Genomic DNA, 57,221 nt, shown 5'->3' with positions numbered 1-57,221 from the left:
GAAGACGATGAGCGCGAGCAGACCGGCGACGACGGCGTCGATCAGGCTCTTCTTGATATCCAGGGGTTTCCTGGCAATGGCAGAAGTCATGATTACACCTTGGCGACGTGCGGACGGCCGAGCAGGCCCTGGGGACGGAAGATCAGGATCAGCACCAGCAGGGAGAAGCTGAACACGTCCTTGTAGTCGGTGTTCACCATGCCGGAGAACTGCGCCTCGGCGATGCCGAGGATGATGCCGCCGAGCATGGCGCCGGGCAGCGAGCCGATACCGCCGAGCACCGCCGCGGTGAACGCCTTGATGCCGATGATGAAGCCGGCGTAGAAGTCGAAGGTGCCGTAGTTCATGGTGATCAGCACGCCGGCCAGGGCGGCCATGGAGGCGCCGATGACGAACACATAGGAGATCACACGGTCGGTATTGATGCCGAGGATCGACGCCATCTTGCGGTCTTGCTGGGTGGCGCGGCACATGCGGCCGAGCTTGGTGCGCTGGATGATGTAGGTCAGCACCGCCATGCCGAGGAAGGCGGCGATCAGGATGAACACCTTGGTGTAGGTGAGCTGCACGAAGCCGTCACCGACGTGGAACTTCAGCGCGCCGTCGAGCAGGGTCGGCACGCCTTGCTGGCGGGCGCCCTGGCTGAGCTGCACATAGTTCTGCAGGATCAGCGACATGCCGATGGCGGAGATCAGGGGCGCCAGGCGGGTCGAGTTGCGCAGCGGCTTGTAGGCGATGCGCTCGATCACGAAACCGTACACGCCCGTTACGACGATCGTGAAGACCAGCGTGCCGAGGATCAGCAGGGGGAAGGATTCGAGTCCGAAGTAGGCCAGGATGGCCAGGGTGATCGCGGCGAGGTAGGCGGAGATCATGTACACCTCGCCGTGGGCGAAGTTGATCATGCCGATGATGCCGTAAACCATGGTGTAGCCGATGGCGATCAGACCGTAGACCGACCCGAGGGTCAGGCCATTGATCAGCTGTTGCAGGATAATACCGTCCATCATTCTGTCTCGTCTTTTGGGGGTCCGGCCTTGGGTTCGGCCGGCTCCCGCGAGTGGAATCAGACGGGCACCACTGAAAAACCATGTCAAATCGGGCGGTTGACCGCCCGGCTCAAGCAGAAAAGGACTTCAGCAGTTTCCCGGAATACACCGACCGGCCAGATGCGGGTGGCATCTGGCCGGTCAGCCGAGCTAAACCCAGTGTTGGATCAGGATCGAACGCGCTGGAGCCGGACAAACCGGAAAGGGTTGCGGGACGCGGAGTTCACGACTGTGAATGAGCAATCCCGAGACCCTTCCCAACGCTGGCCGACCGACGCGCGGGCAATCCTGGCCGGCACTCACTGCTGGGCGTACTTGCCCTTGTCATCCCACTCGTAGATCACATAGTCGGAGACCTTCAGGTCACCCTTGGCATCGAACTCCTTCTTGCCCATCACGGTTTGCACCGGATTGGCCTTCAGCCATTCGGAAGCCTTGGCCGGATCGTTGGCGCCAGCACCGTTGAAGGCGGCCGCCAGGACCTGCAGGGAGGCATAGGCGTACAGGGTGTAGCCTTCCGGCTCGAAACCGCCGGCACGGAACTTCTCGATCACCGCCTTGCCGTCCGGAATCCTGCGCGGGTCGGCGCCGAAGGTCATCAGCACGCCCTTGGTGTACTGCGGGCCGCCAGCGGTGGTGACCAGTTCGTCGGTGACGATGCCGTCGCCGGAAAGGAAGACGGCGTTCAGGCCCTGCTCGCGCATCTGGCGGACCAGCGGGCCGGCTTCGGGGTGCAGGCCGCCGAAGTAGACGACCTCGGCGCCGGTGGCGCGGATCTTGGTGACCAGGGCGTTGAAGTCCTTCTCGCCGCGGGTCAGGCCTTCGTACAGGACTTCCTTCACGCCGCGCTTGGCCAGTTGCGCCTTGGTGGCGTCGGCCAGGCCCTGACCGTAGGTGTCCTTGTCGTGAATGATGGCGACCTTGGTGGCCTTCAGCACGTCGACGATGTAGTCGCCGGCGATGATGCCCTGCTGGTCGTCACGGCCGCACATGCGGAACATGCCGGAGAGGCCGCGCTCGGTAACCTGCGGGTTGGTGGAACCGGGGGTGACGGCGATGATGCCCGCTTCGTCGTAGACCTCGGAAGCCGGGATGGTGGAGGAGGAGCAGAAGTGCCCCACCACGCCGATGGCCTTGTCCTGGTCCACCAGGCGGTTGGCGACGGCCACGGCCTGCTTCGGCTCGCAAGCGTCATCGGCTTTCACCAGGGTGATCTTCTCGCCATTGACGCCGCCGGCGGCGTTGATGTCTTCGGCGGCCTGGGAAGCGCCGCGCCAGTATTGTTCGCCGAAAGAGGCGTTCGCGCCGGTGTGCGGCCCGGCTACGCCGATAACTACATCAGCCTGTACTACGGAAGAAACACTCAGGGCGGTGGTAACCGCCAGAGCCAGAAAGCCTTTTCTGAAAATCTTCTGCGACATGGAGTTTTGCTCCTGAGGTTTTTAGGGTTAGCGCTTATGTTCAGCAAGTGGCGTGCCATTAATTCTTGTAGTTGCTCCGCGCCCTGAAAGGCTTTTCCCACCTCCTAGATTTCTTATTTTTATTCTTCAAAATCAGCAACTTACAAAATACGCCAATCAATTTTCAGGCGTATCTGGAAGCTGCGCGACATCAGTGTGCCAGCAGACTCGCTAACAATAGCCTCGCGATACTTATTTGCACATCGCTGGTGCGCGAATCTTCCCAATTCGCACTGTTACCGATCCTCCAATCCTGCAAGAAAACTCCTACTGCCCGAAAGCGGTGCAGCAACTTTTTTTGCTATCTGCGTCACGCGCCCGAGCTGCCAGGGCAACCCGGGGCGTTCCGCTGGTTGTGGCCTCAGATGCTCCCGGGGGCCTGCCTGGCGTAGGGTCATCGCCGGCAGCCCCGGGGGACGGAACCTGCTCAGTCGAAAGTAATGCCCTGGGCCAGCGGCAGTTCGTGGGAGTAGTTCACGGTGTTGGTCTGGCGGCGCATGTAGGCCTTCCAGGCGTCCGAGCCGGATTCGCGGCCGCCGCCGGTTTCCTTCTCGCCACCGAAGGCGCCGCCGATTTCCGCGCCGCTCGGGCCGATGTTGACGTTGGCGATGCCGCAGTCGCTGCCCACCGCCGACTGGAACAGCTCGGCTTCGCGCACATCGGTGGTGAACACGCAGGACGACAGGCCCTGGGGCACGGCGTTGTTGAGGGCGATGGCGTCCTCGAAGTCGCTGTAGCCGATCACGTAGAGAATCGGGGCGAAGGTCTCGTGGCACACCACCGCGCTCTGGCCCGGCATTTCGACGATGGCCGGAGACGCGTAGTAGGCGTTCGGGAACTGCTCTTCGAGCTGGCGTTCACCGCCGAAGACCTTACCCCCTTCGGCGCGCGCCTGCTCCAGCGCGCGCTGCATGCCGTCGAAGCTCTGCTTGTCGATCAGCGGGCCGATCAGGTTGCCTTCCAGCGGATGGCCGATGCGTACCCGGGAATAGGCGGCCTTCAGGCGCTCGACGATCTCGGCCTTTACCGATTCGTGGGCGATTAGCCGGCGCAGGGTGGTGCAGCGCTGGCCAGCGGTGCCGACGGCGCTGAAGAGAATCGCGCGCACCGCCAGGTCGAGGTCGGCGCTGGGGGCGAGGATCATGGCGTTGTTGCCGCCCAGTTCCAGCACGCTGCGGGCGAAACGGGCCGCCACGCGGGGCGCCACTTCGCGGCCCATGCGGGTGCTGCCGGTGGCGCTGACCAGGGCCACCCGCGGATCGTCCACCAGGGCTTCGCCGGCATCGCGGGCGCCGATCACCACCTGGCAGAGGTGCGCCGGTGCGTCGCTGAAATTCTTCGCCACACGCTCGAATAGCGCCTGGCAGGCCAGCGCGGTGAGCGGGGTCTTTTCCGACGGCTTCCACACCACCGGGTTGCCGCAGACCAGCGCCAGCGCGGCGTTCCAGGACCAGACGGCGACCGGGAAGTTGAAGGCGCTGATAACGCCGACCACGCCCAGCGGGTGCCAGGTCTCGCGCATGTGGTGGCCGGGACGCTCGGAGGCGATGGTCAGGCCGTAGAGCTGGCGCGACAGGCCGACGGCGAAGTCGCAGATGTCGATCATTTCCTGCACTTCGCCCAGGCCTTCCTGGGTGATCTTGCCGGCCTCCCGGGACACCAGTTCGCCCAGCTCGACCTTGTACTGGCGCAGCATTTCGCCGTACTGGCGGATCAGCTCGCCACGGCGCGGCGCCGGCACCTTGCGCCAGGCCTGGAAGGCCTCTGCGGCGCGGGCGATCTTCGCGTCGACTTCGGCGCGGCCTTCCAGGCGCACGGTGCCGATGCGGCTGCCGTCGATGGGCGAATGAACGGCGTGATCGCCTTGCTGGTAGAGGGACGAATCGACACCAAGACGGTCAAGCAGTGCAGCAACCATGGGAACTCCTGTTTCAACGAACTGATGGCCCTCTGCAGGAGCGAGCTCGCTCGCGAATCGTTCGCCAGCAAGCTGGCTCCTACAGGTGGGGAGCCAGATGGGAATGACACCAGTAATAGCTGCGAAAAGGGCTTGCCAACAAACGACCTTTCCGACACATATCATTCCGTTAATTCATGATCCATCCCGTCACGAGAAATCCCTATGCTCAAACGCCACATGCCCTCGATCACCGCCCTGCAATGCTTCGAGGCAGTGGCGCGGCACCTCAGTTTCACCCGTGCATCCGAGGAGCTGAGCCTGACCCAGAGCGCGGTGAGCAAACAGGTGGCGCAGCTGGAAGAGCTGCTCCAGCACCTGCTGTTCCGCCGTGTGCGCCGACGCCTGCAACTGACACCGGCCGGTTCGCTGTACCTGACCGAGGTGCGCAAGATCCTCACCCAGGTGGAGATGTCCACCCACTACATGCTGTCCTACGGCGGCGATACCGATGTGCTGCGGGTAGCCACGCCGCCAACCTTCGGCGCGCGCTGGCTGATCCCGCGGCTGAAGGGCTGGCGCCTGCGCCATCCGAACGTCCACCTGGATCTGCGCAATGAGCTGGAGCCGAACGCCCTGGTCCAGGGCCGCAGCGATGTGGCCTTCTATTTCGGCCATGGCGCCCTGCCCGGCGCCGAGTGCATCCGCCTGTTCAGCGAGGAAATGGTGCCGGTCTGCGCGCCCGGCGTGATGCCCGAGAAGCCCTTCACCGAACCGACCCAGCTCGCCGACCTGGTGCTACTGCAGAGCGCCACCCGCCCCGAGGCCTGGCACGAGTGGTTCCAGAGCCAGGACCGGCACACCGAGCACAGCTACCACGGACCGCGCTTTGACACCTCCTACATGTGCATCCGCGCCGCCCAGGCCGGCTGCGGTGTCGCCCTGCTGCCGCGTTTCCTGGTGGAAGAGGAACTGCAAGAAGGCAAGCTGGTGATCCCCTGGGACCACCCTCTGCCCAGCCGCAACGCCTATTACCTGGCCTACCCCGAGCACGCCGCGGAAGTGCCGAAGGTGAAGGATTTCGTGCGCTGGATGCTTGAGCAGTTGGACCGTGAGACGCTGTAACAGGAGCACAGAGGACTGTTTTTTCTGTGTGCGAATTCATTCGCGAAAGGCCGCGGAGCGGCTCGTTGGTCCGCATCGCGAATGAATTCGCACAAGGAATCCTGGCCCCTCGTATTTCAGGAAAAAACGGAATGAAACCGCCGGATTTTTTCGTTTGCCCCGCCGTCGCCAGGCTGCTTGGATACGTTCACCTTTTACTTCAGCCCGGAATCGTTCCATGTCCACCAACGAACGCCTGTTTGCCCTGATCGCCGCCGTGATTGGCGAATCCTCCGCCCGCTGGGTCGAAGCCCACGTGGAAGTCCCTGCAGGCCTGTCCGCATTCCCCTTCAGTGAAACCACCGTACATCGTGCCTGGCTGGCCGAGGCGCTGAACCTCTGCCTGTTCCACAAACTGGTGGAGGCGGTGCCCATCGGCCGTACCTACGTGGAAGAACAACTCGCCAAGGGCCGCCAGGTGGTGTTCGACCACGGCGCGATCCGCACCGTCGACTGGCCGGACAACGGCGCCCTGCCCCGTGGCCGCCAGGCCTTCGCCCGCCTGCTGGAACCCCTGGGCTTCGCCGACGTGCGTACCTATCCGCTGACCCGGTTGAAGATGACCGGCTACGCCTACCGGCACATGGACCTTCCCGAGGACATCGCCCAGTTCTTCGTTTCGGAACTGCATCCGGGCCGGTTCAGCGAAAGCTTCCAGCTGGCCGTGAGCCGCGTGGTGGGCGACAGCCGCGACCCGCTGGACGCCAGCCACAAGGCCATCCTCGCCACCCTCTGGCACCAGCGCCAGTGCAGCTTCGCCGAAGCCCGGCACCTGCTGCCGGCGCTCTACCGCGCCTTCGACCGCCAGCACGGCGTAGTGAACGAGCAGGACTACGAACTGCTGCGCGAGGAAAGCGTGGAAATGGCCTGGATTTCCACCGAGGGCAACATGTTCAACCACCTCACCGACCGGGTCGCCGACCTGCAGGCGGTGGTGGACGAGCAGAACGCCAAGGGCCGGCCGATGAAGGCCAGCATCGAGGTTTCCGCCTCCGGCCGGGTGCTGCAAACCGCGTACCGCGCGGTGCAGGTGCAGCGCGCCTTCGTCGATGCCGAAGGCCGCGCCGTGCAACGCGAGACGCCCGGCTCTTTCGTCGAGTTCATCCAGCGCGAGATCGACCCCGACAACGCGCGCCTTGACCTGAACTTCGACAGCAGCAATGCCCAGGGCATCTTCAAGATGACCGCCGGTGAACGCCTGTAGGAGCGAATTCATTCGCGAAGGGCCGCTAGCGGCCTGTGGTCCCAGGCTGTTTCACGGCTTATCGCGAATGAATTCGCTCCCACAACCTTGCAAACAAAAAGGCCGCTCAATCGAGCGGCCTCTTCGTGATCCCCGGAGGTCAGTCGACCAGGGCCAGGGTGCCCTTCATCATCGATATATGGCCGGGGAAGGAGCAGAAGAACTCGTAGCTCTCACCGGCGGCCAGCTTGGCCACATCGAAGGTCACGCTGTCGCTCTCGCCGCCGCCGATCATCTTGGTGTGGGCGATGATGCGGGCGTCGTCGGCCTTCAGGTAATCCTTGTCGAGGCCGGCGGTCATGCCTTCGGTGGCGATGGCCTGGGCATCGGCGGTCTTGCTCAGTACCCAGTTGTGGCCCATCACGTTCTTGGCCAGCGCGCCGACGTGCTTGAGGTTCACGGTGAAGGTCTTGCAGCTCTTGCTGACCTTGATCTCTTTGGTATCGAAAGTCATCTGATCGGTGGCCTGCACATCCACGGTACATTCAGCAGCCAGCAGAGGTGCACTGGCCAGGGCCAGCACGGATGCAACGACGAGCTTGCGAATCATGGGAGTCTCCTTGGCAGTAAGGGCAGAAATGCCCCAGAAGGGAGACTGCCCTATTGGCCAGGGAGTTCCCATGACCTGCGACAACAGGCCGCAACCCTGAAAACAGGCCGGTTCCTGTTCAATGCCGCACCCGACGCGGCGTCCAGGCCACCCTGGCGGGTATGGCAGCGGAGCTGATGAAGCTCACCTGACCTATCGGCCCCATCGAAACAAACTACGGGCGGGCGGCTGGCGCGGCACCTAGCATGGCGTCATCCATCCACGAGGAAATGCACCATGACCTTCCTGCAAAGCCTGCTCGCCGCCTATGCCGCCGGGGCTTGCGGCACCTTTACCGAATAATCGCGCCCTACCGTTCGGAAGCTGACTACTCGAACAGCTTGGAGCCCGAAGACGAAGCCGGTACTCTTTCGCGCTTTTTTCGCACCAGGAGTCCCCCATGTCCTTGCGTTCCGTCTGCGTGTTCTGCGGTGCCAGCCCCGGCGCCAAGCCGATCTACCGTGAGGCAGCCGCCCTCCTGGGCCACACCCTGGCCGAGCGCGGTATCACCCTGGTCTACGGCGGTGGCGCGGTGGGCCTGATGGGCACCGTCGCCGACGCGGCGCTGGCCGCCGGTGGCGAGGTCATCGGGGTGATTCCGCAAAGCCTGATGGACGCCGAAATCGGCCACAAGGGCCTGACCCGCCTGGAAGTGGTTGACGGCATGCACGCGCGCAAGGCCCGCATGGCCGAGCTGTCCGACGCCTTCATCGCCCTGCCCGGCGGCCTGGGCACTTTGGAAGAACTGTTCGAAGTCTGGACCTGGGGCCAGCTCGGCTACCACAGCAAGCCGCTGGGCCTGCTGGAAGTGAATAGCTTCTACGACAAGCTCACCGACTTCCTCGACCACCTGGTGGAAGAGCGCTTCGTCCGCGACCAGCACCGCGGCATGCTGCAGGTCGGCGGCCACCCGGAAATCCTGCTGGACCGCCTGGAAGCCTGGCGTCCGTCCAGCGCGCCCAAGTGGGTCGACCGCAAGCCGCACTGACCCTTGCCCGTCCCGGTCGTACACTGTCCGGGACGAACCCGCGGGGCCAGGAGCGATCGATGGCGGACGACGAGCGGATCAAGGTCTACTACAACAGCGCCTGCCCGGTGTGCAAAGCCGGTATCGAAGGCCAGAAAGGCAGGACCACCGCCTGCCAGGTGGAGTGGACCGATATCCACCAGGACAACCGCGCGGTGGAGGAAATCGGCGAAAACCTGGAATACGTCCGCGAGCGCCTGCACCTGGTGGACGAACAGGGCATCAAGCGCATGGGGGTGGATGCCTTCATCGTGCTCTGGCGCCATTCGCCACGGGAGCGCTGGAAAGCCCGGCTGTTCTCCCTGCCGCTGATCCACGGCCTCGCCCAACTCGCCTACAAGGCCTTCGCCCGCGTGCTCTATCGCTGGAACAGGGCTACACACCACTGGTGACATGGATGCTCCCTGCAATCGAAACCCTGACCACCCTCTCCCCCGCCGATCGCCAGCGCCTGGCCGACGTCTGGGAAGACGCCGTGCGCGCCACGCACCATTTCCTCAGCGAGGATGACATCCAGTTCTTCAGGCCCCTGGTGCGCGATGCCTACCTGGACTCGGTGCGCCTGGCCTGCCTGCGGGGTGCCGACGGCCGGATCGCCGGCTTCATCGGTACGGTCGAGGACAGGGTGGAAATGCTCTTCGTCGACCCGGCACAGCATGGCCGGGGCATCGGCCGCGCCCTGATGGAGCACGCCCTGGCCCAGGGCGCGCGATTCGTGGATGTGAACGAGCAGAACCCGCAGGCGCTGGGGTTCTACCTGCGCCTGGGGTTCGTCCGGCATGGGCGCTCGCCCGTGGATGGCTCGGGCAAGCCATTCCCCATCCTGCATCTGCGCTTGGCCTGATCCGAAGGCCTTCTCCGTACAGCCTGCTGATTACCCCCTCCCTGACGGGAGACGGGGCGGTGTGACCTGTGGGGGCGATTTCATTCGCGAAAGCAGGCCAAAGGACTGCCCATGATCACCCCTGCGGCTGCTGCACGATGATGGTCTGCGCCGGCATGGGCGCGGGGAAGTCGGTACCCAGCGCTTCCTTGATCACCCGATTGGTATCGAAATACACCTGCCAGTACTGGTCGTTGTGGCAATAGGGCCGCACCGCCAGCACCGGTCCCACCAGGTTGAACTCGAGGATTTCCACGTCCACCGGCGGCTCGCTCAGCACATTGGGGATGGCGGCGATGCGCTCCTTGAGCAGTGCCGCGGCAGCCTGCCAATCAGCCGCGCCGGAGAGCTGGGCCTTCAGTTCTACGCGGCGGAAGTCGTTGTGGCTGAAGTTCTGGATGTTGTCGCTGAAGATCTTGTTGTTGCCCACCAGGGTCATCACGTTGTCCGGGGTGTTGATGGCGGTGGCGAACAGGCCGATTTCCTTCACGGTGCCGGTCACGCCGCCGGCGCTGATGAAGTCCCCCACCTTGAACGGCCGCAGGACGATGATGAAGCCGCCCGCCGCCAGGTTGGCCAGCAGGCCCGACCAGGCCATGCCGATGGCCAGGCCGACTGCCGCGATCAGCGCCGCGAGGCTGGTAGTCTGGATGCCGAAATAGCCGAGGATGCCCACCACCAGGAGGATGTTCAGGGTGACGGTGATGAAGGACCCGACATAGCGCAGTACCGTCGGGTCGACCTTCTGCCGTTCCAGCGAACGCTGGACCAGTCCGACCGCAAAGCCGATGAGCCAGCGGCCGACCACCCAGAAGGCGATGGCCGCGAGAATCTTGACGCCGAAGGTGGTGGCGTACTGCATGACCGTAGTCATAAACGCGCTGACCTTCTCCGTACCCACATTGACGATGGTTGTTTCATCCATGGCGAAGCACCTTGCAGGAGAGAAGTTGCTCCGAAAAAGCTAGCACGGCGCCGGCAAAGTGCTCGCGGCAACGGCATGACGATGGGGCGTGGCTGCTGGCCCGGCCGTACAACAATGGTTCACGGACGGTCGATGGATGATCTTCAAGCAGGGTGATGAGCTCTACAAATGCACTAGCACCCACCCGGCAGACCGGCAATCCAGCGGGTCAGCAGTTCCAGCCCCTCGCGGTGGACGGTGGAGCGTCCCAGCTCGGGCATCATCACACTGGGGTCGGTGCTTTCCATGCGGTAGATGAGCACAGAGGCGTCGGGCTGACCGGGGTGGATATCCACCCGGCGGTCGCCGGAGCCCTTGCCCGCCGCCACCGGTTGCTTGCACAGGCCGAACGGGATGCCGAGGGGCGTGGCCGGGTCGAGGTAGAGGCCGGACGTCCGCGCCGGCCCCCTGGGGTTGTGGCAATGGGCACAGTTGATGTCGAGGTAGCTGCGCGCCTGCTGCTCCAGGCTTTCGCCCTTGCGCGGCGCACTGGCCAGGGCGTTGCGCGGGATGCCTGCGGGCACCGGCAGCCCTTGCAGGAAGCCCTGGCGCTGCCAGCGTTGCAGCTGGTTATCCACAGCGTCCGGATAGGCCAGGTCACGGTTCAGGTGGCGGGCCTTGGGTCCCAGCGGTTGCACACCCTCGCCATGGCGTTCCTCGTGGCAGCCGGCGCACTGGTTGGCGTCGGGCACCTGGTAATCCACCGCCAGGCTGCCGCCCTGCCCGTCCTGCAGTTCCAGCACGGTGCTGGCGCCGGTCCATTCCAGGGTCGCGTCCTGCTGCGCCTCGTCCCACACATAGGGCAGCGCCACCCAGCCCTGCCGCTGGCGCAACAGCACGCGGGTCTCGATCAGCGTCACCTGCGCAAGATCCAGCCCCAGGACCGGGTCGCGATCATCCCTGGTGTTCTTCAGCAGGCGGCCCTGTCCGTCCTTCGGGTAGTAGAAGGTCTTGGTCAGCACGGTGCCGACGGGAAACTCGAAGCGCTCCTCGCCATAGCCTGCTGTCTGCCCCGCCGGCATCCAGACGGTGCGCAGCTTGTGGGCGTAATCGCTGAACAGCGGCGTATTGAGGTCGTAGGCCAGGGCTTGCGCGACCGGCCGCAGGTGGCCATCGGCGCGCTGCAGCATGCCCCAGCCGCTGAGCGTTTCCGGGTAGGCCTCACCCTCCGGCAGATAGAGGGGCCCGGCCTGCTGCTCGCAACCGGCCAGCAGCAGGAATGCCAGGCAGATGGCGAATTTCATGAACCCTCGATCTCCCCCGCGCTGGACAGCACCACTTCCGGCAGCGGTGGCAACTTGCAGCGGTGGGCGCCCATGTCGGTGCTGATGTTCTTGAAATTGTTCGGCCCGTCGACATTGACCAGGGTAGCCGCACCGTTGTCGACGCAGATGCCCAGTTCCGCCGGCAGCTTGCCGTCCACCAACCGCGCCGGATTCACGTAGCCATCCCAGAGGATGTCCGGCAGGCGGCCGTTGATTCCGAACCGGGCGATCTTCAGGGCTTTCAGCTCCAGATGGTCCGGGCTGTCGCCAGCGGGGCCGAAGCGGTTGCCGTGGATGGCGATGCGTTCCGGGTAGGGGTCGAAGTCCTGGGTGGTGGAGAGATCGCTGTAGCCGGTGCTGAAATAGCTGCTGACGATGACGTTGGCAGTGCGGTGGTTGCCGATGTCGTTGTCGAAGATTTCCACATCGTCGTTGGAGTTGATCACCACGCCGGAGCCGGCCGGCACACTGGCCACCGGAGTGCCCTTGTGGCCGAAGTTGTCGTGGTTGTTGCCCTCCACCCGGTTGCGGTAGACGCGCGTGCCGTGCCCCGGCTGCTGCAGGTTGGGCATGTTGAACACCAGGATGCCGCCGGTATTGCCGGTGGCGATGTTGTCGTGGACGTCGGCGCCGATGGTGTTCTCGATCTCGATGCCGGCGACGTTGCGTTCAGCGCGGCTGTTGCGCACCACCACGTTGCGCGACTGGCCGACGTAGATACCGGCGTCGGACGCGCCGATGGCCACCGCACCTTCGATCAGGGTGTTTTCCGTCTGCACCGGGTAGATGCCATAGGCCCCGTTTTCGGTGGCCGGGCCGTTGGTCCACTCAGTGCGCACATTGCGGATGACGATGTTCCGCCCGCCCACCACCTTGAGGGCGTCGCCCTTGCTGTCTTCCAGGGCGAGGTCTTCGATGGTGAAGTCCGAGGCATCCACCAGCAGCCCTTCGGCGCCGGCCTTCTGTCCCTTGAAGTTGAGGATGGTCTTGTCCATGCCGGCGCCCTTGAGGGTTACGCCGCTGACCTTGAGGCTGAGGCCCCGGTCCAGTTGCCAGGTGCCGGCGGGAATTTCGATGACGGTGCCGGGCCTGGCCTTGATCAGGCGCGTCTGCAGGTCTTTCTGGAAGTCGGCATGGGTAACGGGGGATTCGGCCTGTTCGCCGCAGCCTGCAAGCAGGACGGCAAGGGCCAGGAGGGAGAGCAGACGCATGGCGGGCACCGGATTATCATTTTTGTTATTGGTACTTTAGTGCCAATAACAAGCCTATTAGGAAGAATCCGACAGACGCCTACCTTGCGATAGCGCAGAAACAAAAACGCCAGCCCGAAGGCTGGCGTTCTCATCAGCGCGGCGCCACTGGCCGTTTGGCCGGTTTTTTCTTGCCGCCGCCCTTGCCGCCGGCGGCCTGGTTTTCCGCCTGCTTGCGGGCGAAAGCCGCGGCCTTGGCCTGTTCGCGCTTGTCCCAGGGCTTGCTGCCGTCGCTGGCGCGGGGCGGCAGGCCGGTGTGCTGGGTGAGCAGCTTGCCGGCGGCGCCGACCTTCTTGCTGCCGGCCGGGGTGGAGTTCTTGCGGCGCGCGCTGCGGTACTCGTCGCTGGCCGGCTGGTAGGCCGGGATCAGCTGATGCTTGCCGTTGCCTATCAGGTCGCCACGGCCCATGCGCTCCAGCGCCTCGCGCAGCATCGGCCAGTTCTTCGGATCGTGATAGCGCAGGAAAGCCTTGTGCAGGCGGCGCTGCTCCTCGCTCTTGACGATCTTCACCCCTTCGCTCTTGTAAGTGACCTTGCGCAGCGGGTTCTTGCCCGAGTGGTACATGGCGGTGGCGCTGGCCATAGGCGACGGGTAGAAGGCCTGCACCTGGTCGGCGCGGAAGCCGTTGCGCTTGAGCCACAGGGCGAGGTTCATCATGTCCTCGTCCGTGGTGCCGGGGTGCGCGGCGATGAAGTACGGGATGAGGTACTGCTCCTTGCCCGCTTCCTTCGAGTACTTCTCGAACATCTGCTTGAAGCGGTCATAGGTGCCGATGCCGGGCTTCATCATCTTGTTCAGCGGCCCGTCCTCGGTGTGCTCCGGGGCGATCTTCAGGTAGCCGCCGACGTGGTGGGTCACCAGTTCCCGGACGTACTCGGGCGATTCCACGGCCAGGTCGTAGCGAAGGCCGGAGGCGATGAGGATCTTCTTCACGCCCGGCAGGTCACGGGCACGACGGTAGAGCTGGATCAGCGCCGAGTGGTCGGTGTTGAGGTTCTCGCAGATGCCCGGCCACACGCAGGACGGCTTGCGGCAGTGCTTCTCGATCTCCGGGCTCTTGCAGGCGATCCGGTACATGTTGGCGGTCGGGCCGCCGAGGTCGGAAATGACGCCGGTGAAGCCGGGAACCTTGTCACGGATTTCCTCGATCTCGCGGATGATCGACTCTTCCGAACGGTTCTGGATGATGCGGCCTTCGTGCTCGGTGATGGAGCAGAACGTACAGCCGCCGAAGCAGCCGCGCATGATGTTCACCGAGAAGCGGATCATCTCGTAGGCTGGGATCTTCTCCTTGCCATAGACCGGATGCGGAACTCGGGCGAAGGGCATGCCGAAGACGTAGTCCATTTCCTCGGTAGTCATCGGGATGGGCGGCGGGTTGAACCACACGTCCACATCGCCATGGCGCTGCACCATCGCACGGGCGTTGCCGGGGTTGGTTTCCAGGTGCAGCACGCGGTTGGCGTGGGCGTAGAGCACCGGGTCGTTGCGTACCTTCTCGAAGGACGGCAGGCGGATCACGGTCTTGTCACGGGTCAGGCGCGGGTTGGGCAGAAGCTGCACCACCCGGGCCTCGTTCGGGTCCTCGATCGGGCCCTTCTCCTGCTCTATGGCGCAGGCCTGGAGATCCTGGGTGTTGACGTAGGGGTTGATGATCTTGTCGATCTTGCCCGGGCGGTCGATGCGGGTGGAGTCGATCTCGAACCAGCCCTCGGGGGTGTCGCGGCGAATGAAGGCGGTGCCGCGCACGTCGGTGATGCTGTCGATGCTTTCACCCCAGGACAGGCGCTGGGCGATCTCGACCACGGCACGCTCGGCGTTGCCGTAGAGGAGGATGTCGGCGGTGGCGTCCATCAGGATGGAGCGGCGCACCTTGTCCTGCCAGTAGTCGTAGTGGGCGATGCGGCGCAGGGAAGCCTCGATGCCGCCCAGCACCACCGGGACGTGGGTGTAGGCTTCCTTGCAACGCTGGCTGTAGACCAGGCTGGCGCGGTCTGGCCGCTTGCCGGCAACGCCGCCGGGGGTATAGGCGTCGTCGGAACGGATCTTCTTGTCCGCGGTGTAGCGGTTGATCATCGAGTCCATGTTGCCCGCGGCCACGCCGAAGAACAGGTTCGGCTCGCCGAGCTTCATGAAGTCGTCTTTCGAGCGCCAGTCCGGCTGGGCGATGATGCCCACGCGAAAGCCCTGGGCTTCCAGCAGGCGACCGATGATGGCCATGCCGAAGGACGGATGGTCGACGTAGGCATCGCCGGTCACGATGATGATGTCGCAGGAGTCCCAGCCGAGCTGATCCATCTCTTCCCGGCTCATCGGCAGGAAGGGTGCGGGACCGAAACACTCGGCCCAGTACTTCGGATAGTCGAACAGCGGCTTCGCAGCTTGCATATTTTTTGACCAGCGGGCTTTCACGAGGGGCGCGGAATATAGCACAAATTTTGAGCAAATCCGACGCTGATACTGGGTTTCTTCAGGGGCTGAATGCAAGGCTGTAGGAAATCGCGTACAAGGTGATCATCAATACTCCGGCTCGCTATACTTCTGCCGACCTACAAACCGCCTGGCGCAGCAGTCAATAACTTACAAGGAGCGTGAGCGGTGCGATGTCCGATCCTTAACCTCTTCCTGCTCTTGTGCTGGTTGGGCCTGAGCGTTCCGGCCCAGGCAGCTTTCGAACTGACGCAGCAGAGCAGCGGCGCGACGCTCAATGGAGCGATCGATCTGCTGGAAGACCCGGACGGCACGCTGGACATCCAGGACATGGCCAGGCCGGATGTGCAACAGCGCTTCACCCCCGCCAACGGCCGCGCCAGCGTCGGCCAGAGCCGCAGCGTGTGGTGGGTACGAGTGCAGCTCAGCCGCAATGGTGACGCCCCGCAGCAGTGGTGGCTGGAGAACTCCGGCATCACCGTCTATCGCGTCAGCCTGTTTCTGCCCGATGGCCAGGGCGGCTGGAGCCGGCGGGAAAGCAGCGAAGCCCTGCCGTTTGCCGAAACCCGCGACTATGCCTACCGGCGCATGCTGTTCAAGCTGCCGGAAATCGGCTCCGAGCCCCTTACCCTGTATTTCCGCAGCTACGACCCGGCGGGCAACTCCTTCCCCCTGAAGGTGTGGCAGCTGGATGACCTGAAGGAGCTGCAGTCCACCGAGAACCTCGGCTTCGGCCTGGTCTACGGGGTGATCCTGGCGCTGTTCCTGTACAACCTGTTCATCCTCATGGCGCTGCGCGACAAGGCCTACCTCTGGTACGTGCTGGCCACTTCCTCGTCGCTGGTGTTCATCCTCAGCATGACCGGGCACGGCTTCCAGTACTTCTGGCCCGATGCACCGGTACCAGTATGGCTGGACCGCATCACCCTGCCCTCGCTCTGGGGCATCTTCGTCATGCGCTTCACCCAGGAGCTGCTCTACACCAGGCGCGGCCTGCGCTGGTCCAATCGCCTGTTCAACGTGGCCTGCGTGCTCTACGCCATCGCCATCCTGATCAATTTCTTCGGCTATCGCGCCGAGGCCGCCATCCTGATCGCTGTCACGCCGATAGCGACCGTGCCCACCGCGCTGATCAGTGCGGTGATTCGCTGGCGCCAGGGCTTCATTCCGGCGCGCTTCTACCTGATCGGCTACGGCACCGTGCTGGTCAGCACGGCGGTGCTGGTGATGCGTGCCGCCGGCCTGATCCAGCCGATCAACTTCACCGCCTACATGTTCCCCATTGCCGTCGCGGCAGAGTCGATCCTGTTCTCCTTCGCCCTCGCCTACCGCATCCAGATGCTCAAGCAGGAACGCGCCGCCGCCCTGGTGCAGGCCGACCGCGAGAAGGCCGCCCGCCTGGCGCAGATGCAGGCCAGCGCCGATGAACTGCAGGCCGCTGTCGTCGCCCGGACCGCCGAACTGGCCGCGGCCAACCAGCGCCTCTGCCAGCGCGAACGGGAGCTGGAGCACGCGGCCTTCCACGATGCACTGACCGAACTGCCGAACCGCCGCTATCTGATCGAACGCACCGAATCGGCGCTGGCCAATGCCAAGCGACACGAGGAACCCCTGGCGCTGCTGCTGATCGACCTCGATCACTTCAAGCCGATCAACGACCGCTTCGGCCATGATGCTGGCGACGAGCTGCTGCGCGCCATTGGCCGGCGCCTGCGCCAGCACGTACGTGGCGGCGATGCGGTAGCGCGCCTGGGCGGTGACGAATTCGCCGTGCTGATCAGTGGCACGGACGCCAAGGCCGAGGCATGCGACCTGGCCCGGCGCCTGCTGGAGGAACTGTCGGCGCCGGTGTGCTACGGCGCGGAGCAGCTGAAAGTCAGCATCAGCATCGGCATCGCCCTGTTCCCGCAACACGCGCGGCACTTCTCCGGGCTCTACCAGACCGCCGACCAGGCCCTGTACAAGGTCAAGGCCCGTGGCCGCTCGGGCATGGCCCTGTTCGGCGAGGACGGCGAGCTGTCGGAAGAGGCCAGCCTGCAGCTGGATGTGCTGAAGATCCGCAGCGGATTGCTATAAGAGGCCGCATTGCGGCCTTTCTTCCTTCGCGGACACCTGGCTGGCCACAGGCAGGATCATTCGCGCGCACGGCGCCCCGCCCTCCGGGCCCGGGACTCAGGCCAGATAGCGCCGCGGCACCCGCGCAGTGACCTTGGTCAGCAGCTCGTAGCCGATGGTGCCGCAGGCCTGGGCCAGCTCATCCACCGGCAGCCGGGCACCCCAAAGTTCCACCGGGTCGCCGACCCGGGCGTCCGGCAAGTCACTCAGGTCCACCGCGAGCATGTCCATGGATACCCGTCCTGCCAGCGGCACGCGCTGGCCGTTGACCAGCACCGGAGTGCCGCTGGGCGCGTGTCGCGGATAACCGTCGGCGTAGCCGCAGCTCACAGTCCCGATACGCGATGGCCGGCTGGCTTCCCAGGTCGCGCCATAGCCAACGCTTTCACCTGCCGCGATCTCGCGTACGGCAATCAGCTGGGCGCTGAGGGTCATGGCCGGCTTCAGGCCCAGTTCGGCGGCGCCGAGATCGGCAAACGGCGTGGCGCCGTAAAGCATGATGCCGGGACGCAGCCAGTCCATATGGGAGGCGGGCATGGTCAGGATGGCGGCGGAGTTCGCCAGGCTGCGCTGGTCGAAGTCGAGGTCCAGCAGGTCGAGGAAGGCTTCCAGTTGCACCTCGTTCAGCGTGTGGCCACGTACGTCGGCGCAGGCGAAATGGCTGATCAGGTTGAGTTCGGCAACCTGGGCCGCGCCACGCAGGCGGCCGTGCCAGTGACGCAGCGCCTCGGGGGAGAACCCCAGACGATGCATGCCGGAGTCCAGCTTGAGCCAGAGATTCAGCGGGCGCGCCAGGGGCGTGGCGAGCAGTGCCTCGGCCTGCTCCACGCCCTGCACCACCAGATCCAGGCCGAGCTGGGCGGCCAGTTGGTATTCGGCCGGTTCGAAGCAGCCCTCCAGCAGCAGCACCCGCGCTTCATCATCGAGGGCGCGCACTTCGGCGGCCTCTTCCAGGCAGGCCACGGCAAAGCCGTCGGCCTCGCCACGCAGGCTGGCGACCACCTCGCGCACGCCGTGGCCATAGGCGTTCGCCTTGACCACCGCAAAGGCCTTCCGGCCCGGCGCGCAGCGCTTGGCGATGGCGTAGTTGTGACGGATGGCGGAAAGGTCGATGGCAGCGATCAGCGGGCGCATTGAGACGGGCTCATGAACGAAAACGGGCGCCCATCATACCGCCTGGTCGCCCGTGTTCATTGATCCAGCGCTGCTCGGTGCGCCGGATACCCGTTACTCGTCTTCGAAGTTGTAAGCGCCCGGTGCCAGGTTTTCGAAGCGCGAATACTTGCCGAGGAAGGCCAGGCGCACGGTGCCGATGGGGCCGTTACGCTGCTTGCCAATGATGATTTCGGCAACGCCCTTGTACTCGGTCTCGGGGTGATACACCTCGTCGCGGTACACGAACATGATGATGTCGGCGTCCTGCTCGATCGCTCCGGATTCGCGAAGGTCCGAGTTCACCGGACGCTTGTTGGGACGCTGTTCCAGCGAGCGGTTGAGCTGGGACAGGGCGATCACCGGGCAGTTGAATTCCTTGGCCAGGGCCTTGAGCGAGCGGGAGATCTCGGAGATCTCGTTCACCCGGCTGTCGCCGCTGGAGCCCGGAATCTGCATGAGCTGCAGGTAGTCGACCATGATCAGGCCGATCTCGCCGTGCTCGCGCGCCAGGCGGCGGGTACGGGCGCGCATCTCGGACGGGGAGATGCCGGCGGTGTCGTCGATGAACAGCTTGCGGTCATTGAGCAGGTTGACCGCGGAGGTCAGTCGCGGCCAGTCGTCGTCGTCCAGGCGACCGGCACGGACCTTGGTCTGGTCGATGCGGCCGAGGGACGCGAGCATACGAATCACGATGGATTCGGAGGGCATCTCCAGGGAATACACCAGGATCGCCTTGTCGCTGCGCATCAGGGCATTTTCGACCAGGTTCATCGCGAAGGTGGTCTTACCCATGGACGGGCGGCCGGCGACGATGATCAGGTCGGCCGGTTGCAGGCCGCTGGTCTGGGTGTCCAGGTCGTTGAAGCCGGTGGACAGGCCGGTGATGGCATCGCCGTTGTTGAACAGCTCGTCGATGCGGTCGATGGCCTTGACCAGGATGTCGTTGATGCCCACCGGGCCACCGGTCTTCGGTCGTGCTTCGGCGATCTGGAAGATCAGGCGCTCGGCTTCGTCGAGGATCTCTTCGCCGGTCCGGCCCTGGGGCGAGTAGGCGCTGTCGGCGATCTCGTTGCTGATGCCGATCAGCTGGCGCAGGGTGGCGCGCTCGCGAATGATCTGCGCGTAGGCCTTGATGTTGGCCACCGACGGCGTGTTCTTCGCCAGTTCGCCGAGGTAGGCCAGGCCGCCCACCTGGGACAGCTGCCCTTCCTTGTCCAGTTGCTCGGACAGGGTCACCACGTCGAACGGCGAGTTGCGCTCGGCCAGTTTGTAGATGGCGCGGAAGATCAGCCGATGGTCGTGTCGATAGAAGTCGCCGTCGGATACCTGGTCAAGCACGCGCTCCCAGGCATTGTTGTCCAGCATCAGGCCCCCGAGGACGGCTTGCTCGGCCTCGATGGAGTGAGGCGGTACCTTGAGGGCGGCGGTCTGCAGGTCGAACTGTTCCGGGACGGTGATCTCGTTCATAGGCTCGGAAAATTCTTGGGCTGGAAAGACATCGGGCACGTCATCGCATGTGCAATGACGTGCCCGATGTTAGCGAGCCGGCACCTGAGTGCAAGCTCACTTCGACGGCTTGCTTAGCCGGCTACCACGATCAGCTTGACCGCAGCTTCGACGTCGGTGTGCAGGTGCAGCGCAACGTCGTACTCGCCAACTTGACGGATGGTGCCGTTGGGCAGGCGGACTTCAGCCTTGGCAACCGGAACGCCAGCGGCGGTCAGGGCGTCAGCGATGTCGTGAGTGCCGATGGAACCGAACAGCTTGCCTTCGTCGCCGGCGCTGGCAGTGATGGTCACTTCCAGTTCGGACAGCTGGGCAGCGCGGGCTTCGGCGGCGGCTTTCTTGTCGGCAGCCTGCTTTTCCAGCTCAGCGCGGCGGGCTTCGAACGCAGCAACGTTCTCGGCGGTAGCAGCGGTGGCCTTGCCTTGCGGCAGCAGGTAGTTACGACCGTAGCCGGACTTTACATTCACCTTGTCGCCCAGGTTGCCCAGGTTGGCGATTTTTTCGAGCAGGATGACTTCCATTTGAGTCTTACCTCTTAACTTTTAACCTTCACCGTTCGCAGGGCCGGCGCCGTTCTTGCGCGCCTTGCGTCCGCGAAAATCAATCAGACTGTCGACGATGGCCAGAACCACCAGCAACGGATAGATCAGTTGCATGAACAGCAGCAGCGACACGTACAAACCCACCAGCCAGAAACCGGCCAGCCCACCCTGCTTCGCCAGACCGTGCACCAGGGCCAGGCCGGCGAATGCCAGCGGCACGCTGCAGATCGGCGTCAGCATCGCCAGCTCCAGGCCCAGGTTAGGACCCAGCAGCATGGCGGCCAGCAGGCCGAAGGCCAGTGCCGGCGGCAGCCTCAGCGCACGAAACTCGTTGCCGAAACCACCTGGGTTGTACAGGGCTGCCTGCCAGTAGCGGCCGAGCATCAGGCTCAGCACGCTGACCAGTTGCAGCAGCGACGCGATCAGGCCGGTCAGGACCGGCGCGACCATGGCTCCCAGACGCGCTCGCTCGTCATCCGCCAATTGCGAATAGACGTTACCCATCACCTGCGGCATGAGCTTCTGCAGCTCGACCGCCATGGCGGCTATGGGCTCGCGGAACACCGCGCCCAGCACCAGGCCGTACAACAGACCAAGCGCCACGCTGATCATCAGCACCCGCGTCCAGGACACGCTGGAACGCAGTACCAGGGCCAACCCCAGCGCGCCGAGCAGCACCATCAAGGTGCGCGGCTCGCCGAAGTACCACCAGCCAAGAGCCGGCAGCAGTGCCCAGGCAATGATGCCGAGAGCATCGTTCACACCACGCCGCAGCAGCACCAGGCTGCCCGCGGCTGCGCTCAGCCAGAACATCAGGGGCAGGGCCGCTGCACCGACTACCACGAGGGTGGCCTGCATACGACCGCGCATGATGAACTCAGCCAGAGCGCGCATTGCGATCTATCCCTTACCTAGGTCGACCGACCGAGATCAACGGCCGTGGCTGTCGGTGTAGGGCAGCAGGGCCAGGTAGCGGGCGCGCTTGATAGCGGTGGCCAGCTGACGCTGATACTTGGCTTTGGTGCCGGTGATACGGCTCGGAACGATCTTGCCAGTTTCGGAGATGTAGGCCTTCAGGGTGTTGAGATCCTTGAAGTCGATCTCTTTCACGCCTTCAGCGGTGAAACGGCAGAACTTACGACGACGGAAGAAACGTGCCATGAACTTGGCTCCTCAATAGATCCGTGGATTACTCGTCAGCGTTGTCGCTGTCTTCGCCTTCGGCGGCAGCGTCAGTCTCAACGCGCTCACGGCGCTCGCGGCGCTCGTTGCGGTTTTCCTCGGCCTTGAGCATCTCGGACTGGCCGGTGATGGCTTCGTCGCGACGGATGACCAGGTTACGGATAACGGCGTCGTTGTAGCGGAAGTTGTCTTCCAGCTCGGCCAGGGCCTTGCCGCTGCACTCAACGTTCATCATCACATAGTGAGCTTTGTGAACATTGTTGATGGCGTAGGCCAGCTGACGACGGCCCCAGTCTTCCAGGCGGTGAACCTTGCCACCGTCTTCTTCGATGAGCTTGGTGTAGCGCTCAACCATGCCGCCAACCTGCTCGCTCTGGTCCGGGTGAACCAGGAAGATGATTTCGTAATGACGCATAAATGCTCCTTACGGGTTGTAGCCTGCCAACATCGTGGTCAGGCAAGGAGTGAATATCTCGTTTTGGCTTGCCGGGCCGGGGACGTGCGCGAGCCTGCCCCCACGGCAAGGGGCGACATTCTAGAGAAGGGCTGAATGCCGCGCAAGGTAAATTGGCGAAACTTTGAACAGCCCCGAACGGCAGCGAAGCCATCCGGGGCAGGCCGTCACTGGGGACGGCTGCGGCGCTGGCGAACCGCCTCGAACAGGCAGACGCCGGTGGCCACGGAGACGTTCAGGCTGCTCACGCTGCCGGCCATGGGCAGCTTGACCAGGTAATCGCAATGTTCGCGGGTCAGGCGGCGCATGCCCTTGCCTTCCGCCCCCATGACCAGCACGGTCGGCCCGGTCATGTCCTGCTCGTAGACCTCCTGCTCCGCCTCGCCGGCGGTTCCGACCACCCAGAGGCCCTTCTTCTGCAGTTTTTCGAGGGTGCGCGAGAGGTTGGTCACCGCCACCAGCGGCATGACCTCCGCCGCGCCGCAAGCCACCTTGCGCACGGTGGCGTTGAGGGTGGCGGACTTGTCCTTGGGCACGATCACCGCCAGTACGCCAGCGGCGTCGGCGGTGCGCAGGCAGGCGCCCAGATTGTGCGGATCGGTGACGCCGTCCAGCGCGAGCAGCAAGGGCGCACCGGGGGTGCGCTCAAGCAGTTCGTCGAGCATGTTCTCGCCCCAGACCTGGCTGGGGCTGACCTCGGCCACCACGCCCTGATGGACGCCTTCGGCCCATTCGTCCAGCTCGTGGCGATCCTTTTGGCCCACCTCGATGCGGTGCTGCCCGGCCAGGTCGAGGAGGACCTGGACCCGCGGATCATGCCGGCCTTCCGCCAGCCAGAGTTGCTTGACACGTTTGGGGTGATGACGCAGGAGCGCCTCCACGGCATGTACGCCGTAGACCTTTTCCAACTGACTCATTTCTTGACCTTGCTACCGGGCGCCTTGGGTTTCGGCGGCCCTTTACGGTGTTTCGTGGGTTTGCTGGCGACCTTGGCCTTCGCCGCCTTGGCTTTCTTCTTCGGCGGCTTGGCGGTGGCCCCGGCGGCGGAGTCCCTAGCGGGCTTGTCCAGGGCGTTCTGTGCCGGACGCTTGCCCTTGCTGGACTTGGCGCCCTGACGCGCTTCGTTGAGCAGGGCCTGTTTCACCGCACGGCTCTTGTTCACATCGGTATTGCCGAGCATCTCCTCGGCCTGGGCGAGCATTTCCGGTGGCACGGCAGGCAACGCCTGGACCTTGCCGGCGCGCTGCCGACGCGGCGCCACGGCCGCCTTCGGCTCCTGCTGGAGGGTGGACGTACCCTGCTGGGCGTGGCGGGCCGCCCCCTTGGCCCCCCGACTGCGACCCTTGCCGGCCTTGGGCCCGGCAGCCTTGGTCTTGCCTTTGCCGGGAAGAGGTTTGTCGGCGCCGCGATTCTTGCGGCCTACCGGTGCGGTAAGGACGTTCTCGGAAAGTTCGAAATCGATCTTGCGTTCGTCCAGATCGACCCGCGCCACCACTACTTCCACCTCGTCGCCCAGGCGGAAGCTGAGGCCGCTGCGCTCGCCGGACAGGCGATGGTGGATCGGATCGAAGTGGTAGTAGTCACCCGGCAGCGCCGTCACGTGCACCAGGCCTTCGACATAGATGTCGATCAGTTCGACGAAGATGCCGAAGCCGGTCACGGCCGAGATCACACCGGGGAAAGTTTCGCCCACGCGGTCGCGCATGTACTCGCACTTCAGCCAGTTGGTGACGTCGCGGGTCGCCTCGTCGGCGCGCCGCTCGGTCATCGAGCACTGCTCGCCGAGCTGGAACAGGCGCGCCTCGTCGTAGGGATAGATGCGCGCCTTGGGCATGCTCGCCGCACCGGCGCGCCGCACATGGGCACTCTCGCGTTTGGAGCGGATCAGGCTGCGGATGGCTCGATGCACCAGCAGGTCCGGATAACGCCGGATCGGCGAGGTGAAGTGGGTGTAGGCGTCGTAGTTGAGGCCGAAGTGCCCCTCATTGTCCGGGCTGTATACCGCCTGGCTGAGGGAGCGCAGCATGACTGTCTGGATCAGGTGGAAGTCCGGGCGCTCGCGAATCTTCTCCAGCAGGGCCTGGTAGTCGCTCGGCGTCGGCTCGTTCTTGCCTCGATTGAGCGACAACCCCAGTTCGGCGAGGAATTGCCGCAGCTTGTCCAGGCGCTCGCTCGGCGGACCTTCGTGAATACGGTAGAGCGCCGGGATTTCGTGCTGCTGCAGGAAGCGCGCGGTGGCCACGTTGGCGCACAGCATGCATTCCTCGATCAGCTTGTGGGCATCGTTGCGCTGGGTCGGCAGGATCTCGGAGATCTTGCGATCGGCGCTGAAGACAATGCGGGTTTCCTGGGTCTCGAAGTCGATGGCCCCACGCACCTGGCGTTGCGCCAGCAGCACCTTGTAGAGCTTGTAGAGCTGCTGCAGGGGTTTGACCAGGTGTGGCAGCTGCTCGGCGAACTGCCTGGCTTCGGCCGATTCCGGCGTTTCCAGGAACTGGCTGACTTTGGTGTAGGTGAGCCGCGCGTGGGAATGGATGACCGCCTCGTAGAACTCGTAGCCGGTCAGCTTGCCGGCGCGGGAGATGGTCATGTCGCAGACCATCGCCAGGCGATCCACCAAGGGGTTCAGGGAACAGAGCCCATTGGACAGCGCCTCCGGCAGCATCGGGATGACCTTCTCCGGAAAGTACACCGAGTTGCCGCGATTGCTCGCTTCCTCATCCAGCGCCGACCCCACCTTTACATAGTGGGAGACGTCGGCGATGGCGACGATCAGGCGCCAGCCGCCACCCTTGCGGGCCTCGGCGTACACGGCGTCGTCGAAGTCGCGGGCGTCCTCGCCGTCGATGGTGACCAGGGGCAGGTCGCGCAGGTCGATGCGCTTTTCCTTGTCCTTCTCGGCCACTTCGGCCTTGAGCCTGGCCGCCTCCTTGATCACGGCGGCGGGCCACTCGTGGGGAATGTCATAGCTGCGCAGGGCGACTTCGATCTCCATGCCCGGCGCCATGTAGTCGCCCAGCACTTCCACCACTTCGCCCTGGGCCAGGCGGAAGTTGCTCGGCCACTGCTCGATCTTCACCTGGACGAACTGACCATGCCTGGCAGCGCCCTGCTTGCCGCTGGGCACCAGCACTTCCTGCTGGATCTTCGGATTGTCGGCCACCACCCGGGCAATGCCGCTTTCTTCGAAGAAGCGGCCGACCAGGGTTTCGTGGGCCCGTTCGATGATCTCCACCAGGGCACCCTCGCGGCGGCCACGGCGGTCGACACCAGCGACGCGGGCCAGGGCGCGGTCGCCATCGAACACCAGGCGCATCTGCGCAGGGCTGAGGAAGAGGTCTTCGGAACCGTCGTCGGGAATGAGGAAGCCGAAACCGTCGCGGTGACCGCTGACGCGTCCGCAGATGAGGTCGAGTTTGTCCACGGGTGCGTAGGTACCGCGGCGGGTATAGATGAGCTGACCATCGCGCTCCATGGCGCGGAGCCGGCGGCGCAGTGCCTCCAGTTGCTCATCGGTGGTCAGACCGAATTCTTCCACCAGCTGTTCACGGCTGGCCGGGGCGCCGCGCTCATCGAGGCGCTGCAGGATCAACTCGCGGCTGGGGATGGGGTTTTCGTATTTTTCCGCCTCGCGTGCGGCCTCGGGGTCGAGGTTCTGCCAATCGGCCATCAAGGGGTGATCACCTTTTTATCCATAGAGGGATTTGCCATGGTTCTTATTGAAGCGCGAATTCCGATTCTCGGTCAGCTTAGTCAGAAGAATAATTTTTTTCGCGTTCAGGGGTTTACAACACAAAAGTCGGCTCGTATAGTTCGCGCCCACAGCGTCGCTGAGACGTTGTGAAGGAAGCAGATGAGCAGTCATCCGCATCCGGAAGTGCCCAGGTGGCGGAATTGGTAGACGCACTAGGTTCAGGTCCTAGCGGTGGCAACACCGTGGAAGTTCGAGTCTTCTCCTGGGCACCACTTCTTTGAAATCGAGCAGCAAAGCTCGGTTTCTCGTTTAACGGATCGTACGGTTCCGTGTCGTTCAACGATGAATACCGTATAAGTCGATGAGCGATCATCGCAATGTGCCCAGGTGGCGGAATTGGTAGACGCACTAGGTTCAGGTCCTAGCGGTGGCAACACCGTGGAAGTTCGAGTCTTCTCCTGGGCACCACTCTTCAACAAAGCCGAGCTCTGCTCGGCTTTGTGCTTTCTGGCTTCCGGACATTCCGTAACGATCGCCAGATCAGGGGCCAGGCCTGCGCCCGCCCCCTCTCCCGCATTCCCCTTTATGCCTTGAACTGCCCCAGGCTGGCTTTGAGCTGATCGGCCAGGCCGGCCAGCACGCGCCCGCTGCTGGCGGTCGCCGCCACAGCTTCAGCCGCCAGGCGGGCTTCGGCGTGGATCACATCCACCCGGCCACGCACGCCATCGGCGTCCGCCGCCTGGTGTTCCGCCGCGCGGGCCGCCGCCTGCACCGCGCCATGCACCTGCTCCACCGCCTGCTGCACGCTTTGCTGCAAGCGCTCACTGTCGCGTAGTGCTTCCAGACCTTCTACCGCCCGCTCGCGAGCCTGGGAAATAGCCGAAACCGCTTCACGCGCCCCGGTCTGCAACGCAGCGATATGCTCCTGGATATCGCCGGTGGACTGCTGGGTCTTGCTGGCCAGCGCCCGCACTTCGTCGGCAACCACGGCGAAACCGCGACCGCTCTCCCCTGCCCTCGCCGCCTCGATGGCCGCGTTCAGCGCCAGCAGGTTGGTCTGCTCGGCAATGCCATGGATCACCGACAGCACCATCTCGATCTGCTCGCTCTGGCGCGCCAGCCGCTCGATCACTTCGGAACCGTTCTGCACCCGCGCTTCCAGATCCTCGATCAGGCCACCCACCTTGCGTGCGATGGCCGCGTTGTCCTGGGCGGCCTGGCGGATCTCGCCCACCTGGCGCAGGGCGTCCTGCATGGCCTGGCTCTCGGACTGGGCTTCGGCCACCATGCCCGCCAGTGCGCTGAGACTGCCTTCCACCTCACTGCGCTGGCGATGGGCGGCCGATTCGGCAGACTGACTGCGCTCGGACAGCGCCTCGATCTCCAGCCCGGTGCGTTGCGCCACATCACCCGCCTCGCGGACGATGGGCTGCAGCTTGTCGACGAAGCGGTTCACCGCAGTGGCCATTTCCCCGACCTCGTCACGACTGTCGATCCGCACCCTGCGCGTCAGATCGCCCTCACCGGCCACCAGATCGTTCAGCGCCTCGATCAGCAGGCGCAGGCGAACCACCACCCGGCGCCCCAGCACTACAGCCAGCACCAGCAGAACGCCGAGCCCAACCAGCACCAATCCCAGGCCGATGCGCCAGCGCAACTCGGCAGCCGCCGACTCGACAGCCTGGCGAGTGCCAGCGCTCATGCTTGCGGCCGTCTCGCGAGCCGATTGCAGGCGCGCGGTCAGCGCAGCACTGCTCTCACTGGCGGCACCGGCAAGGCTTTCGCCGACCAGCTCGCCACCACTGGCGATCAGGGCGGAGAAGCGCTGGTCCAGCGCCTTGAGCTCCTCTTCCACGGCCGCGGTGGAAACCCCCATTCGCACCTTGCCGATCTCCACGCCATTGGGGCTGATGGAGGCCTCCACCAGATAGACGGATGGATCGCTGGCGGCCGCATTCAGCACCTTGTCCAGCGCGCGCTCGCCCTGCCCCTTGGCCAGCAACGCCTTGATCAGTGGGTTCTCGCGATTGAGATAGCGGGTCAGATGCTGCCCGTTGGCATCGTCATAGATGACGAAAAGCACATTGGGATTGCGCTGGGCGCGGCGGGCGAATTCGGACAGCGTGGGCACATCGTTGTCCCACATCGCCCGGGGCGCTACGGCGGCGAGCAATTGGGCAAGGTCGTTGGCAGACTCCTTGAGACTCTGCTCGAGCGTCTGGCGCAGCTGCCCCTGCTCCTGCTGGAGACGCGCACTGAGGGCCGCCCCCAGGCGCTCGCGGGTCTTGCCGGAAAGCGCACTGAGACTGCCGGACACTTCCTGCCCGGCCTGTTCGAGATCACCCGCCAGAAGCTGGGTATCACCACCCAGACGAACGCCCAGCTCATCCACCAGGGAATTCACGGTGCTCCGCGTCAGGGCAACGGCCACCAGCACCTGCACCAGCAACGCAACCCCAAGGGCAATGAATACCGGACGCAACAAACGGCTTTGCAACAAAGACAGGATGACTGACACGACTGAGGCTCCTTAACGACCGTTACCGCTATAACGGCGATAACCCGGATTTATAAAGTGCCAGCAAAGTGCGTGCCGATCAGCAGCGCGACATTTGCAGCCGCCGAAACGACGAAGGGCCGCACTGGGCGGCCCTTCTGGGGAGTCGGAAGACTCAGGCGTAGGGGTGACGCAGGATGATCGTCTCGTTACGGTCGGGACCGGTGGAGATGATATCGATGGGCGCACCTACCAGCTCTTCCACGCGCTTGATGTAGGCGCGGGCGTTCGCCGGCAGTTCTTCCAGGCTCTTGGCGCCGATGGTGGATTCGCTCCAGCCCGGCATTTCCTCGTAGACCGGCTGCAGGCCGATGTAGCTGTCGGCATCGGTCGGCGCATCTTCCAGCAGCTCGCCATTGGCACCCTTGTAGCCGGTGCAGATGCGGATGGTTTCCAGGCCATCGAGCACGTCCAGCTTGGTCAGGCACAGGCCGGAGATGCTGTTGATCTCGATGGCGCGACGCAGGATCACGGCGTCGAACCAGCCGCAGCGACGGGCGCGACCGGTGGTCGAACCGAACTCGTGGCCACGCTTGGCCAGGAAGGCACCGGTGTCATCGAACAGCTCGGTCGGGAACGGGCCGGAACCCACGCGAGTGGTGTAGGCCTTGGTGATACCGAGGATGTAGTCGAGGTACAGCGGGCCGAAACCGGAGCCGGTGGCGGTGCCGCCAGCGGTGGTGTTGGAGCTGGTGACGTACGGGTAGGTGCCGTGGTCGATGTCCAGCAGCGAGCCTTGCGCGCCTTCGAACATGATGTAGGCGCCCTGCTTGCGCAGCTGGTGCAGGCGGGCGGCGACGTCGGTCATCATCGGCTTGAGCAGTTCGGCGTAGCCCAAGGCTTCGTCGAGGGTCTTCTGGAAGTCGACCGCCGGCTCCTTGTAATAGTGCTGCAGGACGAAGTTGTGGTAGTCCAGCAGCTCGCCCAGCTTGGCGGCAAAGCGCTCGCGGTGGAACAGGTCACCGATGCGCAGGCCGCGACGGGCGACCTTGTCTTCGTAGGCAGGGCCGATGCCGCGGCCGGTGGTGCCGATCTTGGCGTCGCCACGGGCCTTTTCACGCGCCTGGTCCAGGGCTACGTGGTACGGCAGGATCAGGGTGCAAGCCGGGCTGATGCGCAGGCGCTCGCGCACCGGTACACCCTTCTCTTCCAGCTTGGTGATTTCGCGCATCAGCGCATCGGGCGCCACTACCACGCCGTTGCCGATCAGGCACTCGACATTCTCGCGCAGGATGCCGGACGGGATCAGGTGCAGCACGGTCTTCTCGCCATCGATCACCAGGGTGTGACCGGCGTTGTGGCCGCCCTGGTAACGCACGACGGCGGCAGCCTGGTCGGTCAGCAGATCGACGATCTTGCCCTTACCCTCATCACCCCACTGGGTGCCCAGGACTACGACATTCTTACCCATAACACTTGTCCTCTTCGCAGAAGCTCGATGCCGGCAGCCGCCGGCGGAAAACACACAAACTCGTTAGTGGCCGGCAGTCTTGCACCAGCCATGAAGCCACTTACTAGGAAAGCACCGCCACTTGCCAGCGCCCGTCACGCAAGAGCAGCTGGCGATCGCAACCGGCTTCCGCCGCGCTTGCAACTTCCTGCCCCGGCAGGGCCTGCACCACACGCTGCCCTTCGGCACGCAGGCGCTTGACCTCGTACCACAGGTACGGGTCGTGGCTATCCGGCGCCCAAATGCCGGGAACCGGCTGCTCCAGCACCATGCTGCCCAGGGTCACCAGGGTCTTCAGGTCGGTGGAGAAGCCCGTAGCCGGACGAGCACGACCGAAATAGGCGCCGATGTCGTCATAGCGACCGCCCTGGGCGATGGACTGCCCAACGCCCGGAACGAAGGCGGCGAAGACCACCCCGGTGTGATAGTGATAGCCACGCAGTTCGCCCAGGTCGAAGTAGAGCGGGAGTTCGGGATAGCGCAGCTCCAGGGCGTCGGCAATGGCGATCAGCTCGTCCAGCGCGCGATGCACATCTTCCGGCGCATCCATCAGCACGCCTTGGGCAAGATCCAGCACTTCGCGGCCACCACAGAGCTCGACCAGAGCGCGGAGCATGGACGCCAGTTCGTGCGGCAGGTCTGCAGTCAGTTCAGCAACTTCGTCCACTGCCTTGCGCTGCAGGGCATCGAACAGGCTGCGCTCGGTTTCACCGGAAAGACCGGCAGCCCGAGCCAGGCCACGGTAGATGCCGACGTGGCCGAGATCCATGTGCACGTCCGGCACGGCGGCCAGTTCGAGCATCTCGAGCATCAGGCTGATGACCTCGACGTCGCTCGCCGGACTGGCATCGCCGTAAAGCTCGGCGCCCAGCTGGATCGGGCTGCGCGAGGTGGACAGCGCCCGCGGCTTGGCGTGCAGCACGCTGCCCGCGTAGCACAGGCGGTTCGGACCTTCACGGCGCAAGGTATGGGCGTCGATGCGCGCCACTTGCGGGGTGATGTCGGCGCGGAACCCCATCAGGTGGCCCGACTGCGGGTCGGTCACCTTGAAGGTGCGCAGGTCGAGATCCTGGCCGGCACCAGTCAGCAGGGACTCGAGATATTCGATATGCGGAGTGACCACGAAGTCGTAGCCCCAACGCTGGAACAGGTCCAGCACCTGGCGGCGGGCTGCCTCGATGCGTGCCGCCTCGGGCGGCAGTACTTCTTCGATACCGTCTGGCAGCAGCCAGCGATCTACCGTTGCCATTTCGCCAATCCCCTCTCAGCCGGGCGGCAAGCCATCAGTGAAGCAGATAAAGGAGGCCAGTCCCCAGCAACATGCTGGACAGGCCCATCAGGCGGAGATGGCGGTCCTTGAACTCCGCCAACCCAAGCACCGCGGCGCGCCAACGGCGCGGATAGAGGAAGGGCAGGATGCCTTCCAGCACCAGCATCAGACAAAAGGCAATGCCGAGTTCCTGCCACATGATTCCCGCGGACGCAAAAAAGCCGGGATTTCCCGGCTGACCCATGATAACACGTTTTCCCTGACGGTCACCCCGGCGGACGATGAGCGTCCACCGGGGGCCTTGCGTCAGCGTGCAGCCTTGTCCAGATAGCGGAAAAACTCGCTATTGGGATCCAGCACCATCACATCGCCCTTGTTGGCAAAGCTTTCGCGATAGGCCTGGAGGCTGCGGTGGAAGGAGTAGAACTCCTGATCCTGACCGTACGCCTTGGCATAGATTGCAGCGGCCTTGGCATCGCCATCACCGCGAGTTTCCTCGGCTTCGCGATAGGCCTCGGCCAGCAGTACGCGGCGCTGACGATCGGCGTCGGCACGAATGCCTTCAGCCAGCTCCGAACCCTTGGCGCGGTGCTCGCGGGCTTCGCGCTCACGCTCGGTGCTCATCCGCTCGAACACGCTGCGGTTCACTTCCTTGGGCAGGTCGATGGCCTTCACCCGCACGTCCACGACCTCGATGCCCAGCTCCTTGCTGGCCATGCGGTTGAGGGAAGCGGTGATGTCCGCCATCAGCGCATCGCGCTCACCGGAAACCACTTCGTGCAGGGTGCGCTTGCCGAACTGGTCGCGCAGGCCGGCTTCGAGACGACGGGACAGACGCTCGTCGGCAATCTGCTTCATGCCGGAAGTCGCGGTATAGAAACGCTCGGCATCAGCCACGCGCCACTTGGCGTAGGCATCCACCATCACCGCTTTCTTCTCCAGGGTCAGGAAGCGCTGGGTCGGCGAATCCAGGGTCAGCAGACGCGCGTCGAACTTGCGCACCTGGTTGACGTACGGAATCTTGAAGTGCAGGCCGGGCTGGACGTCAGCCTCGACGATCCGGCCGAACTGCAGGAGTACTGCTTTCTCGGTCTGCGACACGATGTACAGGCTGCTCCACAGGAGCAGGGCCACCACCACGCCGCCGATCAGGGCAAACAGCGATTTATTGCTCATCAGCGACTCTCCCTGGAACGCAGATTGCGCTGCTGCAAGTCAGTGGCGACGCGCGACCCGAGGTCACTGCCGCTTGCGGCGGCCGATCCTGCCGGCGCTACCGGCGCCTGACTGGTGCCACGGTTATCGATCATCTTGTCCAGCGGCAGGTAGAGCAGGTTGCTCTGGCCGTCCTTGCCGGAAACCAGCACCTTGCTGGTGTTGGCCAGCACTTCCTGCATGGTTTCGAGGTACAGACGCTGGCGAGTGACTTCCGGCGCTTTGTGATACTCGACCAGCAGCTTGCTGAAGCGATCGGCCTCACCCTCGGCACGGGCGATCACTTCATCGCGGTAGCCGTTGGCGTCCTCGATGATGCGCTGCGCCTGGCCACGGGCTTCGGGTACCACGGCGTTGGCGTAGGCTTCGGCCTGGTTCTTCGCGCGCTGTTCGTCTTCACGGGCACGGATCACGTCGTCGAAGGCTTCCTGCACTTCACGCGGGGCTGCCGCGCTCTGCACGTTGACCTGGGTGACGGTGATACCGGTGCGGTAGGTGTCGAGGAAGCGCTGCAGACGCTCCTTGATCTCGCTGGCCATCAGCTCGCGGCCCTCAGTCAGGACCTGGTCCATCTCGGTGGAGCCGACCACGTGGCGCAGGGCGCTCTCGGTGGCGTGCTGCAGGCTTACTTCAGGTTGGTCGACGTTCAGCACGAAGTCCTGAAGGTTGCTGATCTTGTACTGGACCGTGAGCGGCACTTCGACGATGTTCTCGTCCTCGGTGAGCATCTGTCCCTGCTTGCTGTAGGCTCGCTCGCGGGTGACGTTCTCCTGGAACTTGCGATCGATCGGCGGGAAATAGATGTTCAGGCCGGGACCGACAGTCTCGTAGTACTTGCCGAAGCGCAGCACCACGGCCTGCTCCTGCTCGTCCACCACATAGACCGCGCTGTACAGCCAGACCACGGCAAGCAGGGCCAGGCCGATGCCGAGCAGGCCGAAGCCACCCGATCTGCCGCCGCCATCATCGCCGCCGCCACGTTTCTTGCCGCTGCCGAACAATCCGTTCAGGCTGTCCTGCAGCTTGCGGAAGGCTTCGTCCAGGTCCGGTGGCCCTTTGCGGTCGCCACCACGGCGTCCACCCCAGGGATCCTGGTTATTCGAGTTGCCACCCGGCTCGTTCCAAGCCATAGCGCTCTCCATACTGATAAAGCAAAGACGCGCCCACGGCGCGCCCGCCCATGCTACCCAAGCCCGCAGCCCGCCGCAAAATCACCTGAACGGGCTTTATTGCAAAGTGTGTTGCTCTAGAAACTCGCTCGGCTGCCAGCCTTCGCGACTGACCAATCGATTCAACTCGACACGCGGCAGGCGTACGGCGAGGAGAATCTCACCGGCCTCGTTGTGATCCTCGGTCTGCACCGCGCCAAGGGCGAAGAACTGGGCCCGCAACCGGCCGAAACGCTGCGGCAGGCGCAAGGTACCCACGAACAGATCCTCGCCCAACAACTCGGCTATCGCCTGCTCCAGCAACTCCAGGCCGCTGCCATCACGTGCAGACAGCCACACGCGCTCAGGCTTGCCGTCGCCATCGCGCTGGATATGCGGCTCGACGCTTTCCAGCAGGTCGACCTTGTTGTAGACCTCCAGCATAGGCAGGCCTTCAGCGCCGATCTCGCCCAACACCGCCAGCACCTGCTCGATCTGTGCCATGCGCTCCGGCTCATGGGCGTCGATCACATGCAGCAGCAGGTCCGCGCTGGCAGATTCTTCAAGGGTAGCCCGGAAGGCTTCCACCAGCTTGTGCGGCAGGTGACGAATGAAGCCTACGGTGTCGGCCAGCACGATCGGACCCAGGTCATCCAGCTCGAGCCGGCGCAGGGTCGGATCGAGGGTCGCGAACAATTGATCAGCCGCGTAGACCTCCGACGTGGTCAGGGCATTGAACAAGGTGGATTTGCCGGCGTTGGTATAGCCGACCAGGGAAACAGCGGGGATATCCGCACGCTTGCGGCCACGACGGGCCTGCTCGCGCTGGCTGCGCACCTTCTCGAGACGTTGCTTGATCTGGCGAATGCGGATTCGCAGCAAGCGACGGTCGGTTTCCAGCTGGGTCTCACCCGGGCCCCGCAGGCCGATACCACCTTTCTGACGCTCAAGGTGGGTCCAGCCGCGCACCAGGCGCGTGCTCATGTGATTGAGCTGGGCCAGTTCGACTTGCAGCTTGCCCTCATGGGTACGAGCGCGCTGGGCGAAGATGTCGAGAATCAGACCGGTACGGTCAAGCACCCGGCACTCGAAGGCGCGCTCGAGGTTGCGCTCCTGGCTGGGCGTGAGGGTGTGATTGAAGATGACCAGCTCAGCCTTTTCGGCCTTCACCAGGTCATGCAATTCATCGACCTTGCCGCTGCCGATCAGATACTTGGCCGTTGGCTGGTGACGGGAAACGGAGACGAATGCCACCGTATCCGCACCGGCCGAACGTGCAAGCTCCAGGAATTCCTGCGGGTCTTCGCGCGCCTCGGGATCTTGGCCTTCCAGATGAACCAGGATGGCCCGTTCACCACCACCAGGGCGTTCGAAAAACAAAGCAGTCTCCTATCAGGCGTTACCCGGCTCAGGCTGCTCCTGCTCGGAGGCGCTGGGCAGGCGTACCGGACGACTCGGCACAACAGTGGAAATCGCGTGTTTGTAGACCATCTGGCTGACAGTGTTCTTCAGCAGAATCACGAACTGGTCGAAGGATTCGATCTGGCCCTGCAGCTTGATGCCGTTTACCAGATAGATGGAAACCGGTACGCGTTCCTTACGCAGGGTATTGAGGTAAGGGTCTTGTAGCGAATGCCCTTTTGACATGTGCCGCTCTCCTTTAGGGATCAATCGTTTTAGTTTTCAAATGACAAGAAAGATGACTGGTATCCGCCCTACCCCCAAGGATAGACGGTAACAGGTGAGGCCTCAGCTCAATATGGAGACCGACCTCAGGTATTTCAAGGTACGCGGCAGATTGTCGCAAGCCAGGCTGTCCAACCAGTACAGATCGGACCAACTACGCAACCAGGTGAACTGTCGCTTGGCGAGCTGGCGAGTGGCGATGATGCCTCGCTCTTCCAGCCCGTCCCGGGTCAGCACGCCATCCAGGTAATCCCAGGCCTGGCGATAACCAACCGCCCTTATAGACGGCAGTCCCGCGTGCAAGTCACTTCTGCGTCGCAGCGCTTCGACCTCTTCGATGAAGCCCTGTTCCAGCATCAAGCGAAAACGTTGCGCAATTCTTTCGTGCAATACCTGGCGTTGCGCCGGCGCAATGGCCAAGTGCGCGACAGTATAAGGCAAATGCGCCGTTCCTGGCGTATTCCCGGCCGTATTTTGCGCAGCCTGGCGCTGTCGATGGGCGGTCATGGTGAGCCCGCTGACCTTGTACACCTCGAGCGCGCGGACCAGCCGCTGGGGATCGTTGGGATGGATGCGCGCGGCGGACTCCGGATCGACCGCCGCCAGCTCCCGATGCAGGGCGCCCCAGCCTTCACGGGCGGCGCGGGCTTCCAGTTCGGCGCGAACTTCAGGGTCGGCGCTGGGCATGTCCGCCAACCCCTCCAGCAACGCCTTGTAATACAACATGGTGCCGCCCACCAGCAGCGGAATTCGACCCCGGGAGGTGATTTCCGCCATGGCGGCCAGGGCGTCCGCGCGAAATTCCGCGGCGGAGTAGCTTTCGGCCGGGTCTCGGATATCGATCAGTCGATGGGGAAATTCGGCCAGGGTGGCCTTGTCCGGCTTGGCGGTGCCAATGTCCATGCCGCGGTAGATCAATGCCGAATCGACACTGATCAACTCACACGGCAGCACCCGCGCCAGCTCCAGGGCCAGGTCAGTCTTGCCGGCGGCCGTGGGACCCATGAGGAAAATCGCCGGCGGCAGCCGTTCAGTCATGATCAGCGACCGCGCAGGAACAGCTTGTCCAGGTCATCCATTCCCAGCTGCGTCCAGGTCGGACGCCCATGGTTGCACTGGCCGCTGCGTTCGGTGTGTTCCATATCCCGCAGCAGGGCGTTCATTTCCGGCTGGGTCAGACGGCGATTGGCGCGCACGGCGCCATGGCAGGCCATGGTGCCCAACAACTCGTTCAAGTGCGCCTGGATGCGGTCACTGGTGCCGTATTCCAGCAGATCGGACAGGACGTCGCGCACCAATTGCGAGGCTTCGGCCTGCTTCAACAGGGCCGGGATTTGACGAATAGCCAGGGTTTCCGGGCCAAGGCGCTGCAATTCGAAGCCCAGACGGCGAAACCATTCGCCGTGTTCCTCGGCGCAATCGGCTTCACGCTGGCTGACCGCAATGGATTCCGGCACCAGCAACGGTTGCCCCTTGAGCCCTTCACTGGCCATCGCGACTTTCAGCCGTTCATAGGTGATGCGCTCATGGGCCGCGTGCATATCCACCAGCACCAGCCCCTGGGCATTCTCCGCGAGGATGTAGATGCCCTTGAGCTGGGCCAGGGCGTAGCCCAGCGGCGGCACATCGCCCTGGGATTCCGGCAGCACGACAGGCGCGGAGGCGGCGGGCAGCGGCGCAAAGTACTCGCGATAGACACCCTGGGCCTCGGCGATTGGTACGACAGGCTGCGGACGCGGCGCCTGGTAACCTCCTGCCGGCGGGCGCCAGGTTGGCTCGGCAGCAGGCTGCTCCAGCACATTGGCCGCAAGGCTCATCTCGCCCTGGGGGCCGAACTCGCCAGCGGCAAGTCCGCTCGGACGCACGACGGCTTCGGTGGCGGCCGGCGCGGCCAGCTGGTCCTCGGGACGCACCTCGCCCAGGGCGCGGTGCAGGGTGCCATAGAGGAAGTCGTGGACCATGCGACTGTCACGGAAGCGCACCTCGTGCTTGGTCGGGTGCACGTTGACGTCGACGACCGCAGGATCGACCTCGAAGAACAACACGAAGGTCGGGTGCCGGCCGTTGTACAGCACGTCGCGATAGGCCTGGCGCACCGCGTGGGCGACCAGCTTGTCGCGCACCATACGCCCGTTCACGTAGAAATACTGCAGGTCCGCCTGGCTGCGGGAGAAGGTCGGCAGGCCGACCCAGCCCCAGAGATGCAGGCCGTTGCGCTCCACCTCGATGGGCAGCGCCTGCTCCAGGAACGCCGGTCCGCAGACCGTGGCGACGCGGCGGGCGCGGGAAATGGCGTCACGCGCCTCATGAAGGGCGAAGATGGTCTTGCCGTTGTGGCGCAGGTGAAACGCCACATCGAAACGGGCCAGAGCCAGGCGCTTGATGACTTCCTGCAGGTGGTCGAATTCGGTCTTCTCCGCCCGCAGGAACTTGCGGCGCGCCGGTGTATTGAAGAACAGGTCACGCACTTCCACCGAAGTACCAACGGGATGGGCTGCAGGCTGAACCCGCGCCTCCATGTCACGGCCTTCGGTTTCCACCTGCCAGGCCTGGTCCGCGTCGGCGGTGCGCGAGGTCAGGGTCAGACGCGCGACGGAGCTGATAGAGGCCAGCGCTTCGCCACGGAAACCCAGGCTCATCACTCGTTCGAGGTCCTCCAGGTCGCGAATCTTGCTGGTAGCGTGGCGCGCCAGGGCCAGCGGCAGATCGTCGGGCGGAATACCGCCACCATCGTCGCGCACCCGCAGCAGCTTGATTCCGCCCTGCTCCACTTCGACGTCGATGCGCCGGGCACCGGCATCCAGGCTGTTTTCCAGCAGTTCCTTGATGACCGAGGCGGGACGCTCGACCACCTCGCCGGCGGCGATCTGGTTCGCCAGCCGCGGACTCAGCAGCTGGATTCGCGGCAGGTTGCTCATGGCTGGGCCGCCAGGGTCGCGGCGGGGATGCTGAGGGTCTGGCCGACCTTGATGTTGTCACTGGACAGCGAATTGGCCTTGCGCAGGGCGGCCAGGCTCACCTCGTAGCGCTGGGCGATCAGCGCCAGGCTCTCGCCGGAGGTCACGACATGCTCGCGCGGGCCAATGGCGATCTTGCCCTGGTCGCGCAGCCAGGCGATGTAGGTTCCAGGCGGTGGGTTCTGCTGGAAGAACTGCTTGACGCCGGTCTTGATCGAACGCGCAAGTACCTGCTGATGACTGGGCGAGGCGAGCTTCTGCGATTCGTTGTGGTTGGAGATGAAGCCGGTCTCCACCAGGATCGAGGGGATGTCCGGCGACTTCAGCACCATGAAGCCGGCCTGCTCCACCCGGCGCTTGTGCAACGGGGTGACCTGACCGACGTTGGACAGCACCTTCTGGCCGACATTGAGGCTGGAGGACATGGTCGCGGTCATCGACAGGTCCAGCAATACACCAGCCAGCATGCGGTCCTTGTCGTCGAGGCTGACGCTGCCCACGCCACCGATCAGGTCGGAGCGGTTTTCGTTGTCGGCCAGCCAGCGCGCGGTTTCCGAGGTGGCGCCGCGATCGGACAGGGCGAATACCGAGGCGCCGAACGCACTGCGGCTGGGCGCGGCATCGGCGTGAATGGAAACGAACAGGTCGGCGCCCTTCTTGCGGGCGATTTCGGTGCGCTTGCGCAACGGGATGAAGTAGTCGCCGGTACGCACCAGTTCACCACGAAAGCCCTTTTCCTGGTTGATCTGGCGCTGCAGTTCCTTGGCGATGGCCAGGGTCACGTTCTTCTCGTGCTGGCCCTTGGGCCCGAGGGCACCCGGGTCTTCACCGCCGTGGCCGGCGTCGATGGCGACCACGATGTCGCGCTTGCCGCCCGGCACCGGCGGCAGCTTGCTAACCGGCTGGGTCGGCGTCACCGGCGGTTGCGGCGTGCTCGGCGCGGTGGCCACCCGCGGCGCACTGGCTTCGCTGGCAGCCACTTCCGGGTCGAACAGGTCCACCACCAAACGGTTGCCGTACTGCTGGTTGGGCGCCAGGGAAAAGCTCTTCGGCGTCACGGCGGATGACAGGTCGATCACCACGCGCAAGTCGGTAGGAGTGCGCTGGGCGGAGCGGACGTTGGTGATCGGAGTATTGCTGAGGGACAGCTGCTCCAGCCTGGTAGCCAGCTGGGCGCCGTTGATATCGATGACGATGCGATCGGGCGCAGTCAGGGTGAAGACGGAATGCTGAACGGGCCCGGACAGGTCGAAAACCAGGCGAGTATTATCCGGCGCGCGCCACAATCGCACCCCGCGAACCTCCGCGGCAGCCAGGACATCAGCGGCGAACGCCGCAAGCAGAACCCCAATCCCGGCAAACAGTGCGCGCGAGCGCATACCCCACCCCATATTTGTTTTCACGCTCCCATGGCCAGGGCGGCACACCATGCTTCGCCGCGCTCGGTGTGTGGCGACAAACGCAGCGAACGGCCGCCCGCTTGCGGCGTAATGTTAATGTCCAGGTCAGCCTTTGGCAAAATGCCGGCGCCGCGCTGAGGCCACTCGATCAGGCACAATGCGTCGCCTTCGAAGTAGTCGCGGATCCCCAGAAATTCCAGTTCCTCCGGGTCGGCCAGGCGGTATAGATCGAAATGGAAGGCACGCTTGTCGCCGATCTCATAAGGCTCGACCAGGGTGAAGGTGGGGCTCTTCACCGCACCGGCATGCCCCAGCCCCCGCAGGATGCCGCGAGATAGCGTGGTTTTTCCCGCTCCCAGGTCCCCATGCAGGTAGAGGATTCCGCGCCCCTGGGTCAGGTTCGCCAATCGGGCACCGAGGGCCAGCATGGCCTCCTCGCCTTCGGCATGCAGGATCACTTCAGGCACGGTGCAAACTCCTCGAGCAACTGACGAATGGTCGGAATCAGGTCACTGGCCGCCAGCCCCCGGCCGCCCCGGGCCAGACTCTCGCCCGCGCAGGCGTGCAGCCATACGGCCAGGCAGGTGGCCGCGTAGGCGTCCATCCCCTGGGCAAGCAGGGCGCCGATCAGGCCGGCGAGTACATCGCCTAACCCGGCCCCGGCCATCGCCGGATGGCCGCGATCACAGAGTGCAAGTCGCCCATCGGGGGTCGCCACCAGGCTGCCGGCGCCCTTGAGCAGGACTACGGCATCGAACTTTTGCGCCAGCGCAAGCACAGCGCGCGGTCGGTCGGCCTGGACTTCGTCAGTGGAAATTCCCAACAGACGCGCGGCCTCGCCCGGATGCGGCGTGATCACGCAGCCCGCAGGCAGGCGGACGTGCCCGCCCGCCAGCAGGTTGAGCGCATCGGCATCCCAGACCTGGAGCGACTCCAGCCCCGCGACAACGCTGAGCAGGCTGCGCCCCCAGGCGTCCTGCCCCAGTCCAGGCCCGGCCACCAGTACATCGGCCCTGTCCGCCAGGGCCAGCAGCTGGTTGGCCGAGCTCACGCCGGCGCACATTACTTCCGGGCGCCGCGCCAGCGCGGCCATCACATGCTCGGGCCGGGTCGCCAGCGACACCAGCCCGGCCCCGCCTCGCAGCGCACTCTCCGCCGCGAGCAGCGCCGCACCGCCCAACCCGCGGTCGCCGCCCACCACCAGCAAGTGCCCGAACTGCCCCTTGTGTGCAGTGCGCGGACGTGGCGCCAGGCGCACGAGACTGCACGCCGCCATACGCTCGGCGACGCGAGGCGTCAGCGCGACCAAGGCGGGATCGGCCTGCAGATCGTCGAATACCAGCTTACCCACCTGGTTCGGTGCATCGGCGGTGAACAGGCCCAGCTTGAGACCGATGAAGGTCACCGTCAGGTTCGCACGCACCGCAACGCCAAGGACGCGGCCGGTGTCGGCGCAGAGGCCGGAGGGGATGTCCACGGCCAGCACCGGCAGTCCACTGGCGTTGACCAGGCGGATCGCCTGGGCGTAGGGCTCGCGCACCTCGCCGGACAGCCCGGTGCCCAGCAGGGCATCCACCACTACGCCTTCCAGGGCAGCGCATTCGCTCCACGGCTGGATACTCACACCCGCGGCAGCGGCTTCATCCCGCGCCAGCGCCGCGTCGCTGGTCAGCGCATCGGCAGCGCCCACCGCCAGCACCTTCACTTGCCAGCCGGCACGCTGGGCCAGGGCCGCGACAAGGTAGCCATCGCCGGCATTGTTGCCCCGCCCGGCCAGCACGCTGAGGCTTCCGGCTTCCGGCCAACGCCGGCGCAGGGCGCGCCAGGTCGCGTGGGCGGCACGCTGCATCAGCTCGAAGCCGGGCGTGCCGGCGGCAATGAGGCGCGCATCGAGGTCCCGCACCTGGGCGGCGGAATGGAGCGAAATGGGCAGGTCGTCGCGGGAAGAAGGCATGGGATTCGGTTGCAGCTGCGAGGTCTGGCAGAATTATATCCACCTCGACACCGGTTTCCCGCCCCAGCATGACCCTTTCCACGCAAGATCTCGCCGCACTCGCTCAATCCATCAAGGAATGGGGCCGCGAACTGGGCTTCCAGCAGGTGGGCATCACCGGCGTGGAACTCGGCGAACACGAAAGCCACCTGCAACGCTGGCTGGAAGCCGGCCACCAGGGCGAGATGGACTACATGGCCGCCCACGGCAGCAAGCGCTCTCGCCCGGACGAACTGGTGCCCGGCACCCTGAGGGTGATCTCCCTGCGTATGGACTACCTGCCTGGCGATACGCACATGGCCAAGGTGCTGGGGCAACCGGAGAAGGCCTATGTCTCGCGCTACGCCCTGGGCCGCGACTACCACAAGCTGATCCGCAAACGCCTGCAACACCTGGCCGAACGCATCGAGAAGGCCATAGGCCCGTTCAGCTACCGCGCCTTCGTCGACAGTGCGCCGGTACTGGAGAAGGCCATCGCCGAGCAGGCGGGCCTCGGCTGGATCGGCAAGAACACCCTGGTACTCAACCGCAAGGCCGGCAGCTATTTCTTCCTCGGCGAACTGTTCGTCGATGCTCCGCTGCCGGTGGACGCGCCCCATGGCAGCGAGCACTGCGGCCGCTGTTCGGCGTGCATGGATATCTGCCCGACTGCCGCTTTCGTCGGCCCTTACCAACTGGACGCGCGGCGCTGCATTTCCTACCTGACCATCGAGTACAAGGGCAGCATTCCCGAAGACCTGCGTCCGCTGATCGGCAATCGCGTATTCGGCTGCGATGACTGTCAGATGGTCTGCCCCTGGAATCGCTTCGCCCGCCCTTCAGGCGAAAGCGACTTCCAGCCGCGCCACGGCCTGGACAACGCCGAGCTGGCGGAGCTGTTCCGCTGGAGCGAAGAGGAATTCCTCAGCCGTACCGAAGGTTCGCCCCTGCGCCGCGCGGGTTACGAGCGCTGGCTGCGCAACCTGGCGGTTGGACTGGGCAATGCGCCTTCGAGCATTCCGGTGCTGGAGGCCCTGCAGCTGCGCCGCGAACATCCGTCGGCACTGGTGCGCGAGCATGTGGAGTGGGCGCTTGCCCGTCATGGGGCAAGCACTACCTGAGGCGAGACCGCCGCGAGCGGAAACTCAGATCTTGAAGAAGTGTTCCCGGTAATGCTTCAGCTCCGCGATCGAGTCGCGGATGTCATCCAGCGCCAGGTGGCTGCTGCTCTTCTTCACCCCATCCCGCACTTTCGGCGCCCAGCGTGCAGCCAGCTCCTTCACGGTGGACACATCGAGATTGCGGTAGTGGAAATAGGCTTCCAGTTGCGGCATGTGGCGGTAGAGGAAGCGGCGGTCCTGGCAGATGCTGTTGCCGCAAATCGGCGATTTGCCCTTGGGCACCCACTGTTCGAGGAAGGCCAGGGTCTGGGCCTCGGCTTCGGCCATGCTGATCCGGCTTTCGCGCACACGCTGGGTCAGGCCGCTCTGGCCATGCTGGCGAGTGTTCCATTCATCCATGCCGGCGAGAATCTCGTCGCTCTGGTGGATGGCGATCGTCGGCCCCTCCGCCAGCACGTTCAGCTCGCTGTCGGTAACGATGGTGGCCATCTCGATGATCACGTCCGTATCCGGGTTCAGGCCGGTCATTTCCAGATCGATCCAGATCAGGTTCAGGGCATTCTGCATATTCGGTCTCCACGGCGAAGCGCGCATTCTAGCTTAGAGGCTGCCGCTGCGGGCTGCGTGCTAAACTCGCGCGGTTTTTTCCAAGTGGACCCACCATGGCCAAACGCCAACTGACCCGCCGGCAGAGCTGGCGCATCGAGAAGATTCAGGAAGAGCGCGCCGCCCGCGCAGCCAAGCGGGAAACGCGCGTGCTCGAAGAGCTCGAGGGCGGCGATCTCGGCCCGGAGCAGACCGGCCTGGTGATCGCCCACTTCGGCGTACAGGTGGAAGTCGAGGCCCTGGAAGGCGAGCTGGCCGGCCAGATCATGCGCTGCCACCTGCGCGCCAACCTGCCGACGCTGGTTACCGGCGACCGCGTGGTCTGGCGCGCCGGCGCCCAGGGCAGCGGGGTGATCGTCGCCCAGTTGCCGCGCAGCTCGGAGCTGTGCCGCCCGGACATGCGCGGCGTACTCAAGCCGGTGGCAGCCAACGTCGACCAGATCGTCATCGTCTTCGCTCCCCTGCCCCATCCCCACGCCAACCTGATCGACCGCTACCTGGTGGCGGCCGAGCACGCGGGCATCCGCCCGTTGCTGCTGCTGAACAAGGCCGACCTGGTGGACGACGAGAACAGCGCCATGCTCGACGAACTGCTCGGGGTCTACCGGCAGCTGGGCTACCCGCTGCTGGAAGTCTCGGCACGCCAGGGCGGCGGCATGGAGGACCTGATGGCCAGGCTCGACGGCCATATCAGCGTCTTCGTCGGCCAGTCCGGGGTGGGCAAATCGTCGCTGGTGAACAGCCTGCTGCCGGGGGTGGACACCCGCGTCGGCGCCCTCTCCGAACACACCGGCAAGGGCACCCACACCACCACCACCGCGCGCCTGTTCCACTTCCCGGGCGGCGGCGAGCTGATCGACTCCCCCGGCATCCGCGAATTCGGCCTGGGCCATGTCAGCCGCGAGGATGTCGAGGCCGGTTTCATCGAATTCGGCGAACTCTTGGGGACCTGCCGCTTCCGCGATTGCAAGCACGACCGCGAACCGGGCTGCGCCCTGCTCAAGGCGCTGGAGGATGGCCGGGTGCATCCGCAACGGATGGCGAGCTACCGGCACATCCTCGCCAGCCTGCCCGAAGACGAGTACTAAGGCTGGCTCGGCGCGAAAACGAAAAAGGCCACGCAATGCGTGGCCTTTTCATGAGGGCGGCAATCACTGCCCCTTGGACTGGTCCAGTTTCAGCACGCCGTCTTCGAAGATATTCAGCTTCTCCCGCAACTCACGCGGCTGCACGGGCGCGGCCGGATCGCCCGTCGAGGGCACAGCCTCGGTGGCGGGCGGCGGAGGTTGCGGCGCTTCCTCGGGCTCGGCGCCATCAGCCTGTTCTCCCTCGATGGCTCGCTGGGCCTTCTTGGTGAGGACGACGATGTCGATGCGGCGATTGACCGGGTTGAACGGGTCCTTGCGGTCGAACAGTGCCGACGAGGCGTAACCCACCACCCGCGCCACCTGGTCTTCCGGGTAGCCGCCGACGATCAGGGTGCGCCGCGCGGCGTTGGCGCGACCGGAGGACAACTCCCAGTTGCCGAAATCGCCAGTGCCGGCATAGGGCTTGGCATCGGTGTGGCCGCTGATGCTGATCTTGTTCGGCACGGTTTTGATGGTTTCGGCGAGGTTCAGCAGGATGTCCTCGAAGTAAGGCTGCAGGCGTGCGCTGCCGAGGTCGAACATGGGCCGGTTGGCGGCATCCATAATCTGGATGCGCAGGCCGTCCTGGGTGATCTCGAAGAGGATCTGATCCTTGAACTTGCGCAGTTCGGGGTTCTCTTCGACCTTGTTCTGCAGCTCCTGCAGCAACAGTTCCAGGCGTTCGCGCTCGATCTGCTCGGCCAGGGTTTCCACCTGGCCGGCGTCCACCTGGGTCTTGTCCAGGGAATCGACCACCGACTCCTGGGAATCCGGTGCGTCCTTCAGCTCGGGGTTCAAGGTGCGGTCAGGCGCGGGCGTGGGCGTGCCCCCCAGGTCGATGACGTACGGGCTGGCGCTTTCGGTGAAACCGATGGGGTCCTTGAAGTAGCCGGAAATGGCTTTCTTCTGCTCCGGCGTGGCAGACGACAGCAACCAGAGCACCAGGAAGAAGGCCATCATCGCCGTGGCAAAGTCGGCGAAGGCGATCTTCCACGCACCGCCGTGGTGACCGGCGGCGTAGCGTTTGACGCGCTTGACGATGATCGGCTGGTTGTTCTCCATGACTCAGCCTTCAGCTGCCGCGTACGGCCTGCTCCAGCTCGCTGAAGCTCGGGCGATGGGCCGGGAACAGCGTCTTGCGGCCGAATTCCACCGCCAGCGAAGGCGGCATGCCGGAAGCCGAGGCCACCAGACAGGCCTTGATCGCCTCGAACACGTTCAGCTCTTCACGGGCGTCGTGTGCCAGCGACACCGACAGCGGGCCGAAGAAACCGTAGGCCGCGAGGATACCGAGGAAGGTACCCACCAGCGCCGCCCCCACGTGCTGACCAAGGGCGGCCTGCTCGGTTTCGCCCAGCATGGCCATGGTCACCACGATGCCGAGCACCGCCGCGACGATACCGAAGCCCGGCAGGCCGTCGGCGATACGGTTGACCGCGTGGGAAGGATGTTCCAGCTCTTCCTTCAGGCTGGCCAGTTCCATGTCGAACAGGCCTTCGAGCTCGTGGGGCGCCATGTTGCCGGAGGACATGATGCGCAGGTAATCGCAAATGTAGGCCGTCATCCGCTCATCCTTGAGGAGGCCCGGATACTTGCTGAAGATGGGGCTGGCGGGGGCGTCCTCGATATCGGCCTCGATGGCCATCATCCCCTCGCGGCGGCTCTTGTTGAGGATTTCGTAGAGCAGGCGCAGAACGTCCAGGTAGAAAGCCTGGTTGAAGCGCGTGCCGAACATCTTCAGCGACTTCTTGAACACGATCATCGTCATGTTGCCGGGGTTGGCCTGGAGGAAGGCGCCCAGCGCCGCGCCACCGATGATCATCACTTCGAAGGGCTGGATCAGCGCGGCAAGCTTGCCGTGGGACAGGATGTATCCGCCGAGCACGCTGGCGAATACGACGATGATGCCGAGGATTTTTGCCATAGGGAGGAAGCTTGAAGAGTCAGTAGAAAGGGTTATGAAAAGAGCCCCTTCTAATTATCGGAAGATATGCGCCAGACTATAGCCTGTTCAGGCGAAAAGCCAGATTGGCGGCCCTCTATGTCAACCGTAAAGCCCGCGCCACGCAGTCTCGACAGCTGGATCAAACACCTCGATGGAGTGCGCCTGCCTGTCCCCACCGCCGCCCACGAGAAAGTCCGCCGCGCCCTGGGCGACAGCCGCCGCTCCCTGCGCGATATCGCCGAGCTGACCCAGGACAGTCCCGCCCTCGCCCTGAGCCTGCTGCGCGAAGCCAATGCCGCCGGCAACATGCTGAGCAGCCCGGCGGAAAGCCTGGAAGTCGCCCTCAGCCGCCTGGGCCTGAAGCGCGCGGAAGTCCTGCTCAATCGTCTGCCCGCCGTCCCAGAGGACGACATTCCCCACGCCCTTCGCCAACTGCAACTGATCAGCCAGCACGCCGCCCAGCAGGCCAACGGCCTGTTCGCCGCCCGGCTGGCCCGCCTCTGGCAGGAAATCCACTGGTGCAGCCTGCTGTTCCTCTCGCCCCTCTGGCCGCTGCTGGCCAGCCACCCGGAGCTGTTTGACACCTGGGAAAAGCGCGTGCTGGGCGAGGGCGAACCGGCCGCCAGGGTCGAACGCGAACTACTCGGCGTCCCGCTGCTGCGCCTCTGCCAGGCCCTTGCCGAGCACTGGAAGCTGCCCGACTGGATCATCCAGGGCTATCGCCTGCTGAACGACGACCGCCGCATGCTGGTCAAGGCCCTGCACATTGCCCGCGACTACGGGCACCCGCTGCAACAAACGCAGCAGCTGGATGCCGACCCCGCCCTCAGTCGCTGGCTGACCCAGCCCGGCAACACCGTCCTGCTGGCGAACGGCCTGGCGGTTTCCGCCCATGCCGGCTGGGGCGACGGACACAGCCTGCGCTGGCAGCGCCTCACCGGGCTGTTCATGAAAGTGCCGCTGGACGAACTGCAGCAGCAGGTTCACCAGCACGCTGCACAAAGCGGGCGCCTGCATGCCCGCGGTGACCTCTGGCATCCCGCCCAGGCCCTGCTCTGGCCGTGGAACCAGCACCGCCTGCGCCGCGAACCGGTTGCAGCACCGGCCCCTTCCGCCGACGCCCTCGCGGACTGGCGTCGCCACTGCGGCGAGCTGATCCGCGAGCCCAGCCCCTTCGCCAACGTGGTGCAGCTCTCCGCCTGCGCCCGCGACGCCCTGGAAAGCTGCGGCATGCGCCGGGTCCTGGTGCTGCTGGCCGACCGCACCCACAACCGCCTGCTCGCCCAGCAGCAGGCGGGACTGCCCAGGGAAGCCAGTGGCCTGCAACTGGAGCCGAACCAGAGCCAGGTGCTGCGACGCCTGCTCAGCCAGCCGGGCCAGCTACGCCTGGGGCCGGACAACATGGCGCAATTCTCCGCGCTGCTGCCCGGCCAGTTGAAGAGCCTGTTCCCGGGGCATCACCTGCTGCTGCGCTCGATCGCCGTGAACGGCCGGGTGGCCATGCTGGTGGTGGCCGACCAGGACGGCGCGCCCTTCGCCGAGATCAGCCTGCGCGCATTCGCCAAGACGGCCCAGTGCATCGAGCGGGCACTCGCCAGCTTCGCCAGACGCGGCCGCTAGGCTTTCCTATACAATCTGCCAATTTGCCCATTACCGGAGGCTTCCATGTCTGCCTTCTCCAACCTGCCGCTGGTGATCGAACCGGCCGAGCTGGCGCCCCTGCTTGGCGCCGACGAACTGATCCTGGTCGACCTCACCAGCGCCGCCCGTTACGCCGCTGGCCACATCCCGGGCGCCCGTTTCGTCGATCCGAAGCGCACCCAGCTCGGCCAGCCGCCGGCACCGGGCCTGCTGCCCGCCAAGGCCGACCTCGAAGCGCTGTTCGGTGAACTGGGCCATCGTGCCGATGCCACCTACGTGGCGTACGACGACGAGGGCGGTGGCTGGGCCGGCCGCTTCATCTGGCTGCTGGATGTGATCGGCCACCAGCGCTACCACTATCTGGACGGTGGCCTGCACGCCTGGCTGGCCGAAGGCCGGGAAACCAGCGATGCCGTTCCGGCAGCGGTCGGCGGCCCGGTCGCCCTGACCCTGCACGACGAACCCACCGCCACCCGCGAGTACATCCAGAGCCGCCTCGGCGCCGCCGACCTGGCCATCTGGGACGCCCGTGGCCCCGGCGAGTACAACGGCACCAAGGTCCTGACCGCCAAGGGCGGGCACATCCCCGGCGCCGTCAACTTCGAGTGGACCGCCGGCATGGACCCGGCCCGCGCCCTGCGCATCCGCAGCGACATGGCCGAAATCCTGCGCTCCCTGGGCATCACCCCGGACAAGGAAATCATCACCCACTGTCAGACCCATCACCGCTCGGGCTTCACCTATCTGGTGGCCAAGGCCCTGGGCTACCCGCGCGTCAAAGGCTACGCCGGCTCCTGGTCCGAATGGGGCAACCACCCGGACACCCCGGTCGAGAGCTGAAGCGCCCATCAAGGAAATCCAATGAAAGAACGCCTCTTCATCATCAGCCAGTACCTGCTGCCGCACCACCTGCTGTCGCGCCTGGCCGGTTGCATCGCCGAATGCCGCGTGCACTGGTTCAAGAACGTCTTCACCAGCTGGTTCGCCAAGCGCTACCAGGTGAACATGAGCGAAGCACTGGTCGAGGATGTCACCGCCTACGAGCACTTCAACGCCTTCTTTACCCGTGCCCTCAAGCCCGGCGCGCGCCCGCTGGACGAAACGCCCGGCGCCATCCTCTGCCCGGCCGACGGCGCCATCAGCCAGATCGGCCCAATCGAGCACGGCCGCTGCTTCCAGGCCAAGGGCCACAGCTTCAGCGTACTGGAGCTGCTTGGCGGCGACGCCGAGCGCGCCGCGCCCTTCATGGGGGGCGAGTTTGCCACTGTCTACCTGTCGCCGAAGGACTACCACCGCGTGCATGCGCCCCTGGGCGGCACTCTGCGGGAGATGGTCTACGTGCCGGGCCGCCTGTTCTCGGTGAACCAGAGCACCGCCGAGAACGTGCCGGAACTCTTCGCCCGCAACGAACGCGTGGTGTGCATCTTCGATACCGAGCGCGGCCCGATGGCCGTGGTACTGGTGGGGGCGATGATAGTCGCGTCCATCGAAACCACCTGGGCGGGCCTGGTCACGCCGCCCAAGCGCGAGCTGAAGACCTTCAGCTACGACGAAGCCGCGCGAGCACCGATCACCCTGGAAAAGGGCGACGAGCTCGGCCGCTTCAAGCTGGGCTCCACCGCCATCGTGCTGTTCGGTCCGGACCAGGTGCGCTGGGCCGAAAACGCCTGGCCCGGCAGCCAGGTGCAGATGGGTCAGCTGCTGGCCATGCCGAAGGACGCCTGACCGGGCGCGACCCTGGCCGACGAGCTGCGCTCGGCCAGGGTCTCATCAGGGGTGCGTCACACACTTCCAACACCTCTAGCGCCCTGCCATGAATCGGCTGCCACTGGGCAAAGCGGCTGTAGAGTGCTGAAATTCAATTCATTACCTCACGAAAGATGTCGGAGAACCCGATCCGGATGGAGCACCAGAGCCCTCACCTGCTGTTGCGCGTACCCGCCCCTGGCAAACAGAGCCTGTCTTTCTGCGACGCCACCGCTCGTGAGCTGAAACGCTGGATTGCGCATCTGCCCAAGGCCAACCTTGGGGAGACGGCCCGCCAGCTCTATCAGGCCCTGGTTGAACTCAATCAACTGGCCACCCCGACGGACAACCGCCTGCAGCTACTGGAGCTGATTCGCCCGGAAGTGCATTTTGTCTGCCAGCACCTGGAAAGACACTTCCTCGGCCAGTCCATCGTCCTGGACGAGCGTCCGCGCAAGGTCGCCAACCTCTGCCAGGCCCTGCAGAACCACCTGGCCATCGGCTACAAGCTGATCATCGTGCAGGAAGCGTCGCGTTCCGGCCGTGACCGCGATCGCGCCCAGCTCCTGACCATCGCCCTGCAGCGCGCAGTGCACGCCCTCAACGGGCCGCTGATCCGCTCCAACCAGCTCTACTGCCCGGTGCCCGAAGGTCTCTGGCTGGAACTGCATCAGCTCTACCGGCTGGCCGAAAGCCGCCAGCTTCACCGTGTTGTCGTGCGTGATCCCCTGGCCCAGCATGCGCAAGGGCTGAGTACGGAGCAGAGCTACCTGGCTGCGCTGCTGCTGGGCTGCGCCCGCTGCAACCAGATGCGCCAGATCGGCATCGCCCGCCTGGCTGAAGCCCTCCCCTCCTGGAGCACCCTGGTGCGGCTCCAGTCCGCCGAGCTGCCGTCCAGCCTCTTCGCAGTGGCGCCGCAGCTGGACGGGCCGCCCCGCTACAAGTCGCTGTTCCAGGATGTGGAACCGCGCACCCTGCTGGGCCTCGACACGCTGCCGCTGGTCGAGGCCATCAAGGAGTACCTGCTGCTGCCGGCCGCGCAGCGCAGCCAGTCACGCCTGCTGGTACCGGCGGGTATCACTCTCGATCTGTTGCAGCACCTGAGTTCGGCCTGGGGCGACATTTCCGAGCGCACCTTCCAGCGCAATCGCGGCCAGGGCAGCCTGACCCTGTGCATCGGCATGAGCGCCCTGCATTTCTTCCTCGCCGGCAGCCGTCCCTTCGGCGATGTGCTCAAGCTCTCGCAGGACGCCGGTCAGGCGCTATTCGGTACCTTGGTCAAGCCAGCCGCGAAGGATGTCTGGGCCAATGCCTTCGACGCCCAGCCCACCCAAGGCGGGCAGGCCGGTATGCAGCTGGAGGAGATCGAGTACGCCCGCCCGGTCTCCGAAAGCAGCGCACCGCCCCAGGTCAGCACAGCCCCGGAAAGCTATCCGACCTTCAACGCCGCGGTGGTCAACCACAGCCCGGGCGGCTACTGCCTGAACTGGTCCAGGGAAGTCCCCAGCCAGCTGCAGGCCGGCGAGCTGCTCGGCGTACAGGACGCCCCCGGCCAGGCCTGGAGCATCGCGGTGGTGCGCTGGATCCGCCAAGTGCGCGGCGGCGGCACCCAGATGGGAATAGAGCTCGTGGCGCCCCAGGCTCAATCCTGCGGCGTACTGCTGCTGCGCAAGGGCGAGCAGAACAGCCATTACCTGCGCGCCCTGCTGCTGCCGGCGATCGGCGCCATTTCCCGCCCAGCCACCCTGCTCACCCCGCGCCTGCCCTTCCAGGAAGGCGACAAGGTGCAGATCAACCTGCACGGCAACGAGCATCGCGCCATGCTCACCCGGCGCCTCACCAACACGGGCAGTTTCAACCAGTTCGAATACCAGGTGCTCAAGCAACCGACACCGCCACAAGGGAAGCCGGTCACAGCTCCGGGAAGCCAGCCAAAAGGCGGCGAGGAAGATTTTGACTCACTCTGGAAGTCACTGTAGATTCCCGAAGAGTCCACCATTCGTCGCCTATTCGCGCTCGTTCGGCGCTAAGCACAGGCCATGGCCATCGAAAAGAAAACGATCCGTCTGCTGATCCTGGAAGACTCGCAGAACGAAGCCGAGCGCCTGGTCAGCCTTTTCCGCAATGCCGGGCGAGCGACCCGCGTCCATCGCATCCTTTCCGCCGACGACCTCAATGAGGCCCTGCAGCAGAGCTGGGACCTCCTGATCGCGTCCCCGAGCAGCGAACACCTCAGTCCCGGCGAAGCCCTCAACAGCATCCGCCGCCAGTCCAAGGACATTCCGTTCATCCAGTTGGTGTCAGGCAACGACTCCGACCTCATCACCGAAGCCCTGGCCCTTGGCGCCCAGGACGCCCTGCCCCAGGGCGAGGACGAGCGCCTGGTGCTGGTGGCCAACCGCGAACTGGCCAACCTCGAACAACGCCGCGCCCGCCGCGCCGCCGAGGTCAGCCTGCGGGAAGCGGAGAAGCGCTGCCAGCTGCTGCTGGACAGCTCCGTGGACGCCATCGCCTACGTCCACGACGGCATGCACATCTATGCCAACCGCGCCTACGTGGAGATGTTCGGCTACGACGATGGCGACGAACTCGAAGGCATGCCGATGATCGACCTGATCGCAGGCTCCGACCAGGCCGGGTTCAAGGAATTCCTGAAGAACTACCGCGATGGCGAAGGCGCCGGCGAGCTCACCTGCAGCGGTTGCAAGGCCGACGGCCAGAGTTTCCAGGCGCGGATGAACTTTTCTCCCGCGTCCTACGACGGCGAACCCTGCATCCAGGTGGTGATCCGCGCCGAAACCGGCAGCGCCGAACTGGAAGAGAAGCTGCGCGAGATCAGCAGTCAGGACCTGGTCACCGGCCTGTTCAATCGCTCCCACTTCAACGAACTGCTCGACGCCGCCGCCGAACGCGCCGTCAAGGCCAGCCAGCCGTCGAGCCTCGCGTACATTCGAGTCGCACGCTATTCCAGCCTGCTGGCTGAAGTCGGTATCGCCGGCGTCGACCTGCTGCTCACCGACCTCGCCAACCTCCTGCGCGCCCACTTCGCCGGCGACGCCCAGCTCGCCCGCTATGGCGACGACGTGCTCGGCGTCCTGCAGCAGGGCATCACGCCCGAACAGGCGGCCGAGAGCCTGCAGAATCTGCTGAAGAAGATCGACATCCATCTCTTCGACGTCAGCAGCCGCACCGTTCAGGTCAGCCTGTGCATCGGCGTCGCCGGGCTCAACGAAACCACGCCCAAGGCCCAGGAGGTGGTGGACCGCGCCCATCGCTGCGCCGACGAACTGGGCGACCAGAACGGCCTCAAGCTGTACGACCCGGCCGAAGAACTGGCCGCCGCGGCCAACCGTGGCAGCCTGGTGGCCATGGTTCAGCAGGCGCTGGAAAACAACAGCTTCCGCCTGCTGTTCCAGCCGATCATCAGCCTGCGTGGCGACAACTTCGAGCATTACGAAGTGCTGCTGCGCCTGCTCAACCCGCAGGGCGAGGAAGTACCGCCCGCCGACTTCCTCGATGCCGCCAAGGAAGCCGGCCTGGCCGAGAAGATCGACCGCTGGGTGATCCTCAATTCCATCAAGCTGCTGGCCGAGCATCGCGCCAAGGGTCACAACACCCGACTCTTCGTCCACCTCTCCGCTGTCAGCCTGCAGGACCAGACCCTGCTGCCGTGGCTGAGCGTTGCCCTGAAGGCCGCGCGCCTGCCTTCCGATGCGCTGATCTTCCAGCTCAGAGAGCCGGACGCCATCGCCCACCTGAAACAGGCCAAGGCGCTGACCCAGGGCCTCGCCGAGCTGCATTGCCAGGTTGCGCTGAGCCAGTTCGGCTGCTCACTCAACCCATTCAGCACGCTCAAGCATCTGGCCATCGACTTCGTGAAGGTGGACGGTTCCTTTACCCAGGAGCTCGGCCGCGCGGAGAACCAGGAGACCCTCAAGACCCTGCTGGCGAGCCTGCACGCCCAGGCCAAGCTGACCATCGTGCCCTACGTCGAGACCGCCAGCGTTCTCGCCACCCTCTGGCAGGCCGGGGTCAACTACATCCAGGGTTACTACCTGCAAGGCCCCAGCCAGGCAATGGATTACGACTTTTCCTCCGGGGACGAGTAAGGGCGAACCCGCCCTCGTACCTCACGCCTAGCCCTGAAACAGGTTTACACCCTTGTGTTCCCTCCACGAAAAAGCCGCCCGAAGGCGGCTTTTTCATTGCTGGTGTCAGACAGTCATTCCCTGCCGTCGCGGTCACGGAAGCCGAGCAGGTAGAGGATGCCGTCCAGCCCGAGGGTAGAGATGGCCTGCTTGGCGGACTGCTTGACCAGCGGCTTGGCGCGGAAGGCCACGCCCAGGCCGGCCAGAGCCAGCATCGGCAGGTCGTTGGCGCCATCACCGACAGCGATCGTCTGCTCCAGGCGCAGCCCTTCCTTCTGCGCCAGTTCGCTCAGCAGATCGGCCTTGCGCTGCGCATCGACGATGGGCTCGATGGCCACGCCAGTCAGCTTGCCATCGACAATCTCCAGTTCGTTGGCGAACACGTAGTCGATACCCAGCCTGGCTTGCAGCTGTTTGGCGAAGTAGCTGAAGCCACCAGAGAGAATGGCAGTCTTGTAGCCCAGGCGCTTGAGCTCGGCGAACAGGGTTTCCGCGCCCTCGGTGAGTCGCAGGGAGGCGCCGATCTCTTCCAGGACGTCCTCGGACAACCCCTTGAGCAGCCCCAGACGCTCCTTGAAGCTGGCACGGAAATCCAGTTCGCCACGCATGGCACGCTCGGTGATCTCGGCAACCTTGTCGCCCACACCCGCAGCCTTGGCCAGTTCGTCGATCACTTCGGCTTCGATCAGCGTCGAGTCCATGTCGAACACCGCCAGGCGGCGGTTGCGGCGGAACAGGGAGTCACGCTGGAAGGCGATGTCGACGTTCAGCTCCTGGGCCACGCTGAGGAACTCGGCGCGCAGGGCCACCGGATCGGCCGGCTCGCCCCGTACGGAGAACTCGATGCAGCCCTTGCCCTGGTCGGCCGGCATGTCCAGCGGCATGCGCCCCGACAGACGGTCGATGTGGTCGATATTGAGGCCGTACTTGGCGGTGATGGAGCTCACCCGCTGCAACTGCTCGGCGGTGACCTTGCGGGTCAGCAGGGTGACGATGTAGCGGCTCTTGCCCTGGCCGTCGACCCACTGCTGGTAATCCGCCTCGGATACCGGGGTGAAGCGTACCTGCTGATCCAGCTTGTAGGCCGTGAACAGCACGTCCTTGAGCACCGCCGAGCCCTCGGCATTGCCCGGGATTTCCACCAGGATGCCGAACGACAGGGTGTCGTGGATCACCGCCTGGCCGATATCCAGGATGTTCACGCCACCCTGGGCCAGCGCACCGGTAATGGCCGCGGTCAGGCCGGGGCGATCCTCGCCAGTGATGTTGATCAGGACAATCTCGCGCAAGTCGCACCTCACTCAGCGCATGAAAAGGCGCACATTCTACCCCCTTTCACGGCACCCGCGGCATGCTCGACGCTTTGCCCTGCAAGGGCCGCTCGCTATACTGCGCCACAATTTCGTCCGAAAAGAGCCGCGCTCTGTGAACCGGCCCACGCCTGTCAAACCCGACAATTTCTTTCTCCTGATCTTCCACGCCCTGCGCCAGCGGCGCGTGCCTATCGCCTTGCGCATCGTCAGCCACAGCCTGTTGCTGGTGGCCCTGGCGCTGGTGATCTACGCCTGGGTCATGGGCATGCAGTTCAAGCAGGCCATGCAACAGCAGGCCGACGCCCTGGGCCAGAGCCTGACCGCGCAGACCGCCGCGTCAGCCACCGAGCTGCTGGTGTCCAACGACATCCTCAGCCTCAATGTGCTGCTCAACAACCTGGTGAAGAACCCGCTGGTGGCCCACGCGGCCATCTACAGCGTGGACAACCGCATCCTCGCCGAAGCCGGGTCGCGGCCCAAGCAGGGGCTGCTGGGCGAGGCCGAAGGCCTGTATTCAACGCCCATCACCTTCCAGGAAGTGATCGCCGGCCACCTGCGCCTGAGCCTGGACATGGAGCAGTTCCAGCAGCCCATGACCATCAGCCTGCAGAGCATGGGCCTGCTCAGCCTGATCCTGCTGGCCCTTACCCTGTCCCTGAGCCTGCGCCTCGGCCGGCACATCTCCACACCCCTGCTGCAACTGCGGGTCTGGCTGCGCGACCCGGACGACCCCGCGCCCGGTGCCGGCCGCCAGGACGAAATCGGCGACCTGGCCCGTCAACTCCAGGCACGGCTGGTACCGGAGAAGCCGGAACCCGAGCCCGAGTTCGAGCCCATCCCGGAACAGGACTACGCCGAGGCCGACGAGGACTATCTCGAGGACGAGCAGGATGATCCTGAGCACTTCGAGGTCCGCGACCTGAGTGACGACAGCTTCGACGGCGAGGAAGAGACGCCTAGCAAGCTGTTCACGCCGGATGACGAAGATCCCTTCTCCGAACTGCGCGAGGAAATGACCGAAGACGAGCTGCTCCCTGCTCCCGCTGCTCAGGCCGAACCGCAGAACAGCGCCGTGCTGGCCATCCAGCTGGGCGCCCAGGACCAGCTGCGCCGCCTGCCACGTGCACGCCTGATGGATCTGCTGCAGCGCTACCGCGACTGCCTCGATCAGGCCGCCCGCCTCTACCACGGCCAGTTGCTGACCCTGAACGACGGCAGCAGCCTGATGCTCTTCCACAGCAAGGACAGCGACGAGGACTTCCTGACCCATGCGCTCTGCTGCGGCGAACTGATGCGCGCCCTGGGGCACGCCCTGCAGATCGAAGTCGCCGACAGCGGCATCACCCTGCAGCTGCAGCTCGGCCTGACCCTCGGCGAAGACCTCTCCGGCCTCAGCCAGGGCGACCTGCTGCTCAGCGACAGCACCCAGAGCGCCCTGGCCCTGAGTCAGCACAGCCGCAACCTGCTGCTGGTGGAGCGCGCCATCGCCGAGGACGACCTGGTTCGCCAACGTGCGCGCATCCGCGCCATCACCAGCCCGGAAGGCGCCTGCTGCGTCGAACGCCTGCTGGAGCCCTATCCTTCGCTGCTGGAACGCCAGCTGTCGCGGATGCACGAAGCGCGCGCACATTGAATGCTCAAATGACGAAAAAGCCCGCAGATGCGGGCTTTTTCTTGCCACCAGGAAAACCGGGAATCAGCAACCAGGTTTGGTCAGAGCGAAGCGAACTGGCAGATCGTAGCCCGTATATGGACCAGAACACCGTACAAGCGAGCTCTGCTCGCGTATGTCCCATGCATCGAATCGCGAGCAGAGCTCGCTACATCCTCTCGGACTCCGCGCGGAGGCGTTAACTCTCCCCCCAGGCCCCCGACAAAGCAGAGGAATCCTGGCGAACGAGCATGAAAAAGCCCGCATCAAGCGTAATGCTGTTCACTTTAGAGGAGCAGCCTTGCGATCTACCGGATAGCGGGACTTGGAGATCTTCACCGTCCTTGGTCTCGAGGGCCTTGGACGGTGATCCAGAAACAACCCTCCGACTCCGGCCC

The 57,221-nt window shown here is 64.8% G+C and carries 48 protein-coding genes and 2 tRNA genes (1 of these 50 running past the window's edge); 16 read left to right on the top strand and 34 right to left on the bottom strand.

Going from position 1 to position 57,221, the window contains the following annotated elements:
- From livM to amaB, 4 genes are all read right to left on the bottom strand, one after another.
- Positions 1-90, bottom strand: the beginning of a protein-coding gene (gene livM, locus ACFW0B_RS06290) for a high-affinity branched-chain amino acid ABC transporter permease LivM (RefSeq protein ID WP_449147082.1). 1,197 nt of this gene lie to the left of the window's left edge; the window shows 90 of its 1,287 coding nt (coding positions 1-90); the start codon lies at positions 88-90; its stop codon lies beyond the left edge, outside the window.
- A 2-nt stretch (positions 91-92) separates the two neighbouring features.
- Complete coding sequence (locus tag ACFW0B_RS06285) at positions 93-1,007, bottom strand: ABC transporter permease subunit (RefSeq protein WP_449147218.1); 915 nt, start codon at positions 1,005-1,007, stop codon at positions 93-95.
- A 341-nt stretch (positions 1,008-1,348) separates the two neighbouring features.
- Positions 1,349-2,470 carry a branched-chain amino acid ABC transporter substrate-binding protein gene (locus tag ACFW0B_RS06280; protein WP_449147081.1) on the bottom strand — a complete coding sequence of 374 codons (1,122 nt, stop codon included), beginning with the start codon at positions 2,468-2,470 and terminating at the stop codon, positions 1,349-1,351.
- Positions 2,471-2,936: 466 nt separating this feature from the next.
- Complete coding sequence (gene amaB / locus ACFW0B_RS06275; RefSeq protein ID WP_449147080.1) at positions 2,937-4,427, bottom strand: L-piperidine-6-carboxylate dehydrogenase; 1,491 nt, start codon at positions 4,425-4,427, stop codon at positions 2,937-2,939.
- A 204-nt stretch (positions 4,428-4,631) separates the two neighbouring features.
- Here amaB and ACFW0B_RS06270 point away from each other — a divergent pair, with 204 nt between their 5' ends.
- Positions 4,632-5,531: a LysR family transcriptional regulator gene (locus tag ACFW0B_RS06270; protein WP_449147079.1), complete on the top strand. Its 900-nt coding sequence runs from the start codon at positions 4,632-4,634 to the stop codon at positions 5,529-5,531.
- A 217-nt stretch (positions 5,532-5,748) separates the two neighbouring features.
- On the top strand, positions 5,749-6,774 hold the full coding sequence (locus tag ACFW0B_RS06265) for a DUF1338 domain-containing protein (RefSeq protein WP_449147078.1): 1,026 nt from the start codon (positions 5,749-5,751) through the stop codon (positions 6,772-6,774).
- A 139-nt stretch (positions 6,775-6,913) separates the two neighbouring features.
- Here the strand turns inward: ACFW0B_RS06265 and azu are convergent, their stop codons facing one another.
- A complete protein-coding gene (azu, locus tag ACFW0B_RS06260; RefSeq protein ID WP_449147077.1) occupies positions 6,914-7,363 on the bottom strand; it encodes an azurin in 450 nt (149 codons plus the stop codon).
- Between the two features lie 439 nt (positions 7,364-7,802).
- Between azu and ACFW0B_RS06255 the strand changes: the two genes are divergently transcribed.
- From ACFW0B_RS06255 to ACFW0B_RS06245, 3 genes are read left to right on the top strand one after another with little or no spacing between them, the layout of a single operon-like run.
- Entirely contained in the window at positions 7,803-8,390 is a 588-nt protein-coding gene (locus ACFW0B_RS06255) for an LOG family protein (protein ID WP_280380488.1), read from the top strand.
- A gap of 59 nt (positions 8,391-8,449) precedes the next feature.
- On the top strand, positions 8,450-8,821 hold the full coding sequence (locus tag ACFW0B_RS06250) for a thiol-disulfide oxidoreductase DCC family protein (RefSeq protein WP_449147076.1): 372 nt from the start codon (positions 8,450-8,452) through the stop codon (positions 8,819-8,821).
- A gap of 5 nt (positions 8,822-8,826) precedes the next feature.
- Positions 8,827-9,273, top strand: a complete 447-nt coding sequence (locus ACFW0B_RS06245) for a GNAT family N-acetyltransferase (RefSeq protein WP_449147075.1) — start codon at positions 8,827-8,829, stop codon at positions 9,271-9,273.
- Between the two features lie 115 nt (positions 9,274-9,388).
- On the opposite strand, the gene ACFW0B_RS06240 is transcribed toward ACFW0B_RS06245, so the two are convergent.
- From ACFW0B_RS06240 to ACFW0B_RS06225, 4 genes are all read right to left on the bottom strand, one after another.
- On the bottom strand, positions 9,389-10,237 hold the full coding sequence (locus ACFW0B_RS06240) for a mechanosensitive ion channel family protein (RefSeq protein WP_449147074.1): 849 nt from the start codon (positions 10,235-10,237) through the stop codon (positions 9,389-9,391).
- Positions 10,238-10,410: 173 nt separating this feature from the next.
- Positions 10,411-11,520, bottom strand: a complete 1,110-nt coding sequence (locus ACFW0B_RS06235; RefSeq protein WP_449147073.1) for an SO2930 family diheme c-type cytochrome — start codon at positions 11,518-11,520, stop codon at positions 10,411-10,413.
- Positions 11,517-12,752 (bottom strand): parallel beta-helix domain-containing protein, encoded by a 1,236-nt coding sequence (locus tag ACFW0B_RS06230; protein WP_449147072.1) that lies wholly within the window; start codon positions 12,750-12,752, stop codon positions 11,517-11,519. Before ACFW0B_RS06230 ends, ACFW0B_RS06235 begins: the two co-directional genes overlap by 4 nt.
- Before the next feature lie 133 nt (positions 12,753-12,885).
- Positions 12,886-15,180 carry a YgiQ family radical SAM protein gene (locus ACFW0B_RS06225; protein WP_449147071.1) on the bottom strand — a complete coding sequence of 765 codons (2,295 nt, stop codon included), beginning with the start codon at positions 15,178-15,180 and terminating at the stop codon, positions 12,886-12,888.
- Between the two features lie 210 nt (positions 15,181-15,390).
- Here ACFW0B_RS06225 and ACFW0B_RS06220 point away from each other — a divergent pair, with 210 nt between their 5' ends.
- Positions 15,391-17,298 carry a diguanylate cyclase domain-containing protein gene (locus ACFW0B_RS06220; RefSeq protein ID WP_449147070.1) on the top strand — a complete coding sequence of 636 codons (1,908 nt, stop codon included), beginning with the start codon at positions 15,391-15,393 and terminating at the stop codon, positions 17,296-17,298.
- A gap of 96 nt (positions 17,299-17,394) precedes the next feature.
- Here ACFW0B_RS06220 and alr read toward each other — a convergent pair whose 3' ends face one another.
- From alr to rnr, 8 genes are all read right to left on the bottom strand, one after another.
- Positions 17,395-18,471, bottom strand: a complete 1,077-nt coding sequence (gene alr / locus ACFW0B_RS06215; RefSeq protein WP_449147069.1) for an alanine racemase — start codon at positions 18,469-18,471, stop codon at positions 17,395-17,397.
- Between the two features lie 93 nt (positions 18,472-18,564).
- Entirely contained in the window at positions 18,565-19,959 is a 1,395-nt protein-coding gene (gene dnaB / locus ACFW0B_RS06210) for a replicative DNA helicase (RefSeq protein WP_449147068.1), read from the bottom strand.
- 113 nt (positions 19,960-20,072) lie between these two features.
- Entirely contained in the window at positions 20,073-20,519 is a 447-nt protein-coding gene (rplI, locus tag ACFW0B_RS06205) for a 50S ribosomal protein L9 (RefSeq protein WP_449147067.1), read from the bottom strand.
- Positions 20,520-20,540: 21 nt separating this feature from the next.
- Complete coding sequence (locus ACFW0B_RS06200) at positions 20,541-21,434, bottom strand: YybS family protein (RefSeq protein WP_449147066.1); 894 nt, start codon at positions 21,432-21,434, stop codon at positions 20,541-20,543.
- Between the two features lie 36 nt (positions 21,435-21,470).
- A complete protein-coding gene (gene rpsR / locus ACFW0B_RS06195; protein ID WP_003452992.1) occupies positions 21,471-21,701 on the bottom strand; it encodes a 30S ribosomal protein S18 in 231 nt (76 codons plus the stop codon).
- Positions 21,702-21,729: 28 nt separating this feature from the next.
- Positions 21,730-22,137 (bottom strand): 30S ribosomal protein S6, encoded by a 408-nt coding sequence (gene rpsF / locus ACFW0B_RS06190; RefSeq protein WP_449147065.1) that lies wholly within the window; start codon positions 22,135-22,137, stop codon positions 21,730-21,732.
- 206 nt (positions 22,138-22,343) lie between these two features.
- Entirely contained in the window at positions 22,344-23,093 is a 750-nt protein-coding gene (rlmB, locus tag ACFW0B_RS06185; RefSeq protein ID WP_449147064.1) for a 23S rRNA (guanosine(2251)-2'-O)-methyltransferase RlmB, read from the bottom strand.
- A complete protein-coding gene (gene rnr, locus ACFW0B_RS06180) occupies positions 23,090-25,846 on the bottom strand; it encodes a ribonuclease R (RefSeq protein ID WP_449147063.1) in 2,757 nt (918 codons plus the stop codon). The genes rlmB and rnr overlap by 4 nt, the downstream gene beginning before the upstream one ends.
- Positions 25,847-26,055: 209 nt before the next feature.
- Here rnr and ACFW0B_RS06175 point away from each other — a divergent pair.
- Together ACFW0B_RS06175 and ACFW0B_RS06170 are read left to right on the top strand one after the other, a co-directional pair.
- Positions 26,056-26,142: transfer RNA gene (locus ACFW0B_RS06175), tRNA-Leu, on the top strand.
- Positions 26,143-26,251: 109 nt separating this feature from the next.
- Positions 26,252-26,338: transfer RNA gene (locus tag ACFW0B_RS06170), tRNA-Leu, on the top strand.
- A gap of 115 nt (positions 26,339-26,453) precedes the next feature.
- Here ACFW0B_RS06170 and ACFW0B_RS06165 read toward each other — a convergent pair.
- The 13 genes from ACFW0B_RS06165 to ACFW0B_RS06105 all read right to left on the bottom strand — a co-directional run bounded on the left by ACFW0B_RS06165 (position 26,454) and on the right by ACFW0B_RS06105 (position 41,507).
- Positions 26,454-28,388: a methyl-accepting chemotaxis protein gene (locus ACFW0B_RS06165; RefSeq protein ID WP_449147062.1), complete on the bottom strand. Its 1,935-nt coding sequence runs from the start codon at positions 28,386-28,388 to the stop codon at positions 26,454-26,456.
- A gap of 154 nt (positions 28,389-28,542) precedes the next feature.
- Positions 28,543-29,838: an adenylosuccinate synthase gene (locus ACFW0B_RS06160; RefSeq protein WP_449147061.1), complete on the bottom strand. Its 1,296-nt coding sequence runs from the start codon at positions 29,836-29,838 to the stop codon at positions 28,543-28,545.
- Positions 29,839-29,941: 103 nt separating this feature from the next.
- Positions 29,942-31,126 (bottom strand): ATP phosphoribosyltransferase regulatory subunit, encoded by a 1,185-nt coding sequence (locus ACFW0B_RS06155; protein ID WP_449147060.1) that lies wholly within the window; start codon positions 31,124-31,126, stop codon positions 29,942-29,944.
- Positions 31,127-31,160: 34 nt separating this feature from the next.
- On the bottom strand, positions 31,161-31,346 hold the full coding sequence (locus ACFW0B_RS06150; RefSeq protein ID WP_003453007.1) for a DUF2065 domain-containing protein: 186 nt from the start codon (positions 31,344-31,346) through the stop codon (positions 31,161-31,163).
- A gap of 107 nt (positions 31,347-31,453) precedes the next feature.
- Entirely contained in the window at positions 31,454-32,323 is an 870-nt protein-coding gene (hflC, locus tag ACFW0B_RS06145) for a protease modulator HflC (protein WP_449147059.1), read from the bottom strand.
- The gene (gene hflK, locus ACFW0B_RS06140; protein ID WP_449147058.1) at positions 32,323-33,492 is read right to left on the bottom strand and encodes an FtsH protease activity modulator HflK; all 1,170 of its coding nucleotides are present in this window, start codon (positions 33,490-33,492) and stop codon (positions 32,323-32,325) included. Before hflK ends, hflC begins: the two co-directional genes overlap by 1 nt.
- A 96-nt stretch (positions 33,493-33,588) precedes the next feature.
- Positions 33,589-34,890, bottom strand: coding sequence for a ribosome rescue GTPase HflX (gene hflX / locus ACFW0B_RS06135; protein WP_449147057.1), 1,302 nt, complete (start codon positions 34,888-34,890; stop codon positions 33,589-33,591).
- A 12-nt stretch (positions 34,891-34,902) separates the two neighbouring features.
- Positions 34,903-35,157: an RNA chaperone Hfq gene (gene hfq / locus ACFW0B_RS06130; RefSeq protein ID WP_003453015.1), complete on the bottom strand. Its 255-nt coding sequence runs from the start codon at positions 35,155-35,157 to the stop codon at positions 34,903-34,905.
- A gap of 102 nt (positions 35,158-35,259) precedes the next feature.
- Positions 35,260-36,234 carry a tRNA (adenosine(37)-N6)-dimethylallyltransferase MiaA gene (miaA, locus tag ACFW0B_RS06125; protein ID WP_449147056.1) on the bottom strand — a complete coding sequence of 325 codons (975 nt, stop codon included), beginning with the start codon at positions 36,232-36,234 and terminating at the stop codon, positions 35,260-35,262.
- 2 nt (positions 36,235-36,236) lie between these two features.
- Positions 36,237-38,114, bottom strand: coding sequence for a DNA mismatch repair endonuclease MutL (mutL, locus tag ACFW0B_RS06120; RefSeq protein WP_449147055.1), 1,878 nt, complete (start codon positions 38,112-38,114; stop codon positions 36,237-36,239).
- Positions 38,111-39,544, bottom strand: a complete 1,434-nt coding sequence (locus ACFW0B_RS06115; protein WP_449147054.1) for an N-acetylmuramoyl-L-alanine amidase — start codon at positions 39,542-39,544, stop codon at positions 38,111-38,113. Before ACFW0B_RS06115 ends, mutL begins: the two co-directional genes overlap by 4 nt.
- A gap of 8 nt (positions 39,545-39,552) precedes the next feature.
- Positions 39,553-40,020: a tRNA (adenosine(37)-N6)-threonylcarbamoyltransferase complex ATPase subunit type 1 TsaE gene (gene tsaE, locus ACFW0B_RS06110; RefSeq protein WP_449147053.1), complete on the bottom strand. Its 468-nt coding sequence runs from the start codon at positions 40,018-40,020 to the stop codon at positions 39,553-39,555.
- Positions 40,008-41,507: an NAD(P)H-hydrate dehydratase gene (locus ACFW0B_RS06105; protein WP_449147052.1), complete on the bottom strand. Its 1,500-nt coding sequence runs from the start codon at positions 41,505-41,507 to the stop codon at positions 40,008-40,010. Before ACFW0B_RS06105 ends, tsaE begins: the two co-directional genes overlap by 13 nt.
- A 68-nt stretch (positions 41,508-41,575) precedes the next feature.
- Here ACFW0B_RS06105 and queG point away from each other — a divergent pair, with 68 nt between their 5' ends.
- On the top strand, positions 41,576-42,646 hold the full coding sequence (gene queG, locus ACFW0B_RS06100) for a tRNA epoxyqueuosine(34) reductase QueG (protein ID WP_449147051.1): 1,071 nt from the start codon (positions 41,576-41,578) through the stop codon (positions 42,644-42,646).
- A gap of 24 nt (positions 42,647-42,670) precedes the next feature.
- On the opposite strand, the gene orn is transcribed toward queG, so the two are convergent.
- A complete protein-coding gene (gene orn / locus ACFW0B_RS06095) occupies positions 42,671-43,213 on the bottom strand; it encodes an oligoribonuclease (RefSeq protein WP_449147050.1) in 543 nt (180 codons plus the stop codon).
- Between the two features lie 95 nt (positions 43,214-43,308).
- Here orn and rsgA point away from each other — a divergent pair, with 95 nt between their 5' ends.
- Positions 43,309-44,340, top strand: coding sequence for a small ribosomal subunit biogenesis GTPase RsgA (gene rsgA / locus ACFW0B_RS06090; protein ID WP_449147049.1), 1,032 nt, complete (start codon positions 43,309-43,311; stop codon positions 44,338-44,340).
- A gap of 63 nt (positions 44,341-44,403) precedes the next feature.
- On the opposite strand, the gene motB is transcribed toward rsgA, so the two are convergent.
- Positions 44,404-45,441, bottom strand: coding sequence for a flagellar motor protein MotB (gene motB / locus ACFW0B_RS06085; RefSeq protein WP_449147048.1), 1,038 nt, complete (start codon positions 45,439-45,441; stop codon positions 44,404-44,406).
- 10 nt (positions 45,442-45,451) lie between these two features.
- A complete protein-coding gene (gene motA / locus ACFW0B_RS06080) occupies positions 45,452-46,303 on the bottom strand; it encodes a flagellar motor stator protein MotA (protein ID WP_449147047.1) in 852 nt (283 codons plus the stop codon).
- Between the two features lie 117 nt (positions 46,304-46,420).
- Between motA and ACFW0B_RS06075 the strand changes: the two genes are divergently transcribed.
- From ACFW0B_RS06075 to ACFW0B_RS06055, 5 genes are all read left to right on the top strand, one after another.
- Entirely contained in the window at positions 46,421-47,944 is a 1,524-nt protein-coding gene (locus ACFW0B_RS06075; protein WP_449147046.1) for an HDOD domain-containing protein, read from the top strand.
- 45 nt (positions 47,945-47,989) lie between these two features.
- A complete protein-coding gene (gene rhdA / locus ACFW0B_RS06070; RefSeq protein WP_449147045.1) occupies positions 47,990-48,805 on the top strand; it encodes a thiosulfate sulfurtransferase in 816 nt (271 codons plus the stop codon).
- A gap of 21 nt (positions 48,806-48,826) precedes the next feature.
- A complete protein-coding gene (asd, locus tag ACFW0B_RS06065; RefSeq protein WP_449147044.1) occupies positions 48,827-49,690 on the top strand; it encodes an archaetidylserine decarboxylase in 864 nt (287 codons plus the stop codon).
- A gap of 176 nt (positions 49,691-49,866) precedes the next feature.
- Complete coding sequence (locus ACFW0B_RS06060) at positions 49,867-51,690, top strand: molecular chaperone (protein ID WP_449147217.1); 1,824 nt, start codon at positions 49,867-49,869, stop codon at positions 51,688-51,690.
- A gap of 60 nt (positions 51,691-51,750) precedes the next feature.
- Positions 51,751-53,820 carry an EAL domain-containing protein gene (locus ACFW0B_RS06055; RefSeq protein ID WP_449147043.1) on the top strand — a complete coding sequence of 690 codons (2,070 nt, stop codon included), beginning with the start codon at positions 51,751-51,753 and terminating at the stop codon, positions 53,818-53,820.
- Between the two features lie 113 nt (positions 53,821-53,933).
- Here the strand turns inward: ACFW0B_RS06055 and serB are convergent, their stop codons facing one another.
- Complete coding sequence (serB, locus tag ACFW0B_RS06050; RefSeq protein WP_449147042.1) at positions 53,934-55,148, bottom strand: phosphoserine phosphatase SerB; 1,215 nt, start codon at positions 55,146-55,148, stop codon at positions 53,934-53,936.
- A gap of 136 nt (positions 55,149-55,284) precedes the next feature.
- Between serB and ACFW0B_RS06045 the strand changes: the two genes are divergently transcribed.
- Positions 55,285-56,805, top strand: coding sequence for an AhpA/YtjB family protein (locus ACFW0B_RS06045; RefSeq protein WP_449147041.1), 1,521 nt, complete (start codon positions 55,285-55,287; stop codon positions 56,803-56,805).
- Positions 56,806-57,221 lie beyond the last annotated feature (416 nt).

The sequence above is a fragment of the Metapseudomonas phytobenefica genome, from assembly GCF_043392685.1.
Classification (GTDB): domain Bacteria; phylum Pseudomonadota; class Gammaproteobacteria; order Pseudomonadales; family Pseudomonadaceae; genus Metapseudomonas.
Note: the sequence above shows the minus strand (reverse complement) of the source record. Positions and strands in the feature narration are given on the sequence as shown.

What these genes read in the sequence shown, in the direction of transcription:
- rhdA (WP_449147045.1), top strand. Translation starts at nt 47,990, where the DNA reads ATGTCTGCCTTCTCCAACCTGCCGCTGGTGATCGAACCGGCCGAGCTG.
- rnr (WP_449147063.1), bottom strand. Translation starts at nt 25,846, where the DNA reads ATGGCCGATTGGCAGAACCTCGACCCCGAGGCCGCACGCGAGGCGGAA.
- ACFW0B_RS06235 (WP_449147073.1), bottom strand. Translation starts at nt 11,520, where the DNA reads ATGAAATTCGCCATCTGCCTGGCATTCCTGCTGCTGGCCGGTTGCGAG.
- ACFW0B_RS06160 (WP_449147061.1), bottom strand. Translation starts at nt 29,838, where the DNA reads ATGGGTAAGAATGTCGTAGTCCTGGGCACCCAGTGGGGTGATGAGGGT.
- motB (WP_449147048.1), bottom strand. Translation starts at nt 45,441, where the DNA reads ATGGAGAACAACCAGCCGATCATCGTCAAGCGCGTCAAACGCTACGCC.
- ACFW0B_RS06155 (WP_449147060.1), bottom strand. Translation starts at nt 31,126, where the DNA reads ATGGCAACGGTAGATCGCTGGCTGCTGCCAGACGGTATCGAAGAAGTA.
- asd (WP_449147044.1), top strand. Translation starts at nt 48,827, where the DNA reads ATGAAAGAACGCCTCTTCATCATCAGCCAGTACCTGCTGCCGCACCAC.
- alr (WP_449147069.1), bottom strand. Translation starts at nt 18,471, where the DNA reads ATGCGCCCGCTGATCGCTGCCATCGACCTTTCCGCCATCCGTCACAAC.
- ACFW0B_RS06250 (WP_449147076.1), top strand. Translation starts at nt 8,450, where the DNA reads ATGGCGGACGACGAGCGGATCAAGGTCTACTACAACAGCGCCTGCCCG.
- motA (WP_449147047.1), bottom strand. Translation starts at nt 46,303, where the DNA reads ATGGCAAAAATCCTCGGCATCATCGTCGTATTCGCCAGCGTGCTCGGC.
- queG (WP_449147051.1), top strand. Translation starts at nt 41,576, where the DNA reads ATGACCCTTTCCACGCAAGATCTCGCCGCACTCGCTCAATCCATCAAG.
- hflC (WP_449147059.1), bottom strand. Translation starts at nt 32,323, where the DNA reads ATGAGCAATAAATCGCTGTTTGCCCTGATCGGCGGCGTGGTGGTGGCC.
- hflK (WP_449147058.1), bottom strand. Translation starts at nt 33,492, where the DNA reads ATGGCTTGGAACGAGCCGGGTGGCAACTCGAATAACCAGGATCCCTGG.
- ACFW0B_RS06060 (WP_449147217.1), top strand. Translation starts at nt 49,867, where the DNA reads ATGGAGCACCAGAGCCCTCACCTGCTGTTGCGCGTACCCGCCCCTGGC.
- azu (WP_449147077.1), bottom strand. Translation starts at nt 7,363, where the DNA reads ATGATTCGCAAGCTCGTCGTTGCATCCGTGCTGGCCCTGGCCAGTGCA.
- ACFW0B_RS06240 (WP_449147074.1), bottom strand. Translation starts at nt 10,237, where the DNA reads ATGGATGAAACAACCATCGTCAATGTGGGTACGGAGAAGGTCAGCGCG.
- ACFW0B_RS06200 (WP_449147066.1), bottom strand. Translation starts at nt 21,434, where the DNA reads ATGCGCGCTCTGGCTGAGTTCATCATGCGCGGTCGTATGCAGGCCACC.
- rpsF (WP_449147065.1), bottom strand. Translation starts at nt 22,137, where the DNA reads ATGCGTCATTACGAAATCATCTTCCTGGTTCACCCGGACCAGAGCGAG.
- ACFW0B_RS06105 (WP_449147052.1), bottom strand. Translation starts at nt 41,507, where the DNA reads ATGCCTTCTTCCCGCGACGACCTGCCCATTTCGCTCCATTCCGCCGCC.
- ACFW0B_RS06270 (WP_449147079.1), top strand. Translation starts at nt 4,632, where the DNA reads ATGCTCAAACGCCACATGCCCTCGATCACCGCCCTGCAATGCTTCGAG.
- ACFW0B_RS06115 (WP_449147054.1), bottom strand. Translation starts at nt 39,544, where the DNA reads ATGGGGTGGGGTATGCGCTCGCGCGCACTGTTTGCCGGGATTGGGGTT.
- amaB (WP_449147080.1), bottom strand. Translation starts at nt 4,427, where the DNA reads ATGGTTGCTGCACTGCTTGACCGTCTTGGTGTCGATTCGTCCCTCTAC.
- orn (WP_449147050.1), bottom strand. Translation starts at nt 43,213, where the DNA reads ATGCAGAATGCCCTGAACCTGATCTGGATCGATCTGGAAATGACCGGC.
- mutL (WP_449147055.1), bottom strand. Translation starts at nt 38,114, where the DNA reads ATGAGCAACCTGCCGCGAATCCAGCTGCTGAGTCCGCGGCTGGCGAAC.
- ACFW0B_RS06265 (WP_449147078.1), top strand. Translation starts at nt 5,749, where the DNA reads ATGTCCACCAACGAACGCCTGTTTGCCCTGATCGCCGCCGTGATTGGC.
- ACFW0B_RS06230 (WP_449147072.1), bottom strand. Translation starts at nt 12,752, where the DNA reads ATGCGTCTGCTCTCCCTCCTGGCCCTTGCCGTCCTGCTTGCAGGCTGC.
- ACFW0B_RS06285 (WP_449147218.1), bottom strand. Translation starts at nt 1,007, where the DNA reads ATGGACGGTATTATCCTGCAACAGCTGATCAATGGCCTGACCCTCGGG.
- rpsR (WP_003452992.1), bottom strand. Translation starts at nt 21,701, where the DNA reads ATGGCACGTTTCTTCCGTCGTCGTAAGTTCTGCCGTTTCACCGCTGAA.
- ACFW0B_RS06280 (WP_449147081.1), bottom strand. Translation starts at nt 2,470, where the DNA reads ATGTCGCAGAAGATTTTCAGAAAAGGCTTTCTGGCTCTGGCGGTTACC.
- ACFW0B_RS06225 (WP_449147071.1), bottom strand. Translation starts at nt 15,180, where the DNA reads ATGCAAGCTGCGAAGCCGCTGTTCGACTATCCGAAGTACTGGGCCGAG.
- dnaB (WP_449147068.1), bottom strand. Translation starts at nt 19,959, where the DNA reads ATGAACGAGATCACCGTCCCGGAACAGTTCGACCTGCAGACCGCCGCC.
- miaA (WP_449147056.1), bottom strand. Translation starts at nt 36,234, where the DNA reads ATGACTGAACGGCTGCCGCCGGCGATTTTCCTCATGGGTCCCACGGCC.
- hfq (WP_003453015.1), bottom strand. Translation starts at nt 35,157, where the DNA reads ATGTCAAAAGGGCATTCGCTACAAGACCCTTACCTCAATACCCTGCGT.
- rplI (WP_449147067.1), bottom strand. Translation starts at nt 20,519, where the DNA reads ATGGAAGTCATCCTGCTCGAAAAAATCGCCAACCTGGGCAACCTGGGC.
- ACFW0B_RS06075 (WP_449147046.1), top strand. Translation starts at nt 46,421, where the DNA reads ATGTCAACCGTAAAGCCCGCGCCACGCAGTCTCGACAGCTGGATCAAA.
- ACFW0B_RS06255 (WP_280380488.1), top strand. Translation starts at nt 7,803, where the DNA reads ATGTCCTTGCGTTCCGTCTGCGTGTTCTGCGGTGCCAGCCCCGGCGCC.
- ACFW0B_RS06245 (WP_449147075.1), top strand. Translation starts at nt 8,827, where the DNA reads ATGCTCCCTGCAATCGAAACCCTGACCACCCTCTCCCCCGCCGATCGC.
- ACFW0B_RS06055 (WP_449147043.1), top strand. Translation starts at nt 51,751, where the DNA reads ATGGCCATCGAAAAGAAAACGATCCGTCTGCTGATCCTGGAAGACTCG.
- ACFW0B_RS06150 (WP_003453007.1), bottom strand. Translation starts at nt 31,346, where the DNA reads ATGTGGCAGGAACTCGGCATTGCCTTTTGTCTGATGCTGGTGCTGGAA.
- rlmB (WP_449147064.1), bottom strand. Translation starts at nt 23,093, where the DNA reads ATGAGTCAGTTGGAAAAGGTCTACGGCGTACATGCCGTGGAGGCGCTC.
- rsgA (WP_449147049.1), top strand. Translation starts at nt 43,309, where the DNA reads ATGGCCAAACGCCAACTGACCCGCCGGCAGAGCTGGCGCATCGAGAAG.